Genomic DNA, 57,671 nt, shown 5'->3' with positions numbered 1-57,671 from the left:
TCTAAAGTGTTGTTCTCACGATCTTTATCGTGAATAAAGACCACAGCTTTCTCATTACCAGTGGTTTGGAATCTGCCGGCAGTAAGGGCACTTAAGCCAGAATCAGCGGCTAACTTTTGTCGTATTTGGTACTCGTATTCTGCTGCCATCGGCGATAGATAAAGGGTAAAAACGCCAGTTACAATTGCTGTTACCAAGCCCAGAATTAAGGTCAAGCGCACTACGTACCATTCACTGACACCCGTGGCGTGCAAAATTGTCATTTCGTTGTCGGCATAAATACGCCCATAAGCGAGCAAAATGCCAAGAAAAAAGCTTAAAGGCAAAATCATGCCAGCAAGGTCTGGCACGCGTAACCCTATGAAAAGCATTACCATTTGACCTGGAATACCACCTTCCGATGCATCGTCAAGGAAGCGAACAAACTTGTTACTGATAAATATCGTCATTAAGACAACAAATACAGCAAGCTGAGTTTTGGCCACTTCTTTTAATAAATAACGAAAAACGATCACAAATAGATCCTATAAAAACTTAGTTTTTTTCTGACATAATGACAATTTTTAAGTAAACTTGTCGTTTTCATAACTAAAATAAATTAAAAGCCTTTAGGTAAAGCTTACGGATAGGGCTATAATTATAGCCTTTAGCGAAAAATAAATCATCGTAAGCTTATCTATTAATGGTAGATTTAAGCAAGTTAAACTGAACTTTTTCCTATCAAAAGTTCAGATTTACCTAAAAACTAGGAGAACCCATGGAATTTAGCGTAAAAAGTGGTAGCCCAGAAAAGCAACGCAGTGCCTGTATTGTTGTTGGTGTATTCGAGCCAAGAAGACTCTCTGCTGTCGCTGAACAACTAGACGAAATCAGTGGTGGTTACATCAGTAACTTACTGCGCAGAGGTGATCTTGAAGGTAAATCGGGGCAAATGTTATTGCTTCACCACGTACCTAATATTCTTAGTGAGCGTGTTCTGTTAGTGGGTTGTGGTAAAGAGCGTGAACTAGACGAGCGCCAATACAAGCAAATTATCAGCAAAACGATCAATACCTTAAATGAAACAGGCTCTATGGAAGCTGTTTGTTTCTTGACTGAATTACATGTTAAAGGTCGTGATAACTATTGGAAAGTACGTCACGCGGTCGAAGCAACGCAAGACTGTTTGTACAGTTTTGATAGTTTAAAATCTCGTAAAGAAGAGCCTCGTCGTCCGTTGCGTAAAATTGTTTTCAACGTACCTACCCGTCGTGAACTTCCACTTGGTGAACGTGCTGTTGCCCATGGTTTAGCAGTTGCAGAAGGTATTACTACCTGTAAAAACGTTGCCAACATGCCACCAAATATTTGTAACCCTGCTTACTTGGCAGAACAAGCCAAAATTTTAGAAAGTGACTATGAAAACATCACCACTGAAATTATTGGCGAAAAGCAAATGGAAGAATTAGGCATGGGATCTTACCTTGCTGTTGGTCGAGGTTCAGTGAATGAGTCAATGATGAGCCTAATCAAATACCAAGGTGCTGGTGACGACAGTGCGCCAATCGTGCTCGTTGGTAAAGGTTTAACGTTCGACTCAGGCGGTATTTCATTGAAACCAGGCGAAGCAATGGACGAAATGAAATACGACATGGGTGGCGCAGCAGGCGTTTTAGGTGCGATGCACTCTTTAGCCGAGTTACAATTGCCAATTAACGTTATTGGTGTTTTAGCAGGTTGTGAAAATATGCCAGGTGGCAATGCATACCGCCCAGGTGATGTATTAACAACCATGTCTGGTCAAACGGTGGAAGTGTTAAATACTGACGCTGAAGGTCGCTTAGTTTTATGTGATGCTTTAACGTATGTAGAGCGTTTCGAACCTGATTGTGTTGTTGACGTTGCGACGTTAACAGGTGCTTGTGTTATCGCTTTAGGTGCACACGCTACGGGCTTGATGAGTTCACACAACCCATTAGCGCACGAATTACTTAATGCATCGGATCAAAGTGGCGATCGCGCTTGGCGATTACCACTGTGGGATGATTACCAAGAACAATTAGAAAGCCCATTTGCTGATTTTACTAACTTAGGTGGTCGTCCAGCAGGCACTATAACTGCGGCATGTTTCTTATCTAAGTTCACCAAGAAATATCACTGGGCACATTTAGATATTGCCGGAACAGCATGGCGCGGCGGAAAGCTTAAAGGCTCAACTGGTCGTCCTGTTAGCATGTTAACGCAGTTTTTATTAAATAAATCAGGCGTTGAACAAGGCGAGTAATTGTTAATGAATACTCAGGTAATGTTTTATTTACTGCAAGAGCAGGCACAGCATGATATCGATTTATCTTTGATGCATGCTTGCTTTCAAGCAGCTTATTTTTACCGACAAAGTCAACGAGTATTTATTTTTACTGAAAACCAAGAACAAGCTCATCAAATTGATGAGCTTTTATGGTCTTTTGACCCCGACAGTTTTGTTGCACATAACTTAGTTGGCGAAGGACCAAAGCAAGGTGCCGCCGTAGAAATAAGCTGGCAAGCACCGACCAATCGCCGAGCGATTTTAATTAACCTGACTAGCCAAATGCCGTCATTTGCCGGTCAGTTTTCACAAATTATAGATTTTGTACCTGAAGACGAAAATCGTAAACAGCAAGCGCGTGAACGATTTAAACAATACCGTCAGCAGGGCTTTCAAGTGAATAATCAGCCTGCGGCTAGTATCGCCAGCTGATATCACACAAACGATTTAAAAGTACGTAGAAAGATGGAAAAAACATTTAATCCTTCATCAATTGAAAAGGCGCTTTATCAAGAGTGGGAAGCGCAAGGTTATTTTGAACCAACAGGCAAAGGCGATGGCTACTGTATCGCTATTCCACCACCGAATGTAACGGGTAGCCTTCACATGGGCCACGCGTTTCAACAAACCATTATGGATACCTTAATTCGTTACCAACGTATGCAAGGTAAAAATACCTTATGGCAGTCAGGTACTGACCACGCAGGTATCGCTACGCAAATGGTTGTGGAGAGAAAAATCGCTGCTGAAGAAGATAAAACTCGCCATGACTACGGTCGCGACGCTTTTATCGACAAAATTTGGGAGTGGAAAGCACACTCTGGTGGCACTATCGGCCAACAAATGCGTCGTTTAGGTAACTCAATTGATTGGTCACGTGAACGCTTTACGATGGACGATGGCTTAAGTGATGCCGTTCAAGAGGTATTCGTTCGCTTATATCAAGATGACTTAATCTACCGTGGTAAGCGCTTAGTAAACTGGGATCCGAAACTACACACGGCAATTTCTGATCTTGAAGTTGAAAACAAGGACAAAAAAGGCCACATGTGGCACTTGCGCTATCCATTAGCCGACGGCGCAAAAACTTCTGAAGGTAAAGACTATTTAGTCGTTGCAACGACTCGCCCTGAAACCATGCTAGGCGATACAGGTGTTGCAGTTAACCCTGAAGATCCACGTTACAAAGATTTAATTGGCAAACACGTAATGTTGCCATTAGTGAATCGTTTGATCCCAATTGTTGGTGATGAACATGCTGACATGGAAAAAGGCACGGGTTGTGTAAAAATTACCCCTGCGCACGATTTCAACGATAACGAAGTGGGCAAGCGTTGTGGCTTAGCCATGATCAATATCTTTGACAAAGACGCTGCGGTTCTTGCTCAAGCAGATGTATACAACACCAATGGCGAGCCAAGCGATGCCTTCGACACTGCATTGCCAGAAGACTTAGCAGGTTTAGACAGATTCGCTGCCAGAAAAGCCATCGTCGCTAAGTTTGAAGAATTAGGTTTGTTAGATGGCATTAAAGATCACGACTTAGTCGCTCCATACGGTGACCGCTCTGGCGTTATCATTGAACCGTTACTGACTGACCAATGGTATGTTCGCACTGAGCCTTTAGCAAAACCAGCAATTGAAGCTGTTGAAAATGGCGATATTCAATTTGTACCTAAGCAATACGAAAACATGTACTTTGCTTGGATGCGCGATATTCAAGACTGGTGTATTTCTCGTCAATTATGGTGGGGTCACAGAATTCCAGCTTGGTACGACGAAGAAGGTAATGTTTACGTTGGTCGTAACGAAGCAGAGATCCGTGAAAAGCACGGTCTAGCTGATTCAGTAGCGCTTAAGCAAGACGATGACGTATTAGATACTTGGTTCTCATCTGCACTTTGGACTTTCTCTACGCTAGGTTGGCCAAATGAAGAAGAGTTAATGAAGCAATTCCACTCTACTGACGTGTTAGTCACTGGTTTTGACATCATTTTCTTCTGGGTTGCCCGTATGATCATGATGACCATGCATTTCATTAAAGATGAAGATGGCAAACCACAAGTACCATTTAAGCAAGTGTACGTTACAGGTCTAATTCGCGATGAAAACGGCGACAAGATGTCAAAATCTAAGGGTAATGTCATTGACCCACTAGATATGATTGACGGTATTTCATTAGACGACCTTCTTGAAAAGCGCACAGGTAACATGATGCAGCCACAATTGGCGGCGAAAATCGGTAAAGCAACCAAAAAGACCTTCCCTGATGGTATTGAAGCGCACGGTACCGATGCTCTTCGCTTTACACTATCTGCCTTAGCTTCTACTGGTCGTGATATTAACTGGGACATGAAGCGTTTAGACGGTTACCGTAACTTCTGTAACAAGTTATGGAATGCGAGCCGTTACGTGTTAATGAACACAGAAGAGCATGATTGTGGTAAAGACGGCGGTGAAATTGAACTATCACTTGCTGACCGTTGGATCCAGTCGCAATTCCAGAAGACGGTAGCTGATGTCCATGAAGCGTTTAGAACTTTTCGTTTCGATATTGCTTCGCAAGCACTTTACGAATTCACTTGGAACCAGTTCTGTGATTGGTACCTAGAATTAACTAAGCCAGTATTAAACAACGGTACTGAAGCACAACAACGTGGCACGCGTAAAACACTTGTTGAAACATTAGAAGCCCTTCTTCGTTTAATGCACCCTATCATGCCATTTATTACTGAAACTATCTGGCAACGTGTGGTACCACTAACGGCATTTGCAAAATGTGGCGACAGCATTATGGTACAAAGCTTCCCACAATTTGACGAATCATCGGTTGATAGCCAAGCTTCTGACGATTTGGAGTGGGTGAAGCAATTTATCATCGCGATCCGCAATATTCGTGGTGAAATGGATATTTCACCGAATAAGCCGTTACCAGTGTTTTTGAAAAATGCCGGCGATGAAGACAAACGTCGCTTGGAAAATAATCAAACTTTCGTACAAGCGTTAGCCAAATTAGAGTCGATTGAAGTCTTAGAAGACGGTGTCGAAGGCCCAGCGTCTGCGACTGCCGTTATGGGCGATATGTCGGTATTAATTCCAATGGCAGGTTTAATCGATAAAGACGCTGAACTTGCTCGTCTAAGCAAAGCTATTGAAAAGCTTGAAAAAGACGCACAAAAAATTGCTGGTAAGCTCGGAAATGAAAATTTCGTTGCCAAAGCACCTGCCGCTGTAATCGATAAAGAGAAAGCAAAATTAGCTGACGCGGAGTCTGCTTTAGCTAAGCTGGTCGACCAGAAGGCGCAAATAGAAGCGATGTAATCCATCACCTTCTACGAAATACTTTATACAAAGCCCGCCCCCTGCGGGCTTTGCTGTAATAAAAAGATCAAACAAAGTTCACTTTATTTCAAGCTATTAGCCAATTTATGTGCTAGTATTTTCCTGCGTTGAGTTTTTGCGTTGTAGAGAAGGAACGATTTGTGTCTGCTCATGGAGGTTTTAGTGAGCCACTTATGGGTCTAAACGCGCATGTGTTATGGATACCTTTCTCTGTCTGTACTTTTGGGTAGAGAGCATTTACTCCGTACATGGCTACATTAGCATGTATAGCTCGGTAGCTAACCCGTTTATTTAATATGAAGAGAAATGTTGGTATGTCTGATACAGTAACTGGCAAAGTTAAGTTTTTTAACGAATCAAAAGGCTTTGGCTTTATTGAACAAGAAGGTGGCCCTGACGTGTTTGTACACTTTAGTGCAATCACTGGTGACGGTTTCCGCACTTTAACTGACGGTCAATCAGTGTCTTTCACTGTTGAGCAAGGTAAAAAAGGTCCAGAAGCTAAAAACGTTACTGCCCTATAATAGCTCGCAGCTAATTCTATGAAAACGGAGCCTAGTGCTCCGTTTTTTATTGCCTATTATTTCCGTTTACATCAATGCTCGATTTATACCAATTCAATGGGTATTAAATGATGTATTTTTATTGTGATCCCCACAACCTCAACTATTTTGCCTTTTTCCAGCTACACTTTGCCCGCTTCATTTATTCAAGATAAAAGCTGAAGTGCGATGAAGGGAATGACTCCCTACATATAATTAGCAGCCCAATTAAAGGGCTAAACAACTTAAAAGGAATTAAGATGAAAAAAGTAATAGCGTGTTGTGCGCTTCTTATTTGTTTGTCACTGTCACCATTTAGCCATGCCTCGTTGGTGTTTATCAATGAACTGCACTATGACAATACCGGTCGAGATCAAAATGAATTTGTCGAACTTGCTAGTTTTAATGCCGTTGATTTAACTGACTGGTCATTAATCTTTTACAACGGCAGTAATGGTAGTACATATAAGCAGCTAGATCTTTCTGGCGCATTGCATGGTAATAACGATCAACTTGGTATCTCATCGTTTCTTGTCTCAGGGCTACAAAATGGTGCCCCTGATGGCGTTGCCTTGATCAACCACTTACAGCAAGTTGTTCAGTTTCTTTCATATGAAGGAAGCTTTTTGGCAACTAATGGCGCGGCTCAAGGGCACACCAGCGAAGATATTGGTATTTCACAGCCAACGAGCAACCCCGTAGGCACATCATTGCAATTAACTGGCTTAGGAAGCCACATGAGTGATTTTGTCTGGCAGTTGGCACCTGAAACACGAGGTCGCATTAACCAAGGGCAACGTATCACTAGTAGGAATAAGGTAACAGCAATTCCAACGCCCGCCACAGACTGGTTATTTGTTTTCGCAATCATAGCCTGCTTAGTGATGTACGTAGCAAACCATAGAAAAGCGCTTGCCTAAAAATTTCAAATGACAATAACCGACAACAAATGAAAAAGGCCGCAGTATTTCTATTGCGGCCTTTTTGTATTTCATGAACTGGAATTACTTTTGATAACAAGCCAAATGGCGATTTAATATTTGCGTAATTGCATGGCAATGGTCGTCTCGATCGTTTAACGCCGCGATATAGTGATAAGTCTCACCGCCCGCCTCTTCGAATATTTCACGATTCTCTTCGGCTAGCTCCTCTAACGTTTCTAAACAGTCAGCGCTAAATGCAGGGCTAACAATAGCAACGTGTTTATGACCATCTTTCGCTAAACTCTCAAGTGTTTCATCAGTATATGGCTTGAGCCATTCAGCTTTACCGAACCGAGATTGAAAAGTACTAATGAAACTTCCTTCAGGTAACGATAATCGCTCAGCCACTAATCTCGTTGTTTGCTGACAAAAGCAAAAATACGGGTCTCCACTATCTAAAAAATGTTTTGGCATTCCATGATAAGAAAGAACCAATTTATCTGGTTGTCCATGCTGTTCGATATGCTCTTGAATACTATTTGCTAGCGCTTCAACATACAATGGCTCATCATGATAACCATTGATAAACTGAACTGAAGGTATCCAACGCCAAGATGAAATCGCCTTATTGATAGCATCGTAAGTCGACGCTGTCGTTGGTCCGCCATATTGAGGATACAAAGGCATAACGATTAGCTTATCCACACCTTGTTGGCGAAACTCTTCTAACTTACTGGCGATAGATGGGTTACCGTAGCGCATGGCTAAATCTACGATAACTTCAGGTTTGTTATCGCGATCAATAAGCTGACTGACTTTCTCCTTTATCGCATTACTGATCACCATAAGTGGTGAGCCTTGCTCAGTCCAAATGCTTTTATACAAAGCAGCCGATTTTGCAGGCCTTACTCGTAAAATAATACCGTGGAGAATAATCATCCACACAAGACGAGGAATTTCCACTACGCGAGGGTCCGATAAAAATTCGCGTAGGTAATTTCTTAACGCCGGAGATGTAGGTGCGTCAGGCGTACCCAAGTTAGTTAACAGCACACCTATCTTGCGCGATTGACCATGTGCAGACGCTTTGTCAGCACCTAAATATCTAGATTTCAAAGTAAGCTCTCAGATTCTAATTATTCTTTTGTTCTTCTATTACGGTGTCTACCACTAAACGGATCGGATTTCTTTCCATCACGGCAACATTATCAACCTGACCTTTAAAGTCGCCCGCTTTGACACCAGGGCTACCGCTTGCAGAAATTACGGCAACAATATTAGCTTCTTTCACAGAGCTAAGCTTTGCTTGAGGTGTCATAGCACGCGCGTCATTTAGTACGATTCGCGTTGGTAAATCACTGGCCATCAATTTAACTGCCGCCAGTGGCATGCGTGCGCCACCTGTTGGTATTGCATAGACAAATACTACTTTATCTTCACCTTGCTCTAATTGTGCTAAAACTTCATCACTGATATCAATATCAATGGTTAAGCGAGGACTGTTTGGCATAATAGGCTGAGCATCAGCAGCGCCGCCACCAGATAGCGCAAGTCTATTTTGTGCTTCAGCGATAGCGCCTTTTAATGCCTCAACATTAACACTTGGGCGGTTATCTGTAACAACCTGCTGCCAGAAGGTAATCGCACCTTGGAAGTTTTGATTTAGAAACTGGTTCATACCCAACAAAATATTGGTTGAAGGATCGCGTGGGTCAAGTGACAGTGCTTTATCAATTAATTGCTGTACTTCGGCAGTGATCTGACGATTGTTTTTATAAAAAGTCGCTTGCGCTTTAGCACCATATAAATCGGCTTGTTCACCATCAATAGCAATCACTTTATCAAAGGCATTAAGAGCACCGTCGAAATCTCCCACACCAACTAACGCCTGACCTAAACCATACCAAGCATCGCTGTTCATTGGCTCTTGCTCAGTTTGTTTTTTCAGTTGCTCTATTTGAACTAAAGCACGCTCTTGTTCATTCAATTGAGCATGGCCATCTTGAGTGGCTTGCGGCGTAGATGCAATCAAACTATAAGCGCCGTTTTGCTGATACATATAGGCACTAAAAACGATAACAAACAAGCTGATTGATATCGGCCAAATAATAGAGATAGTTTTCACTTTACTTGGCGTTTGATTTGCTTCTTGTTGGTTTTCGTTGATGTCTTGCAGCAAGCTTTGGTCAAGCTCAGCGATTAAATACTCGTAGCTTTCCTCATCTAAGCGACCTTGTTCATGATCGCGTTCTATTTCCGCTTTATGTTCTTTATAAAGTCGAACGTTAGTTTCATCACGAAAACTGTTATCAACATTGTTGGCGTATCTGTGTTGTGAAATGAAATGTGCCCATACCACTATTAAAATAAGCAGAATAAAGGCAATAACAATAAAAAGTAATTCAAGCATAAATTATTTGTCTTTCAGTAATTCGTCGATTTGATTTTGTTGCTGTGAAGATAAAGCGACTTGTTTCTTTTGCTTAGGCTTATTGCGTACCATCAGCATAACAATCACGATACCAATAAGTAACAATACCGCAGGACCAAACCATAAAATATAAGTAAGGCTAGAGACTTTTGGGCGATAAAGCACAAACTCACCATAGCGCTTTACCATAAAATCGACGATTTCAATATCTGACTTGCCTTGCATTAATAATTCATATACTTCACGACGCAAATCTGCCGCAATAGGTGAATTAGAATCAGCTAAATTTTGATTTTGACACTTAGGACATCGTAGCTCTTTAATGAGTGCTTTATAACGTGTTTCAGTCACGGGATTTTCAAACACGTATGTATCTGTTGTTTGCCCGTAACTGTTGTTAGCAAATAAAACGCTAGTTAACACGAAAGACAATAATATAACTAAACTGCGCATTACTAAGCTCCTTCTTGCTCGAGCATTTCAATCATAGGAATGAATTTCTCCTGCCAAACTTGTCCGTCAATAGGGCCAACATGCTTCATTCGAATAATGCCTTTCTTATCGATAACAAATGTTTCCGGCGCAGCGGTAACACCTAACTCAATACCCAGTTTCCCTAACGGGTCGAAAACAGATAACACATAAGGATCTTCGTAATCTATTAACCACTGCTTGGCGTCTTCACGAATATCTTTGTAGTTTAATCCGTACAAACTAACACGACCGCTTTTAGCAATATCAACTAAATAAGGATGCTCGTACTTACAATAGACGCACCAAGTACCCCAAACATTTAACAGTACAATATCGCCTTTTAAATCTTGTTCTGTCAGCTCAACTTCAGGCTTTAGTAACTGCGTTAACTGAAAACTTGGCATAGGTTGTCCTACCAATGCCGACGGTAGTGCTTGCGGGTTTAATGACAAACCACGATAAAGCACAACACCTAACGCAATAAAAACGATTAAAGGTAAAAATCGGATAATTTTGTTCACATCTATTCCTTATGCTGCGCTAGGTTTAACAGCTGAAACAACTGACTGAATTTGTTTTGCTTTTTTAGCTCTGTAGCGCTTATCCATCATAGCAAGCAAGCCGCCGAAGCCCATAAATATTGCACCCAGCCAAATCCAGCGAACGAAAGGCTTGTAATGTACGCGAATAGCCCAAGCGCCATCTGGAAGTGGGTCGCCAAGAGCAACGTAAACGTCACGGAAAAGACCGGGGTCAATACCCGCTTCTGTCATGCCCATGGTTTGCACTAAATAAGTTCTGCGTTCTGGCTTTAATAACGCCACTTCTTCACCGTTTTTGGTTACTAATAACTGGCCTTGTTCTGCGGTATAGTTAGGGCCTTTTACGGGCTTAATACCTAGAAACTGTACTTCATAGCCCGACACTTCAACGCTTTCGTTAAGTGCCATTTTCACACTCAGTTCTTTTTCATACATTGACACGATAGTGACACCGACAATGGTAATCGCGATACCCATGTGGGCAAAAGTCATACCCCACTGACTAAAACTAACCTTGCCAAAGTTGTATTTACCTTGCTTATCTTTTGCTTGATTACGCAAATCTTTAATCACAACCAGTGACACCCAACTCGCCAATGCAATACCAAAGCTGGTCAATGCGTTAAATTCACCCGCATAAACAAAAGGAAACGCTAAACCAATCACGATGCTAGCAATAGAAGGCTTAGTCAGCTGTTTTCTCAGTTCGCCTGATTTAGCTTTTTTCCAACGAATAAGTGGTCCAATTCCCATTACTATGAAAAGCACACTCATCATAGGAACAAACACTGCGTTAAAATAAGGAGGGCCTACCGAGATTTTTCCTAATCCAGCAGCATCGATAATCAGCGGATAAAGAGTACCTAATAAAACCGTTACCGAAGCAACTACCAAAATAACATTACACAGTAACAGTGCAGTTTCACGTGAATAAGTAGAGAAACGACTGAAGCTAGCCACATTAGATGCTCTAAAGGCAAACAAAGTTAATGAACCGCCCACAGCAATGGCAAGGAGTAAAAGGATAAAGGCACCACGTGTTGGGTCAGCCGCAAATGAATGCACGGAAGTAATCACGCCAGAGCGAACTAAGAAGGTACCTAATAAACTTAAGCTAAAGGCGAAAATAGCAAGTAGCACTGTCCAGTTTCTAAAAGCACCGCGCTTTTCTGTCACCGCAAGTGAATGCAGTAAAGCCGTACCGACTAACCACGGCATAAATGATGCGTTTTCAACTGGATCCCAGAACCACCAGCCGCCCCAACCAAGTTCGTAGTAAGCCCACCAGCTACCTAGTGCAATACCTAAGGTTAAGAAAATCCAAGCTGCGACTACCCAAGGTCTTGCCCAGCGTGCCCAAGCAGCGTCTAGTTTGCCACACATAAGCGCAGCAACCGCAAAGGCAAACGCTACCGCAAAGCCCACATAACCTAAGTACAACATAGGAGGGTGAATAATTAAGCCGACATCTTGCAGTAACGGGTTTAAGTCGCGGCCTTCCATAGGTACGACTGGCCATAAGCGTTCAAACGGATTAGATGTTAATAAAGTGAATAGCATAAAACCAACTGACACCATACCAAGCACCGCTAACACTCTCGCGATAAATGCCTCATCAATTCCCTTGCTATACTTGGCGACTGCCATCGTCCAAGCAGTTAATGAAAAAACCCACAGTAATAAAGAGCCTTCATGCCCGCCCCAAACCGCACTAATTTTAAAATAATAAGGCAATAAGGAATTAGAATGCCCAGCAACATATTTCACTGAGAAATCGTCTACAACAAAACTATATCCAAGAACAACGATACTTATCGCGGTAAAGGCAAACATGCCAAAGGTTAATGGTTTTGCATAGCCAATTAACACCGGTTGACGGGTAAATACGCCTAACAAAGGAATGATACTTAAACTAATAGCGAACGCTAAAGCAACAATTAAAGCAAAATGCCCCAACTCTGGGATCATAATAATAACTCCGGGAACAATGTTATTTATAGTCTGCACATAACAGCTAGCCCTATTGTTAATGCGCAGGACTTATATTAGCCAATTCTAGCATTATTTTTTATGGGAAATCAGTACGCATTGACAATGATTTGGGTTTAATGGTGTAAATATTCTCTTACCCAGAATAGTAGGATAAACTGATGGCTTAGTGTAGGATCTAGATCAAAGCAAAGCTATAATAATTGCGTTAATTTAAGTAAAGTTATCGCAAAATCGAAATTAGCCATTATTAGGCTATTACAATCATAAACATTTAGCGCTTATTTATCGATGTCATCAACAGAAAAAGTCCTTTTACAAGCCGAAAATCTAACGTGCATTAGAGAAGATCGCATTCTCTTTGAAGAATTAAACTTTACATTTTCTTCAGGTGACATTATTCAAGTTGAAGGTCCCAATGGAGCGGGAAAAACCTCTCTTTTGCGCATATTAGCCGGCCTATCTGTACCTAGCGAAGGGCACGTTGCTTATCTCGGTAACAAAATAAACCAATGCAAAGAAGCCTTTAACCAAGACTTACTTTATTTAGGCCATCAAGTTGGCATTAAAGGCGAACTAACAGCTCAAGAAAACCTAGCGTTTAACCTTGCTATTAGTGGCCTTGCAACAGACGACACTGAAAAAACGCTTGAAGACGTTGGTTTACTTGGTTTTGAAGATAGCTTAGCCTCACATTTAAGTGCTGGACAACATCGCAGAATCGCACTGGCTAAGCTCTGGCAAAGTCAGGCACGCATTTGGATACTAGATGAGCCTTTTACCGCCATAGATAAAAAAGGCGTAGCAGAGTTAGAAGCAAAAATGCTAGCACACGCGCAAAACGGTGGCTTGGTTATTTTAACTACCCATCAAGATTTACAGATGCCGATTGAACATTATAAAAAACTTACGTTAACTTACCGATTATTTTAATTAATACATGACGACAACGCACTCACCATCAACATTATCCTACAGTAAAGCATTTAAACTTGTGCTTACTCGCGATCTCACCATTGCAATGCGTCATAAAGACGACGTATTAAATCCTTTGCTATTTTTTGTCATCGTCGTCAGTTTATTTCCGTTAGGTATAGGTCCAGAATCTAATATGTTAGCGCGAATTGCGCCCGGCGTTATTTGGGTTGCGGCACTACTATCTACCCTGCTGTCATTGGATCGATTATTTAAATCGGACTTTCAAGACGGTTCTTTAGAGCAATTATTATTGAGCCCTTGCCCAACATTTATCATTGCCTTAGCGAAAATAAGCGCTCACTGGCTACTCACTGGTTTACCTTTAATTCTAGTATCTCCTTTATTAGCGGTATTGCTGAATTTTCCAGAAGCAAGCTATTCAGCCTTACTATTGACCTTATTATTGGGTACACCCGTATTAAGTTTTATTGGTGCAATTGGTGTGGCGTTAACCGTTGGTATTAAAAAAGGCGGTGTATTACTTAGTCTACTAGTACTTCCTCTTTATATTCCTGTATTGATATTTGCGACAAGCGCTATCGAAACTGCCGGAATGAATTTACCCTACAGCGGACAACTTGCTATAATCGCCGCCATGCTAGTAGGCGCAATAACACTATCACCCGTAGCTGTAAGTGCAGCATTAAAAGTGAGTACTAATTAACATGTGGAAATGGCTTCATCCTTACGCAAATCCTGAAAAAACCTACCAACTCACGGACAAACTCGTGCCATGGTTTGGTTATGCGGCATTAGCTTTATTGACGGTTGGTATCGTGTGGGCATTACTTTTTGTACCAGCAGACTATCAACAAGGAAATAGTTTCAGAATATTCTACATTCATGTACCCAGTGCTATTTTATCCTTAAGTGTTTATACCGCGATGGCCATCATCGCTTTTTGTGGATTAGTTTGGCAGCTTAAAATGGCAAATGCCTCAGTAGCTGCCATAGCCCCAGTTGGCGCTGCATTAACAGCGATTGCCTTGTTTACCGGTGCGGCATGGGGCAAGCCTACTTGGGGCACTTGGTGGGTTTGGGATGCAAGATTAACATCTCAGTTAATTCTATTATTTTTGTATTTAGGCGTAATCGCTTTACACAATGCTTTTGAAGACAAAGAGCAAGCAGGAAAAGCTGCAGGTATCTTAGCGGTGGTTGGCGTTATTAATATCCCTATCATTAAATATTCAGTTGAATGGTGGAACACGTTGCATCAAGGACAAACGGTAACGCAAATAGGTCGTCCAGCAATGAGCATGGAAATGTATTGGCCATTTGTTGTGTGCTTCTTTGGTTTCGCCTTTTTTGTCGGTTGGCTAATTTGCCAACGGTTTAAAACCGAACTTATTGCCCGTAATGCCTCGCGCCCTTGGGTACGTCAATTAATTGGTGTTGAGGAAATTAAATAATGCAGTTTTCCAACCTTCAAGATTTTATCGCGATGGACGGCCATGGTTTTTACGTGTGGTTATGTTATGGCTTTTGCTTAGTCATATTTGCATTGCTTTCTTACTCCACCGTTTCGGGACAAAAATCAACAAAAGCGCGCATTAAAAAGCGCTATGAACGAGATCTAAAATTAAAGCGTGCCGCTGAAAAGCAAGCACAGGAGTAACGACACACAATGAACCCTAGACGTAAAAAACGACTCACCATCGTCGTATCAGTACTAGCAGCGATAGGTTTAATTACCTCACTGGTATTATATGCCTTAAGTCAAAATATCGATTTGTTTTACACCCCGCATGAAATTGTTCACGGAAAAGAAGATACAGGCACTAAACCTGTTGTTGGCCAACGCATTCGTGTTGGTGGCTTGGTAGTTACCGGTAGTGTAAACAGAGACCCTCAAAGCTTAAAAGTGCAGTTTGACTTAACTAACAAAGGCGAAATGATCACAGTAAAGTATGACGGCATCTTGCCTGATTTATTCAGAGAAGGGCAAGGCATCATTGCCAATGGCGTATTGGTGTCGGAACGCGTATTAGAAGCGTCTGAAGTGCTTGCTAAGCATGATGAAAACTATATGCCAAAAGAAGTAGCAGATGCTTTAGGTGAAGGCCATAAGCCACCAGAATACAAAAAAGACAGCTATTAATATTAGTTATCTAATGAAAACAAAAAAGCGCCTATGGCGCTTTTTTAATTGATTAATTCTCTTGAGAATTACGCAACCTCTGCAGCTGGCAGAATTCGGTCACCAATTTTGTTTAGAATCTCCACCTCGCCGCGGCAAACAGCCAGAATAGATTTATTCTTTTTAAAGTGTTCTGGTAATACGATACGCCCTGATTCCATTTTAGGAAACTCACCGATATGATGCATTAACTCTAGTGAAGAATCACAATAATAAATTATTGTTATTATTTCAGTTTGACTACTACTCATTACAACCTTCAATACTACTGTCGGCACATTTACCGACCCATTAAAATATGTACAAACTATCCTTGCTTTCTTGGTTGGCTATCATACGCACATTAGTATTTTTTTTCTACAATTGTCCGGTTATTTCTTAGAACATTTTTGCAACAATTGTTTAATACCAATAACAATAAATATTTACTCATTCAGCGAGAATTAAAAGACTTAGAGGCAAGGCGCTAAATGCAAAGAATGGTTTTTCCCTTGTTAAATTGAGCAACACAGCATATAAGCCTTTTAAACTCGTCCTTGGGAGCTCGTCAGGAAAGTGATAACTGTGCAATTTTGTTTGATGGAGAATAACTACACCTGCACCAATTTGCTTTGTTTTAACTTCCCTGACGAAGCTCTGAATTGACTAAATATTTGATGTCATTGGTATAGGCTATTCAATATTTTGAGACATCAAACCAGTTGAGTGCCTAAGTTTATAGATAAAAAAAACCCTGAGTCGAAACTCAGGGCGATCTATATAGATCTTTTAACGCACCCTCAACTAGTGAGACGGTATGCCCTATTACTAGGGCAAATTTAGTTCAATAAGAAATACTGCCTATGCTGCTTTTCTCATTTTGTGGCCTTTAACGGCATAGAATAAAATGAACAGATAGCAAGGTAGCATTACCGCATAACCGCCTTGCTGTCCGAATGAAGTACCACTTGCAATCCCCCAGAACAATGGACCAAATGCCCCACCTGCGATACCCATAACAAGTAATGCAGAACCTGTGCTTGTGAGCTTACCTAAGCCAGATAAAGCCAGAGGGAATATAGCTGGCCAGCAAATAGCATTCGCTAAACCAAGAAAGGCAATCAGAATCAGTGGGTCAGGTAAATTAGCTCCGCCAAAAGGCACTAATACCGCTTGTGCAATACCGAATGATTGCGCATCAGTCAGCAATACGGCTGCTGATAAAACAATACCTAAAACAGCTGACACGGCTAATGCTGTTGCTTGTGATACGAACCTAGGGATTAGCGCGATACCTAAAATGTAACCAATGACCATACACACCATAGTGTACGAAGTCATTACACTGTAGTTTTCAACGCCTAGAGATAACGCATAAGTACCTATGGTATCTGCTGCAATAACTTCAACAGCAACGTATACAAATATTGCAATAACACCAAAACGAAGGTTTGGGTGTGATAGGGTTTCTTTAACGTCACCTGTACTACCTTCTTCCTCTTCTTCCAATTCAGGCAAAGGAGACTTTTTAACAGCAAAAGCTAAAACACCGATGAACAACGCCATTCCAAGATAAGGAAGAACTAGGCTGTTTGCCATAAGGTCAATTTCATCTTGAGTTAACTCTTTTCCTACCAAGTCAGTAAAATTACTTAAAATTAACGCGGTAAATAAAATAGGAGCAACAACACCAGCTCCCTTATTCAGTATTCCCATGATACTGATACGCGCAGCAGCAGATTCTTCAGGGCCTAAACGAACAACATAAGGGTTTACAGCGGTTTGTAATAAGGTTTGACCAGCACCCATAACAAGTTGAGCAAATAAGAACAGTGCAAAAACTTGCGTTTTAGCTGCTGGGATAAATAACAACCCAGCCACCATCATCGTTGCCATACCTAACGCCATTCCGTTTTTATATCCAACTTTACGAATAATCTTCGCCGATGGAATCGCGGTAAAAGTAACAGCGATATAAAACGAGAATAAGATAAGTGAAGCTTGTATAGGTGTCAGATCTAAAATCTGTTTAAGATAAGGCATTAATGAGCCATTAATCCACGTCGCAAATCCTAATATAAAAAATAAGGTTGCAACGATCAGCATAGGTACTACGCTGCTCTGTTTTTTCTCGTTTGACATCGCTATTTCCATATCTTCCTCTTTATGCGTTGTAATAATTATTCTAGTTGTTATTAGTTATTTCTGATACAAAGCTTGCCCGGCTACCCATGTAGACTGGACTTCTCGTTGTTCGTTCAATTGAATAAAGTCTGCAGCACTACCAACTGTTAACTTTCCTTTGCTCTGATCAAGCCCTAAATAGCTCACAGGGTATAAACTCGCCATTCTTATTGCTTCATCGTAGCTAATATCAAGCCATGCGTGTGCGTTATTCACCGCACTAATCATATCAAGTGCAGCGCCTGCTAATTCACCTGTAGTCGAATTTAAGCGTCCGTCACGTAAATAAACCGTTCGACCAAAAAACAAAAACTCTGTTTGATCTGTGCCTATAGTCGACATAGCGTCCGTCACTAAATACAGTGTACCTTGCGGCTTCGTTTTTAAAGCGAGTTTCGCGCTGACACTATCAACATGATGACCGTCAATAATAATGCCACAGCTTGCATGGTCGTTTAACAATGCACAGCCGGTAACGCCAGGCTCACGCCCTTGAAGTGGCGACATCGCGTTATATAAATGGGTAAAACCGTCGGCACCAGCATCAATTGCTGCTTGCGCTGTCGCAAAATCCGCGTTGGTATGACCTAAGCAAACCTTAATACCAAGAGACACCATTTTACGGATATCGTCAGGCGATACTGTTTCTGGTGCCAAGGTAACAATTATTTGACCTAAATCCTTACGCGAAAGAATTGCCCATTCTTTTTCTGATATTGGACGAATAAATTCTTCAGCATGCGTACCTTTTTTCGCGACAGATAAATGAGGCCCTTCAAAATGGACACCTAGTATGCCTGGAACTTTGTCGTTAATTGCTTGTGCAATTGCATCTGCAGCTTGCTCCATCACCGACACTTGGTCGGTGATCAGTGTAGGAAGCATGCCCGTTGTACCGTAACGGGCATGAGCGGTCATCATGGTTTTTAAACTATCTACTGTGGGAGAGACATTAAATAGCACACCACCACCGCCATTAACTTGTAAATCCACTAACCCAGGAACCACTAGACCTTCCAATTTAATATCAAAAGAATCAGTGTTGTCATCAATGGCAACAATAACGCCGTTTTCAACGGTCAATACTTGTTGTTCAAGCGTTTGTTCGCCTGTAAATAACTGCTGGGTTAGGAATCGAGTTTGCGTCATTATAAAGTCTTCGTTACTTTCTTAAGGCCTTTTGGCTCATCTGGGTTAAACCCTCGAGATACAGCCACTTCAGCAACGTCTAAATAGAAACGCTGTAATACTACTAAAGGTGCTAATCTTGGATGAGTACCTTTATTATTTTGACGTAAGTGAACTAAATCAGCACCACGCTGACCTACTTCATCAATTTGCTCTTGATGAGACTGTGCACTCTCGTCTTCTACAGCACAGTTCAAAATTGCTAAGCCTTGTTCAACTAAAGTGACAGGACCGTGTAAAAATTCAGCACTACTAAATGACTCGGCATGAATAGAGCTTACTTCTTTTAGCTTCAACGCCATTTCTTTAGTTACCGCGTAACCAAGTCCACGACCTAGTACCACCATGTTCTTAACGCCTTCTAAAGAAGCCGGTGTAAGTTGTGGCTCAGAATCAATCATTGATTGTAGTGCTTCAGGTAGCGAATCTAGTGCGGTAATTAGCTCACTATTTTCAGTCCAGTAAGCAGTGAGCTGTAATAAGGCTGATAAGGTCGCTAAATAGCTTTTTGTCGCTGCAACAGAAACCTCTGCACCAGCTTTTAATGGCACGAAATCATCAACAACATCTTTTAACGGTGACGTTTCGTCGTTAACCAAAGCAACAACATAAGCCCCGCCTTTTTTCGCCATTTCGGCTTGAGCGATGATATCAGGGCTGCGGCCTGATTGAGAAATAACGATAGCTAACGCTTTATCTAGTTTAAGTTGCTTGCCATATACACTTGAAACCGAAGGAGCAGCAGCAAACGTTGGCACACCCGCTTCTATTTCAATTAAATACTTACCAAATACACCCGCGTGATCTGATGAGCCACGACCAATGATCATCACCATTTTAGGATCAAAAGCACGCAGTTTTTCACCAATACCGTTAACGAGTGCTTGGTTATCGGCTAACTGGCCTTTAATAACGGAAGGAGCTTGTTTTGCTTCTTGCTCCATAATTGTTTGTGTCATGAGTAAATCCTATAAAAAATGATTAAATTACTGCAACGCGAGCTGTTGCTGAGCAAATAAAACTGAACCTATTTCTGGTGGACATAAAGGCTCAGCCAATAAATCTTGAACATCTTTATCTAACCAAGGTGTAATGCGTGGAGTTAATCCGCCGATCAAAGAAACGCGCGGAGGTTTTTGAGTAACAAGCTGTCTAGCAATACCACTCATATAAGCAGCACCTTCTTTAACAATTTCAGTGGCAATTTCATCGCCCTGCTCTGCGGCATCGAACACCAAATTCGCCATTTTTGCGTAGAAAGCGGCAGGCTTTCCAGCTATGGCTTCAACCATTTGCAAGCCATCTTCAACCTGCAAATGCGTTAATAACATTTCATTAATTTTCGACGGAGACTTTAAACCATCTAACGACATCAACACATAATTTGCCGCTTGAAAGCCAAACCAGGCACCACTGCCTTTGTCGCCATGAGGGAAACCGTGGCCACCTAATGTAAATGGATGTCCATCGACATATGAAAAACCACATGAACCTGTGCCAGTAATCATCACCGCACCATCGCCGCCTTGATGAGCACCTAAACATGCAATCAATAGATCAGTCGCTAGAAACATTTGCTTAAACGGATGTTGCCATTCAGACATTTGTTCAAACAACGCAGGTAGGTTAACCCCTGCTAATCCAACACCAGCGACAATATCTTTTAGTTCAATTGTTAAACCTGAATCTTTTAGCGCGAGTTCAGCAGATTCTGTAATAGAGTTAATCGCCTGCTCAAAGCCGTGAAGTGGGTTTGCAGGACCAGATATACCCGTGCCTATCACCTTATTGTTTTCATCAACAATAATTGCTTTACATTTACTGCCACCGCCATCGATGCCTAAAAAATATGAGTTTGTATTTTCACTGCTAGTTAGCATGTGGACCTCATGTTGCTAACGAATTCACTAAGCTTTACTAAAAAGTAACAGTATGATTCGCTTTAATTCTCGTGATTGATTTCATATTAACCAGAAATGACAGCGTTGTCATTTCTTTTTTAATCATTTTTTTATTATTTTTATTTAACTAATATGAATAAAAATACAATATATTGATTGATATATCATTTTTACTAGCAGAGATAGTGAAAACATCGCTATCTCTGCCATAGAACTATTGAGTGACAGAGACAATTCGACTCTTACGAGTACCATCACTGGTCACTGAACGTAGCTCAACGTTACCGGCAACCTTCACTGGCTCTGAGTATGGTAACCACCCTTTACCCTGCTCTTTATATTCAATTGCTAAGCCCGGCAGGGCAATATTGGCATACAAGAGGCCTTCTTCGATTTTCGCCCCAACCGTTGGTAATCGATACTTAATGTTGGCTGCATCAAGTTTTGGTAACTCTTTGTGACCTAATACATGTGCAAATTTTTGCCATTCTTGATCACGCAACGCTTTATTCTCGTCAGTGAATACGTTGGTATCTTTATTGTATTTTGCACCTTGATAATTATAAGGTACGGCCCAGTCTGGCTTGTACCAAGCACGTTCAGCTAAAGCGATTACACGTGGGAAAATTTTGTAATGCGCAGTATTGTCAGTTCTAACATTCTCACTCCAAAGCTGCGCTTGAACACCCAAAAACTGACGACCTTGATCAAGTGGCTTATGGGTCACATTACCCTGTTCATCTTTCTGTAGCGTATCGTCCGCTTCATAAGGGTTGCCTTGTCTGTCAGTCCAAAATTCTGCATGTACTGGCACATTTTCAGGCATGAATTGGAATACTTTTTCAGTATTGGTTTGACGAGAAGCCCAGTAATAACCGTGCTCTTTAGGATCCGCTTCATAAGGAAAATCAAAATAAGTTACATCTGGCGTAGACAATACAACTTGCCAGTTGCGGTTCGCTAACTCATTCACTACGTTGTGAGCGCCCCAAGGTAAATGTACCCAAGCATTTGCCTGCACAACAGCAGGCATGTTTTCTTTTGTCGTGTGCTCTAAACCATCACTCCACGCACCAGGCTCAATACCCATATCAGAAATCATGTTTGAAACACGTTCAACAAAATAGGAACCAAGCTGTTTCATCTCGGTGACGCCTTTGTCGTTATTCGCAACAAACGCTTTACAGACATCAGATTCAATCCATGCACCAGCCGTTTCATCTGCGCCAATGTGGTAGCGCGTTAACGGTTGACCGGCTTTCTCATGGATGTCTTTTACTTCTTGCATGACTTTTTCTATGAAAGCAAAAGATGATTCCTGACAAGCATTGATTGTGTTGTCATTGTAAAATTGCACCGATGAGTAGACAGTTTTGTCATTAATATCGTGTAGTAAATACTGCTCTGCTTTCTCTTGGTTTTCTTGCGCCATGTACTTGTTATAACGCGCTTCCATTGCTTTGATTGCAGCGCGAGAATGTCCTGGCATATCTAAAGAAGGTAAAACTTGAATATGTCGAGCGGTCGCAGCTTGCAGAATTTCTGTGTAGTCTTCAACACTGTAAAAGCCATTGTTAGTATTGTTGCTATCAATACCTGCACCAAGTTGCGGCATCAAACACGATTGTTCTGATAAATCAAAACAGCGCTTACTGCCCACTTCGGTCAGTTCTTCAAGGCCTGGAATCTCTAATCGCCAACCTTCATCCTCAGCCATGTGTAAGTGAAGTTTATTTAATTTATAAGCGGCCATTTGATCGAGCACGCCAACAACGAAATCTTTGTCTCTAAAGTTACGTGCAACATCAAGAAGTAACCCTCTAAACTCGTACAAAGGTTCGTCTTCAACTTTAACAAAAGGGACATTTTGCTTACCGATTTGATACAAACTTGCCAATGATTGTAAGCCGTTAAAGACACCATTTGCATCAACACCAACAATAGTGACGCCGCTTTGGTTTACCTCTAACGAATAACTACCAATCATTTTGTTGTCATCCGCCTGAATGCTTAAACTTACCACTGTACCCGAATCTGATGACATGACACCTAAGCTTGCAAGCCTAGCCAAAGCTGCTTCTACATCAGTGCTGTCAACATTATTTAAATTAACTTTGATGCCATTACTAATGTCTAAACTGCGGCCATCAGCGGCAAACTCGATATTCTTAGGCGTTGGGATTATCGCTTTACTGACATCGATTTCAGCATCGGCTACGGCGGAGTTAGATTGATAGAAATCTTGTGGCGTTTTCCATTGTGTTGAATCTGCTTCAGAACGCTTAAAGGTATGATGCTTATCGGTATACGTGTTAACGAAAGGCAAAATTTCCATTTGCGTATCGCTATCAATTTCCGCCTGAGTGCTTTTCATCACTTGCGGTTGCAAATTAGCAGCAGAGATAATCATGTTTGGCATCACGTCTGATTCAGCAACAGACCAATACGCGGCACGGTAAGTAATCGTTGCAGACTCACCCTTTTTAAGACCCTTAAATTTGTCTGTTGGTGTTAACGTATGCAAGTCGCCATTCTTGTGCACTAAAGTAAATAGCTCGCTATCAAAATTGTGCAATGGCGCAATTTGGCTATAGTAAATTTGCCAGTCGCCCGCTGGAATATCTTGGTTTGCCGTTAAGATAAATTGTGATTCAAAACACAAATCATCAGTTTTACCTTTAACACATTTATCCTTAATGTGGTTACTAACATGATTAACACGGATATCTAAATGCTGGGCAATGTGGTCTAGATCCGCTTGAACAAACTCCTTGCTCGTTAAAGATGATGATTCCGATTCAGCAGAAGTATTACTTTCCACATCCGCTTTACCACATCCAGTCATGGAAAGTGTTGCGGAAATTAATACAGCGAGCAGTTTCTTTTTCATTGTTAATTCTCATTAGGTTAGCTTATATACAATTAACATGACGCATTTTGACAGCGCTGTCAAATTTCACTTCGGTTAAATAAGCAACAAGAGAGAAGTTGGCTAACGCTAAACGCTGTTTCATTCGCGAGTGTACAGCTAAATAACACTAACATTAACGACCTTAGCCTATTCTACCGACCTGACACACCAGCAATGACAGCGTTATCATTTCCTTGATTAAACCGTTTTTCGCAAGTAGTATGAATTCAATATGCGTAAATGTTGTTCTGTCGTCACTAGCCTTCAGTTTCACATTTGACGATTCATAACAATATAAGCAAATAAAGATAAGGTAGTTCTATGAGCACTCAAGAAAAACATTCTATTGCGATTCTCAATAACAAAAGTCACAAAAACTTAAAACTTAAAGCTGACACGGGTTATGCCCATGCCAAAGAGCATCATTTAGCTTATTTGCTTGTTCATGAATTTCCTAAAGCGGTTATTGACTATCCTATTGTTTTCGTTAAAGACAGTGAAACTGGTCAGTTTAAATCTGTTGCTCTTTTTGGCTTTAAACCAGGCGAGAATTTATATTTTGATCAGCAAGGATGGATAAGTAAATATATCCCGGCAAATGTTAGACGCCATCCTTTTTTGATGGTTGCTAAAAATGATGAGCAAACACAGTGGGAAGTATGTATAGACGAATCAAGTGCAACATTATCAGAAGATGAAGGCAAAGCCTTATTTAACGACAAAGGTGAAGCAACAGAGTTTCTTAATGAAACTAAGCAATTCTTAATTGAAGTTATTGAAAAAGAACAAGTAACCTCAGCATTTTGTAACTATCTAGCCTCAAAAGATTTACTTCGTGCTAACTCTATAACACTCACTGATAGCGAAGGTAAACAAACGGCAATTAATGGTTTGTATATCGTCGATGAAGAAAAACTAAATAAGCTATCAGACGACGAATATCTAGATCTTAAAAAACGCGGAGTTATCGGCGCTATCTACACACATTTAGCATCACTTGGACAAGTAGATCGCTTGTTAATGTTAAGCCAACGCTAGCGCTTCATCTGAGACTTGGGAGTAAGCCATGGATAATCAAATTAATCATGTAGTTGTAGTCGGTGGTGGTACGTCTGGTTGGATCATGGCAGCTCGATTAGCCAAGCAACTCGGCGCAACAAAAGAAAATGGAGTCAAGGTTACCTTAATTGAATCGCCAGATATCTCAGGTATTGGTGTAGGTGAAGGCACCTTCCCTACCATGAGAGAAACATTGCGATCTTTAGGTATTCCAGAAACTGAATTTATTAAACGCTGCAACGCGACGTTTAAGCAAGGCATTAGATTCGACCATTGGGAATATTCACCGCAAGAAAAGCCAGGTAACCATTATTACCATTTATTTAATGTTCCTCACTCTCATGGCAATGTTTCGCTAACCGATTATTGGTTGCTGGGCATGGGGAACAAGAATAAGTCTTTTGCTGACAATCTTTCTAATCAGGCAGCAATTTGCGATGCTGGTTTGGCACCGAAAAAAATTACCACTCCAGAATACAAGTCTGCCGCAAATTATGCTTACCACCTCGATGCAAAAGAATTTGTTAACCTCCTACGAGAATGGAGTACAGAAAAGCTAGGCGTCCAACATATAGTTGCCCATGTGAACGATGTAAAGTTAACAGAAGATGGCGACATCAAATCAGTATTAACTGAGCAAGAAGGCGAAATAGAAGGCGATCTATTCGTTGACTGTACAGGGTTTCGTTCCCTGCTTTTAGGTCAACATTTACAGGTGCCATTTATTGATAAAAGCGACATTCTGTTTGTTGATCACGCCGTAGCCATCCAAGTACCTTATCAAAACGCAGATGATCCTATTGCATGTACAACCATTTCGACAGCGCAAGAAGCCGGCTGGACTTGGGATATAGCCCTTAGTACACGCCGAGGTATCGGCTACGTGTATTCAAGTAAACATACCAGCCATGAACGTGCTGAGCAGGTTTTGCGTGAATACGTAGGGCCTCAAGCTGAAGGGTTAACAATTAATAAGTTTGCAATGAAAGTAGGATATCGAGAAAAGTTTTGGCATAAAAACTGTGTTGGCGTTGGCTTTTCTGCTGGGTTCTTAGAGCCATTAGAGTCCACTGCGTTAATTATGGTTGAAGCTGCAGCGAACTTGCTATGCGATCAATTTCCTCGAAAACAAAGCATGATGACGTCTGTAGAAAAACGTTTTAATAAATCGTTCCACTATCGATGGGAACGTATTATCGATTTTGTAAAGCTTCATTATTTTATCAGTAAACGTGATGACACCCAGTTTTGGATTGACAATCGAAACCCAGATAGTGCTCCTCAGTCACTTCTAGATAAACTAGAGCATTGGAAATACCAAGCGCCTATGGTTTACGATTTTGAGAATATCTATGAAACCTTTACTTTAGATAGTTATCAATGGATTCTCTATGGCATGAATTTCGACACAGATCTCAGCTTAAATAGTGCAAGTTATCAAGAACACGATATCGCTAAGCAAGAATTTGAGCGTGTAGAAATGGCAGCAAAAACCGCGGTAAATCAGCTGCCATTGCACCGAGATCTCATTAATAAGATAGTTCAATACGGGTTGCCAAAGGTTTAACAGAGACTTTGTTTGCTCAAGCAAAGCTTGTTACATACAAACTCATCCCAACCTAAAAATAAAAGCACCAGACATGTCAATCTGGTGCTTTTTTGGTTCTATGCTTTTATTTAATCTACTCATCGCGTTTAGAGTGTTGTTTATTCATCAGCTTATTCTCTGTCGCCAAACTTAGCCTTTTCGAATGAATAAATAGCTGATTTGACGAACTTAAAATGAACTAGAGATCAAAGATGGTATTGCCCGTGGAAGAACTAGTTTTACATATCGCCAGGTTTAACCAACTGAAATAAAAAGAAAGCTTGCTAAAACTAAAAAGCAAACGATTATAAAAACAACCATCGGCTTTATAGCACTTACTCTAAATCACAACAAAAAAAATGGCTCTTAATAAAGAGCCATTTTACTGTCCAGAAAGTTATTTAAAATTAAAACTTAACACTTGCGCCTAAGACAAAACGGCGACCATTAGCGTAAGATTTAGAGAAGCGATTTTCTTCTTGATGGTATTTTTCAATAGTCTCATCAGTCAGGTTAACAGCTTCAAATTTGATATCTAAGTAATCAGTAGCCATCCAAGTTACGCTCAGATCTAATTGACCGTAAGACTTAGTAAACTGCTCAGAACCAAAGTCAGTTACACCGTCGTACCACTTAGAACGGTAGTTATACATTACACGTGCACTGATAACATCGTTCTCGAAGTAACCAGTAACGTTAGCCATGTGCTTAGAAGCACCTTTAACTAAGCCACTACCTGACACATCTAAGTCACGCTCACCATCGTTGTTCGCGTCTGTAAATGTGTAGTTTGCTACGTAACCCCAACCATTGTTAAAGCTATGCTGCCAAATAAATTCTACACCTTGAGTTGTGCCACCAGGGCCATTCTCTAACGTGTTTTCAATTAAAGTAATTGGCTGGCCAGTTTCTTCATCAATACGTGTAATTTCTTTCGGGTTGTAAGTAACGTAAGAAGAAATATCTTTGAAGAAGTATGTCGCACCTACCATAGATTCTGCATCGTAGTACCACTCATAACCTAAGTCGAATGAGTTTGCGTACTGTGATTGTAAATCTGCATTACCACGAACAGCTAGACCTGTATCTTCGTTTGCATTTAAACGAGGCGCCATTTGACCGTAGTCTGGGCGAGCCATTGAACGATACAATGCTGCACGTAAAATAGTGTCTGCATCTAAATCAAATGCGATGTTGAAACTTGGAAGAACATCAGTTTTCGTTTTGTTCACTGTATCCCATTCACGGGTACAAGATGCATCGAAACCGTTACAGTTTTGGTTAGCGTCATCCCACCAGTTACCAGTGTAATTCCAAACAGAAATGTCAGCGTCAGTTTGAACAACACGAACACCTAAGTTACCGCGGAAGCCGTCACCAGTGAAATCACCTTGTACATAACCCGCTAAAATTTCTTCACTGATAGTGTACCAGCTATCTAAAAGATCTAAATAAGTTGTGTTAGCTGTATCTAGTACGCCGTTTGCTTTGTTTAAATCAATTAAAGCATAACCTTGACTATAGCCACCTAAACCACTTTGGTGATTGCCTGGCGTGTGCCCACTAGCTAGAGAACCATAAGTTGGGTATAAACCAGAGATTTCAGCTAAACCAGTCTCTACTTCACCGTCGCCATCAATGTCAGTGCCCGCAGACTCAATATGCCAGCGATGTGCTACGAAGGTTTGTGATTTTTCATGGTCACGGTACTTCATACCAAATTTGAGCGCATCAAACGCACCCATATCAAGAGGAAGTTCTACGTCAAATTGTAGGTAGTCTTCTTTATCAGTTTGTGGCTTATCTGCACCTTGAACCCAACCTAAAGCATAAGAATCTGGGTCACCTGGAGCGAAGTCTGATTGATGTGTTACATCAATTGTGCCATTGCTTACGTCGTAAGAGTAATCAGCGTTTGCACCGAACTCGTAGAAGCGATCGCGCTCTGTACCGCCAGACGCGTCAGTTGTACCTACTTGAACTTCTAACGTAAAGTTTTCACCCTTATAAACTGTTTCTAAGTCTAAAGACTCAGTTTGGCTTCCTGCGATACGGTCAATTACGTTATAAGCTGTTGTGTTAGTAGCTGCGCCACTAAATGAACCACCTAGCTGAGCACCGTTATCAACGTCATACGAATCAATTGTGTATGCACCATTGCCACGCCAGCCTGTATCACGGTTCCATTTTGGAACGTGTAAAAGGTTGTAGTTAGTGTTGTTCGCTTTAAGTTCAGAATCTAAATAGTTTAATGTAAATTCTAAGCTATCAGTTGGAGCCCACTGTGCTGACGCCATAACTGTTTCACGCTTACGTTGCTGTGTGAAGTATGCGTTACCTAAAATACCTGGAATACGAACGCCATCAAGGTCTGCAGGAGTGTCAGCATCTGAAGATGCATCCCACTTGTTACCCCAACCTAATACCTCATAGCCGTCACGACGAAGACTACGTTCCTGGTTAACATAAGAAATTAAGAAACCTAACTTTTCGTCATCGCTCTTCCAAGAATACAAACCAGAAAACTGTGGATCTGTTTCTTCTGACAAATCACTATATTGCGCTTCAGCAGAAGCAAAAATAGTATTTGCGTCTAGGTCAAGAGGCTTACGCGTATGCAATACAACTGTACCACCAATCGAACCTTCATCTAATGAAGCCGTTGGTGATTTGTAAACTTCTAAGTTACCAACAACTTGAGATGGTAAAAGCGTGTAGTTAAAACTACGCGTAGGCTCATCTAGTACGAACCAGTCAGCAGAAGCAACATTTTGGCCATTTAATAATGTACGGTTCTTCGTTGGATCAGCACCACGAACAGAAATTTTTTCACCTTCACCAAAATCACGAGTAATAGAAACACCAGAAATACGTGATAATGATTCTGCCACGTTCTTATCTGGGAATTTACCTATATCTTCGGCGGTAATTGAATCTACTACGCTATTAGCGAAGCGTTTATTATTAAGGTTCTTTAAATTACTACCACGAAGGCCAGTAACTTGAATTACCTCTACTTCTTTTTCTTTAGCGCTTTCTTCAGCCATTGCAAATGGTGTAGCACCACCTGCAAGAACCATAGCGATTGAACTCGCTAATACGCCTTTTTTAAATGTTTTAGATGACATCGACTTTCCCTTACACACGTTTTTATAAATATGTTCGTTATGTTCTTATGTAACCCTATTTAAGACAGCGCTGTCTTTTCAATTCATGACAGCGTTGTCATAGGCTAGATAAAACCATACACAAAAATTGCATCATTGGCTACACTTGATCACAAATATATCAACTAAAACTACATAATATGTTGTTTTTATTACATTTATATTTGTTAAAAATTTATTAAATTTGCACGAATTTGCATCAGATATGTGAATTTTTAGACAGATAATTGATTGATTATATATTATAACTGAATAGTTATTCCTTATTTTGCATAAAACAGCATATAGTTACGATGATATCGTCAAAAAGTCTTGTACGACTAAAGCCATATAATTCCCCGAATATTCAAAGCCCTCTTATATATAGCAAGACATAATTACACAGATAACTTGACAGGTAATACACCCCTCTATTAGTGTTAGAAATGAGAGGCGTGCACTAACACTGGATGACAGCGCTGTCAGCTCCTATTAAGAAGTATACAACCACAATAGGACGATAAGTTATTAATTTATTAATAAAACTTGCTGAAAGAAGCTGAAATTCTTATCCTTACGCCCCCCGAATAATATAAATGATAAAAGGGTTAACACTATAATGAAGTCCACCATTACCGATGTTGCTAAACATGCAGGTGTATCTATAAAAACGGTATCTCGTGTTATTAACAACGAGCCGTCTGTAAGGCAACCTACTCGCGAAAAGGTAATGGCAGCGGTGAAAGAGTTGAACTATCAGCCTAATTTAGCTGCTCGTAATCTAGCAGGCACTAAGTCTTATAGTATCGCTTTCGTTTATGATAACCCGAATGCTTATTATGTTATCGACATGCAAAACGGTATTCTATCGGCTTGCAAAGAACAGGGTTTTGAACTTGTTATTCATCCTTGTCAATCGTCTTCTGACACTATTTTAGAAGAGCTAACAAGCATGATTAAGCACTCTAAAATAGCGGGTATAGTACTAACACCACCTTTTTCAGAACGACCGGATTTTGTTCAACATATATTAGATCTTGATGTAGATATTGTTAGGATCATGTCTGGCGACCAAGTGCCTGACAACCTGTCTCCTTGTGTGATGATTAATGACCGCGATGCAGCTCAGGATATCACACAACATTTAATTGACTTGGGACACAAGCGTATCGGCTTTTTAGCGGGTCAATCAGATCATAAATCTACAGTGGAACGACTAGAAGGATACAAGCAAGCGCTTGCTGCTAATAACATTGGCTTCGATGAATCGTTAGTGGTACAAGGCGAATATAGTTTCGAATCTGGCGTACACGGTGCTAAGCAACTCATGGCAGACGAACACCGACCTAGCGCTATCTTCTCTTGTAATGATGAAATTGCCGCCGGAGCACTTTTTGCATCAAGGTTAATGGGGATAGATATTCCTCAGCAGCTGTCAATTACCGGTTTTGAGAATAACCCATTCTCTAGACAAACATGGCCACGATTAACGACAGCAAACCAGCCTACTTCTCAAATTGCTGAAAACGCTGCTAAACTTCTCATTGCTCATGCAAGAAAACAGAGCAACCCCAAGGTTTCCACGCAATATACACCTGAGTTAGTTGTCAGAGATTCTACTTCTATTATTGGAAACTAAGCTGTATTACCAATTAAGCACTTTGGGCAATTAGGCCTCGACTTGGTAACCGCGTAAAAAGAGATCAACACAGCTTTCGATATAGCGATTGATATCTTCTTGAGCAACTTTTTGTTCTATATCGTATTCGATTCTCATCCACGCCTCACCTTTAACCATGTTTAAAAACTGAAAGGCGGCAGAGCGAGTATCTGGAATTGCTAAAATTTTGCGTTCTACAAAAGTATCCATCAACTGTGTAACTGCACTACAAACCCGATTAGGCCCTTCATTAAAAAATGTCTGAGCGACTTGCGGATAAGACTTGGCCTCAAAAGCACATATCTTGTGAACAGCAACGGCTTCTTTACTAACAATCATGGCAAAAAATCGATGAGCCAAGTCGAGCAAAATCTCTTTAGCAGGTTTATCGTGGCAGGTTTCAAAATCCAACATTTGGAAGGCATCACATTTTTGCTTAATTGCTGCACCAAACAACTCATCTTTATTACCAAAGTGACTATAAACCGTTTGCTTAGACACTTCAGCCTGATTAGCTATTAAGTCCATGCTTGTTGATGCATAGCCTTTTTCAGTAAACAGCACAGTGGCTGCTTCTAAAATTTGCTTTCTTTTTTGTTCGTTTTTGCTGCGCGGCTTTGTCATTTGATTACTTCTGAGATGACACAATGCCGTCATAATAGCAAAATAAACTAGACAGTCTAGTTTGACGTGATTAAACTAGACCGTCCAGTATGATTACATATTTAGACAAATAGTTACAAAGGACTCAAACATGCGCCAACTTTCCTTATCTCGCGGTGTCCTAAGCAGTATTTTCACCTTAATATTTCTCACAAGTGGTTGTAGTCAGCCTAATGCTGAATCGCCGGAATCTACATACGTTCACGCTGCAGATATTCAGCAGGCAACTAAGCAAACAGCTTATATCGTTGATAAGCAATACATTGGACGAGTCGCCAGTAAACAGCAAACCGCCTTGCCATTTGAGTTTTCTGGCAGGGTTAAGGATGTAATAGTTGATAGCGGCGATACCGTTAAAAAAGGACAAGTATTAGCCGTTTTGGATACTCGATTACTGTCTTATAGCAAAAAAGAAAGTTTAGCTCAGCTTGAGAGCTTTGAGGCTCAGCTTGCACTAAACAGCAAAGTCAGCAAGCGCATCAACACGCTTGAAAAAGAAGGATTTAGTTCCGTTCAGCAGCAAGATGAATTATCGGCAGAACGCCGACAATTAAATGCCTCAATTGATCAAACCAAGGCGAAAATAGCCACTATCAACTATCAACTCGAAAAAGCTCAATTACTGGCACCATACGATGGCACGGTAACTAACCGTCATATTAACGAAGGTGAATTTGTCAATGCGAGTGTGCCTGCATTTAAGTTAATAAAATCAGGAGATATTGAGATTAAAGTTGGCGTAGCGCCTCAAGACGCAAGAAAGCTAACGTTAGGTCAAACAATCCCGTTAGAAATCGATTCACACATTTATCAAGGCAAACTACTAGCTGTAGGTAAACAAATCGACGCTGTTAATCGAACCGTCGAAATAAGAATAGCCGTAGATACATTGAGTGGCTTTTATGATGCGGAACTTGTCAAAATTCACCATAAAAAAGAAATTTCACAACCTGGGTTTTGGGTGCCTCTTTCAGCACTAACAGACGGTGTACGAGGACAGTGGAATATCTTCTTAGCAAAGCCAAACGGCGGAAATCAATTTAAAGTCGCTAGCCAAACAGTAGAAGTACATTACACCACAGAGACGCAAGCCTATGTATCGGGCATCGAAAACGACACCATCGACTATATTCATGCTGGTGTCCATCGCTTGTCAGCAGGTCAAATAGTGCGAGCTGCATCTACTGATTTAGTAGCTGATACTGTCTCTGGAACCACAGCAGGAGAGTAAAATAATGATTACTTCTTTTGTGAAAAACGGCCGCTTGATGAGTTTGTTTATTGCTTTACTCATCGTTGCTGGCTTAGGTGCTTTATCTAACCTCCCGCGAACTGAAGACCCCAGAATTGTCAATCGTATGGCAAGTGTTGTGACGCCATTTCCAGGCGCAAGTGCTGAACGTGTCGAGGTGCTCGTTAGTGAAAAAATCGAGCAAAAAATGCGTCGTTTACCTGAAATTGACCTTATTACTTCCACATCTCGTGCGGGCATGTCTATCGTTCAGCTAAAACTGCTAGATGAGATCACGAACGCTAAACCTATTTGGTCGAGAGTTCGCGATTTACTCAATGACTTAGAGCCTGAGCTGCCTAAAGGCGCGTTAACACCCTCTTTAGAAGATGATCGAGGTTACGCCTATACCCAGCTTATCGCACTTTCTTGGCACCAAGATTCAGATGTTAATGTTGCAAGCCTTGGACGCTACGCCAATGATTTACAAAACCGATTGAAAATGGTTTCTGGCACGGATCTCGTCACCATTTTTGGTGACGGTGAAGAAGAAGTAACCGTTGCGATTGATCACCATAAATTAGCTGCTGCAAGACTTAACATCGCTCAAGTTTCCGATTTAGTTGGGCAAGCGGATGCCAAAGTATCAGCTGGGCAATTAGTTAACAACAAGCACCAAATGCAACTAGAGGTAACGGGGGCCATCGACACTCTAGAGCGCTTACGAAATATTCCGTTAAAGTCAGCCAACAATCACACGACGTTAAACCTCGGTGACATCGCTCAAATCACTAAGCAACTGAAACACCCTGCAACGGAAATTGCCCTAATCAATGGCAAACCCAGCGTTGTCGTGGCGACTCGCATGTTACCTAATCTTCGCATCGATAAATGGACGGCAGACGTCAATGAGATTGTCTCAGAATACCAAACACTGTTGCCTCAACATATCGGCTTAGAAGTGCTTTTTGATCAAAACCGTTACACTGAAAATAGACTTTCCGATCTAGTGAAAAACATTGCCCTTGGCTTTATTATTATTGCCTTAGTGTTATTTGTTTCATTAGGGTGGCGCTCAGCATTAATTGTTACCTTGTCTCTGCCAATGACAGTGCTGTTTACCCTTTCGGTAATGTATTTTTATGGGCTACCAATTCATCAAATGTCAGTAACGGGCCTAGTTGTCGCGCTTGGCATTATGGTAGATAACGCTATCGTGATGACCGACACCATTAAAGACAATCGAGAAAAAGGCATGCGCCGCTTGGCTAGTGTGCAAGCAGCCGTAAATCATTTATGGCTACCATTGCTAGGTTCAACCGTAACCACGGTGCTAGCCTTTATGCCAATTGTATTAATGCCAGGTCCAGCGGGCGAGTTTGTTGGCGGTATTGCGCTTAGTGTTATTTTCTCCCTAATTGGCTCGTATATTATTTCCCATACATTAGTTGCCGGTTTAGCTGGTCGATTCCTACCTAAACAACAAGAAAATTTAAATGCTTGGTATCAAAAAGGAATACAAATATCACTATTGTCGCGCAATTTTGATAAAAGCCTGCGTTGGGCACTAGCTCACAAAAAGCGCGTAATCGCTGTCGTGTGCTTATTGCCACTGTTAGGCTTTAATTTAGCGAGTCAGTTGTCTGAGCAATTTTTTCCAGCATCTGATCGAGACATGTTCCAAATAGAGCTATTTCTGCCCAATCAAGTCAGTATTTATCATACGGAACAAGTCTCACACGATGTTTCAAACTACCTTCATACGTTAGACGGTATAGAGCAAGTGCAGTGGTTTATCGGTAAGAACGCTCCTTCGTTTTACTATAATCTGATGCCGACAAAAGACGGTGCGCAATACTACGGTCAAGCCATGGTTACAACAACCGATTTTCATCATGCCAATCGCTTGATCCCACAAATTCAAACAGCATTAGACGATAATTTTCCTCATGCTCAAATTTTGGTGCGTAAATTGGAACAAGGGCCTCCTTTTAATGCTCCAGTAGAAATCCGTTTGTTCGGCCCTAATTTGGATACCTTGAAACAGCTAGGCAATGATATGCGTGCTTTAATGTCTACTGTCCCGAATATGGTTCATACTCGCTCTACTCTTCAACCTGGCCCTGCGAAAGTTTGGTTAGAAATTGATGAGCAAGCAGCGAAACTCTCTGGTCTTACGCTCGTAAACATTGCACAGCAACTAAATAGTCACCTCGATGGTGTCGTCAATGGCTCTTTGATTGAGGCAACAGAATCTATACCAGTCAGAGTGCGAATAGGTAATAGCGACAGAACAAGCATTGAGTCGCTGTCAGGTATTTCTCTGCTATCGCCAGCGAGTAATAAACCTATACCATTAACCGCTGTGGCGAAAATACATGTAGAACCTACTCTTGGTCAAATACCGCATCGTGAAGGCAAACGCGTTAATACTATTGAAGGATATATTCGCGCTGGAGTTCTGCCTTCCACTGTACTCGAACAAATAAAACAAAAGCTAGAAGATGAAAATTACGCCTTACCACATGGCTATTATTATGAATTTGGCGGTGAATCCGCAGAGCGAAATGATGCCGTTGGCAAACTAATGGCGAGTGTTGGCCTTATTGTGACATTACTCATTGCTGTTGTGGTGCTGTCATTCAACTCTTTTAGGCTGAGCGCTATTATCTTTTTGTCTGCTTTCCAGTCTGTTGGTTTAGGCTTACTGTCTATTTATATTTTCGATTATCCTTTTGGTTTTACTGTTATTATCGGCCTAATTGGTTTGATGGGATTAGCGATCAATGCTGCGATCGTTATCATAGCTGAACTCAAATCAGATCCCGCAGCGGTATCAGGTGATATTCCAGCAATAGTTTCTGGTGTAAAGCGCTGCGGTCGTCATATTTGCTCGACAACCATAACGACAGTAGGAGGCTTCTTGCCTTTAATCATGGCTGGAGGTGGTTTCTGGCCGCCATTTGCAGTGGCTATAGCTGGTGGCACAGTACTCACTACCCTACTCTCTTTTTACTTCGTTCCGTCGATATTCGTTTGGTTTAGTCAACGCCAAGCATTTGAGTGCAGTGAGCCTGTATCTTGAGTTAACTTTTCTCGGTAAGAATTTTTGCTCTATTAACAAAAAACTCGCCAAAGGCGAGTTTTTTTAATCTTTATCTGGGTCCATACCCTGTTTGATTTTTTCTAAGCGCTCTTGATGACGGTGGTGCGCTTTTAAGCCAGCAACACTAAATGCCCCCACGATAGCAATGATCGGAATCAATAACGCTAAAACGCCAGGGTCTAATAAACTAGAAAGTATATCCATGGTTTTTTACCTTTTATTATATTTATCTTGAAACAGACTTATTCTTCGAAGTAAGTTCCCCAACCATCATAATCAACTTTACATCGTTGTGCCAACTCAAACATCGCCTTCACTTCGTCTTTTAATACGTCTTCTTCTAAGAATTGCTCAGTAATAATGTCAAAAGCAAACACTTTTGTGCCATCTTCTAACTCTGCTTCTTCAGGCTCTTCAACGTCTAAGCCCATTTTAAATGCGGCTACTGCAGCTTGTTCTAACTGCTCAAAATCAGGCGAAGAGAAGTGATGTTCAATCGTGTGTTGTGCTTCTTCATTACTACCATCTTCAAGTAATGCTTCTACTAACTCTTCGGTATGTTCATACCACTCTTGTAATTCTGCGTCGTTCATGGGTTTATCTCTTGGTTAATTTTGTTAAAGCGCTCAATCATTAGATCGCGAGTACTATTTGCCACTTCACGTAAATTGTCGCCCTCTGCCGAATCTAAATCGATTGCCGGTAAATATTCAATCACTAGCTTACCGTTGTTAATTCGGTTTAATTTAATGCCTTGAGTGCAACTACAAATAACTGGCACGATAGGTACTCCAGCTTGCTTAGCCGTTCTAAACGCACCTGTCTTAAAAGGCAGAATGCCACGGCCATAGCTACGTGTGCCTTCAGGAAACAGCCAAACAGAAATACGTTTTTCTTTAATTTTTTCAGCGGCTTTATTAATTGTATTACTGGCTTTGTTTTTATTTTGACGATCAATCAAAATGTTGCCGGTTAGCCAATACATTTGCCCAAAAAACGGGATCCATACCAAGCTCTTTTTACCAATACTTACGGTGTTTGGCATGACTGCATTACTGACAGTGAAGATATCGTAACTATTTTGATGGTTACCTACATAAACAACTGGTTGATATGGGTCGAAATCTTTCGGTGCACGAATTTCGGTTTTAAGACCAAGTATCCAAGAAACTTTGCCCATAACAAAGGCAGTGCTATAAACGTTATTGCGGTGAAAAGGCCTTAAAATACATAAAGTAACTGAATAGAAAAATATCAGTAAAATGGCCAAAGCCATAGCGATAATACGTAAAAGTGCTAACAACTTTAGCTCCCGATAAATTAAGTGGTCGGATTATAACAAAGTTACTGCATCAAGGTTAACGTAATTTTACGTGCTAGAAACTAGCAATTATCCTGATATTAAGTAACTATAAATTAGGGCGTGTTGATCTTTCAGGGTTAAATTTTGTTCGAATTAAATGCGTTTTTATCGCGGCACTTGTGATACGCATAGTTATTCTATGCACAGAGCAAGTAACAATGAGAAAAATGCATTTAGACGAATCCAAAGGACAGCATTTATGATGCCTTTCTACTGCGTTATCACTTATTTAGGTGGAATAACCACATGACATAAGCTCTGTCTTGTATAAAACCATCATAAATTGCTGCAAAAATAGCCTCGAAAGATCAACACGCCCTAATGACTTGGATGATTAACAAAAAGGAAAGTCGAATGAGCATTGATAAAGTGTTGGCCGTCTTGTTTTTTAGTTTAATTTCTCTAGGTTGTAGCCATCAACAACATGCAGAGAGCTTTCAGCAAAATAGTTTCGATTTCAGTCAAGTCAGTCACTTTTATTTATTGCAAAATACTCAAGGTACCGTACTAAACCCTCATTTAAGCTATACCTTAGAGTCAGCTATACGCGAACAGTTAATTAGCAAAGGATTAAAAGCCAGCTCCCAACAAAGCGCAGATGTTTTAGTGGCATACTTCTTAACGACAGAAGAAAACAAAGCGTTAAAGCAACATATGGTTGGCTTTGACTATTATGGCGGCTTGTATGAAGACCCTGCTGTTAATGTAGATTGCATAAAAGGGAAGCTGCTCATACAGCTTATCGATAAACGTCAGAGAAAAGTTATTTGGCAAGCAGTGACAGAAGACAAGGTCGTCAAGCCTATCGATGAACAAGCGCAAATCGATTTGTTAAAAAGACACACGGAGCGGGTGTTATCAAAATTACCTAATTTTTAGAAACAGAATTTACTTAAAGGGTGTTTATGTCGACGACTCAAGAAAAACGCGGTTATTTATTGCCAATAGCATTAACGCTACTTGCTGGCTCTATTACCTATTTAGCCTTTCAAATACAGCAATTTATTCAACAACTACCTCAGATAGAGAAAACCCTTACCGCCTATGAGCCTCATATTCCCTCTATAGTAGAGGAAGTAGCGAAAGTAAGAGAAACCGTTCCCGGTTTAGTAGATGAAATAGCACGAGTGCGCACTGCCGTAGAAAATGTAGAGCAGCAAATCCCACAAATATTAGCGACCATAGATTCGACAACCCAAGTCGTAGACACTCAGCTTTCGGCAGCGCTACCGCTGATCCCGGAAATAGTTAAAACAACTAACAAAGCAAGCGATTCTATTAATAATGCCAGTAATGCCGTTAAAGGCCTAACACCTGAAATTCCCGCTCTTATAACAACAGTAAATAACACCACCAAACAGATAGGCAAAACCACCGAGCAAATAAACATGACCACTAATGCGATAGAGCCTGCGTTAGATCGAGCAGAATTAATAGTTGCTTCAGCTAAAGAAATTGGTGCAGAAACTGGTGAAGGTGCCGTTACAGGTTTTTTCAAAGGTATTTTGAAATCTCCCGTGACTATCATAGAAGGCATTGCTAGCCCAATAGTTAACGGCTTATCACCTGAGATTCAAAATCAACTCACGAAAGAAGATGCCATAGCTATGCAAGAAACGTTAGATAAGCTGTGGGCGTCTAATCAAAAAACAATAAGTGGAGAATGGCGCAACGCTAAAACAGGCAATTTCGGTACAATTAATTTAACCAACAGACGCACGATTGACAGTTTAATATGTTACGACTCACAAATGACCCTAAAAGTAAAAGCTAATCGTCGTGACAAAAAAACAAAAGTAAATACATTGTGTAGAACAACGCAAGGAAGCTATCAATTAAAATAAAAGTCCGTTGACAAGCTTACTGAGTGTGCTCAAAAGAACACTCAGCAAGCTCAGGTTTACATAGTTTTTCAAACTCAGCCCTCACACAACACTGATGTTACAAATCACACAATACCGTACAAAGAACACACAAACAAAAACACTCATACCACACGCAATTTCATAAACTTCTACTATAGTTAATTACGCACCTCGTAAAAGCGCTAAATAAATATTTTTAAACGAGATTTTGAAGTAACAACATTAAAAATAAACTGTGAAAGGAAGTGAAATATGTTTAACCATTCTAGTATGCGAAAAGCACTTGTTGCCGTCGGCTTAGCCGCAGTGGCTTGTGTAAGTTCTGCCACTGACAACCCAAACAAGCCAAACATTCTGGCTATTTGGGGGGATGATATTGGCACATACAATATTAGTGCATATAACCGTGGCATGATGGGCTATAAAACGCCAAATATTGATCGCATCGCAAATGAAGGGATTTTGTTTACCGACTCCTATGGTGATCAAAGCTGTACCGCAGGTCGTGCAGGATTTATTTTAGGCCAACATCCAATGAGAACAGGCTTAACTAAAGTAGGCTTACCTGGCGCCAAAGAAGGGATCAGCAAAAAAGACCCAACCATTGCTGAACTATTAAAACCTATGGGCTATATGACAGGCCAGTTTGGTAAAAACCACCTCGGTGATCAAGATGAACATTTACCCACTAACCACGGGTTTGACGAATTTTTCGGAAATTTATACCACTTAAACGCAGAAGATGAGCCTGAACATCCTGACTACCCTAAAGATCCAGCCTTTAAAAAGCGCTTTGGTCCTCGTGGTGTTATCAACTCTTTCGCGGATGGGCGAATTCAAGATACCGGCCCATTAACGAAAAAGCGTATGGAAACCATCGATGAAGAAGTATTAGCAAAAACAATGCAATTTATCGATAAAGCTCATGCAGCGAAAAAACCATTTTTCGTTTGGTTTAACACAACACGGATGCACATTTGGACGCGTTTAAAACCCGAATCTCAAGGCGTTACAGGTCAAGGCATCTACGCTGATGGCATGACTGAACACGATGGTCATGTTGGCCAGTTATTAGATAAATTAGATGACTTAGGCATAGCTGATAACACTATCGTGATGTACACCACAGATAACGGTGCAGAGTTAATGTTGTGGCCTGATGGCGGCTACACACAGTTTAGAGGTGAGAAAAACTCGAACTGGGAAGGTGGCTACCGCGTTCCTATGATGGTGAGATGGCCAGGTAAAATTAAACCAAACCAAGTGTCTAATGAAATCATCTCTACTCAAGACTGGATGCCAACACTTTTAGCCGCAGCTGGTGATAGTAAAGTAGCAGACAAGCTTAAAAAAGGTGCGAATATCGGTGGTACTAATTACAAGGTGCATTTAGATGGTTATAACTTTTTACCACACTTTTTAGATACTTCTAAACCAGGCCCTCGCACAAGCTTTATCTATGCGTCGGATACTGGCGATGTTGTCGCTATTCGTGACGGTGATTACAAAATGGTTTTCAAAGAACAGCGTGCTCACGGACTAGAAACATGGCAAAACCCATATTCAGTATTACGAGCTCCTAAGATATTCAATTTGCGTCAAGACCCATTTGAACGTATGGACCATGAATCAGAACAATATGGTAAATGGTATGCTGAGCATATGTTCTTAATTGCACCAGCTATGTATAAAGTGGCGGAATTTAAAGCAACATTTAAAGAGTTCCCACAGCGTCAAAAGCCTGGTTCATTCGTACCATAATAGCAACTTAATGAAATCAGCCTTCAACTGCCCACCCTAGTGGTGGGCATTTTACTGACAACGGAACAGCCATTATGACTTCTTTGAGATCAATTTTTATTGCCTACAGCTTTTTGTTGGTAAGTCAAAGTGCGCTTGCAGCAACACCTAAGCTTGTTCTGCAGATCACCGTTGACCAATTAAAAGCATCAATGCTATTCCAACAACATCAATCTAAATCAGAGCAAGGGTTTGAGAAGTTACTTACTCAAGGTGCCGTTTTTACCAATGCACACCACCAACATGCCAATACCGAAACAATTGTCGGGCACGTAACACTTGCTACAGGCGCTACTCCTTCAGTGCATGGCCTTGTTTCTAATGCATGGTTTGACAAACAAACCAATACAATTAGATACAATGTAGAAGACGCAAAATATCCACTGCTATCAGCGGATGCCGACGTGGATAAAAACACCGAAATAGACCCTAGTCAAAAAGCGGCGAGCGCCGATGGACGCTCACCTAGATCTATTGTCGTTAATACCATTGCCGATCAAATATCACTCGCTAACCAAGGAAAAAGCAAAGTGTTCTCTGTTTCAGTGAAAGACAGAGGTGCTATTTCTATGGCAGGTCACAGTGGTAAAGCCTTTTGGTTTTCAAAAGCGACAAAACAGTTTGTTACCAGTAGCTACTACTTCGATGCATACCCGAATTGGGTCAATGAGTGGAATAGCTTAAAAAAAGCCGATGAATATCAAAACACACAATGGCATCTCAGTGAGAAAAAAAGTCAATATCGCCATGGTCACCCCGATGACAATCACTGGGAGCTGGACTTAGCTGGCTATGGTAGAAAATTTCCTCATGATTTAGGTGATTCGAAGTATTTTAGTACGCTATTAACAGCGAGCCCTTTTGCTGATAAGTTAGTCGTAGACTTTGCTAAGTCCATGATTAAACAAGAGCAAATAGGGAAAGATAAGGTGACAGACTACCTTTCAGTGAGCTTATCTGCAACCGATTACATTGGGCATTTTTTTGGCCCTTCTAGCTTAGAAAGTGAAGAAAATCTAAAACAGCTTGATAGCACATTAATGGACTTACTTAACTATGTAGATCAAGAAGTTGGCTTAGACAAAACGCTTGTAGTTCTGTCTGCAGATCATGGTGCGCCAGACGCGCCAGACTATTTGGCAACGATGAACATTCCCGGAGCGAGTTTTGATACGCCAAATTGGGAAACCCTTCCTCAAATTGAAGCGCTAAAAAACAAGTATGGGATCAAAGATAAGCTATTTTCTTCTTTCATGTCCCCTTACCTATACCTTAACGAGCAATCAGTAGAAGCTGCTGATATTGATCGAAACTCTCTTAGTGACGAGATTGCCAAAGCCATAGAAAGTCTCGAGAGCATATTTACTGCTATTAGCAGCCACCATATCGAAAAAGGGACTATTGCCAATACACAAGTAAACCAGAAAGTTACCAATAATTACTATGCAGGCCGTTCTGGAGATATTCACGTGGTATTTAAACCACAAAACTTTATTAATAAATTCGGCAAAATAAGTGTTGCTTCGACTCATGGTTCACCATGGAATTACGACACTCACGTGCCATTAATATTTATGGGAAAAGATATACAACCGGGCAGATATTCTAAGCCTGTGGCCACAATAGATGTCGCACCCACTATTGCAGTACTAGCAAATGTCTCTCCACCGAATGGGGCAACCGGACAGTCACTAGCTAACAAGATGACTAAACTAAATATAAAGAAAGAGAAATAAGCAACTAAGGAAGTACCATGAAAACCATAATCAAAAAAGCACGCTTATTCATTCCTTTGTTATTAACAGTGACATCGTTAAATGTCATTGCAGAGCAACAATCTCAGCAGGCTGCTGAGAAAGAGGTAAAAGAGCAAAAAGCTGTCCCTCAATTAACTAAGAAAGAAATAGCAGAGTTACTCAACACTTTGGTGTGGGTTGAAGGTGGTAGCTTTCAAATGGGCTCGGATCACCCCGATGCGCGCAATCGAGAAAAGCCTGTACATAAAGTGTCTTTAGATGGTTTCTATATCCAAAAAACTGAAATGACCCAAGATATTTTTCAGAAAATTATGGGCTGGAATACCAGCTATTTCCCATGTGAAAAATGCCCGATAAATAACGTCAGTTGGATGGTCACTCAAGCTTTTATTGAAAAACTGAATAAAGTGACAGGGAAAACATTTCGTTTACCAACAGAAGCTGAATGGGAATATGCCGCCAAAGGAGGAAAATACCAAGAAGGTTTCCTATTTAGTGGCTCAAACAATATTGACGATGTTGCTTGGTATGCTGACAACAGTCAACGCAAATCTCAGCCTGTTGCTCAGAAAAAACCAAACGCCCTTGGCTTATACGATATGACCGGAAATATGTGGGAGATGTGTCAAGACGATATGAGCCGCAGCGCCTACAAAACGCACGAAGCACACAACCCTTTCTTTACTATTAATGCCAAAGTCAGTAAGACTGCGCTAAAAGTCATTCGCGGTGGCGGCTACGAATTCTCGCCTAAAGAATCTTATATTTTTATCCGAGATGGCGCGACCAGCAATGTGCGTATGCCAGATATTGGCTTTCGATTGGCAATGAGCAAGGATAAGTAGTATGTGGAATAAAATTTGTGTATTGACGACCCTATTGCTTATCGCCAACGTTAGCTTTGCAGGTAAAGTGGTCAATTCAAAAGAGGGTTATATTGGCAGTAAAAATTGTCAATCTTGTCATGCAAATGAATATAAAGAGTGGCAAGGTTCCCACCATCAGCTAGCCATGCAACACGCTTCTGACGAATACGTTTTAGGTGACTTTAACAATGTAACTTTTGTATTCAATGGCAAAGAGAATCGCTTTTACCGAAAAGACAAAGAGTTTTGGGTTTACATAGAAGAATCTCCTGGCGTATTTAAAGACTATCAAATCAAATTCACCTTTGGTTATAAGCCTCTGCAGCAATACATGGTGGAATTTGACGATGGCCGCGTGCAATTAATTCCATTTTCTTGGGACTCCCGCCCTAAAAACGAAGGAGGTCAACGTTGGTTTCACCTTTATCCAGAGCAAACCCAAACACACCAAGAATTTCACTGGCTGAATACGGGACAAAACTGGAACTATATGTGTGCTGATTGTCATTCAACCAATGTAAAAAAGAACTTTGATTTAAAAACAAATACCTACAGTACAAGTTACGATGAAATAACCGTTGGTTGTGAAGCATGTCATGGACCCGGTCAAAGCCACTTAGATTGGTTAGCTGACAAAAAAGATACCATTAGCCACGCTGGCTTTAATCGTTCTCTCATAAAACCTGTCAGCGAATGGCGCTTTGTTGAAGGCCACAAAACCTTACAACCGAGTGAAATCAAAGACAGTCAACAAACGCTCGTTTGTGCACAATGTCACAGTCGTCATGTACAAATTAGTGAAAATGATTACATAAAAGGCAATGCTTTCGGGGAGCGATACTTATTATCATTGATTAACAATGAACTCTATTACCCTGACGGTCAAATTTACGATGAAGACTATGTTTATGGCTCTTATTTGCAAAGTGTTATGGCACGCAAAGGTGTAGTTTGTAGCGACTGTCACAACCCTCACACAGCTGAGTTGAAAATGCCTAAAGAGCAAGTGTGCATGCAATGTCATGTTGCTAATGAATATGCGACACCTAAACATCATAACCATCCGCAAGATAGTGAAGGCGCACAGTGTGTTAATTGCCACATGCCTGAAACCACTTATATGCAAGTAGACGATAGAGCCGATCACGCTTGGCACATTCCTCGTCCTGACATAGCTCAGCAGCTTGGCACACCTGATACCTGTTTAAGTTGTCATGATGATAAAGATAGTGCTTGGAGCTTATCTAAAGTAAAAACTTGGTTCCCTGAGCGATTAAAAGATCAAGAGTTAGACTTTGCTCCGGTATTCGCCGCTATAGATCAAGGCTACCAGCAGGCTGCGCCGGCTCTTAGTCACATAGGCCAAAACAAACAACATGCTGACATTATTAGAGCCTCGGCCCTAGAACGTATGGCTCCCGTCATCAACCAAAATACGCTGATTGCAATTGCTCGCGGTGTGAAAAGTGACAATGAGTTTATCAACTTAGGTGCTATTCGTGGTGCTCAAGGCCTAAAATCTAAAGAACGCTGGCAAATGCTAGAGCGATTATTGGAAGATGAGGTTTTAGCGACACGTATCGAAGCAGCAGGCGCCCTTATACCTCTATGGCAAGAGCTTTCTACTAAGCAAATTGAAAAGCTTATGCCTGCCTATGAAGAATATATGCAGGTACAATCTTTTAATGCAGACCGTGGGTTTTCCCATACTAATCAAGGAAATGCCTACGTTCATCAGGGCGATTTCGTTGCAGCTGAAAAAGCATATTTAGAAGCCATTCGTATTGAACCTCATTTTGTAAATAGCTATTTAAACCTTGCTGATCTTCACCGCCGTTTAGGCAAAAACCAGCAAGCAATAGCAGTATTAAAACAAGCTGAAGCCACCATTCCTGATTCAGGCCAAATATCCCACAGCCTAGGGCTCGCTTACGTACGCTTAAAACAAACAGATAAAGCGCAAGAGTATTTAAAAAAGGCGGTTGCTCAGGCACCAGATAACCCGCAATACCAATATGTTTTGGGTATAAGTTTGATTGATTCAGACTTTGGTGGTGCTCAAAAAGCGATGTTTAGTGCTTACCAATTAAGTAACAACCCGCAGTACTTATACGCTCTTTGTGATATGCAATTAAGTAAGAAACACCCGAGTGCTGAAACTTGTTTAAACCAATTAGGACAATTAGTTCCTGCACAAGTTATTGAACAGCTAAAAGCTAAATATAGAAATAATTGATCTACTGATTGAGGAATCGATTGTGAATGAATGTTATACCCAAATCCAACAGCTAAAACAGCAAATGCAAAGCTCAGTGATTGGTCAATCACACGTTGTTGATGCGCTGTTAGTAGCACTTCTGACTAACGGCAATGTTCTTTTAGAGGGCTTACCTGGCACGGCTAAAACACGTTCGATTAAAGCTTTATCTAAGTGCTTAACAGTAAGCTTAGGTCGTGTTCAATTTACACCAGATCTACTGCCTTCTGATGTTACGGGTACTGAGGTCTACCAAGAGGTGGATGGCACACCAACATTAACTTTTCAGCCGGGGCCTGTGTTTAACAACTTATTGCTAGCCGATGAAATTAACCGTTCACCGGCAAAGGTACAAGCAGCCTTGCTTGAAGCCATGGAAGAAAGACAAATTACCGTTGCGGGTAAAACTCACAAATTGCCTAAACTGTTTATGGTGTTAGCAACCCAAAACCCGATAGAGCAAGAAGGTACCTACCCTCTGCCTGAAGCACAAATGGATAGATTTATTATGAAAATAAATCTCGACTATCCAGACGACGACAGTGAGAAACAAATCATCCAGTTAGTTCGCTCAGAGGAATTAGGCGAGGAGCAGGAAAAAATCAGCATTGATCCAGAACATATATTTACTGCGCGACAAGAAATTAACAAAGTCACTGTCAGTGACGCTGTCATTGACTATATGGTGGCTATTATTATGGCGACGCGCCAGCCACAACGCTTTTCGGATTCGCCACTCGCAAGTTGGCTAAATGTAGGTTCAAGCCCTCGTGCCAGTATTGCACTTGATAAAGCTTCTCGCGCCCATGCTTGGCTATCAGGCAAAGACTATGTTGATCCTGACAACGTAAGAGCCATTGTTCATAACGTACTGCGCCATCGTTTAATTCTAAGCTACGACGCGATGGCTGAAGGCGTAACAACCGATCAAGTAATCGATGAAATTCTTGCGCAAGTTTTAACAGCATAAGGGCAATCACTGTGTCGGCATCAGCAAAAATATACACTGAGTTAACGGATTTACAGCGGCTGCGCTTTTCCGCTCATGGCTATTCGTTTACTGCTGCTCAACCGGTAAATAGCATTTTAGCAGGCAACAATGTGTCGAAGCTTAGAGGCCGTGGGCTGAATTTTGAAGAACTACGCCATTATCGTCCAGGTGATGATATCAGAGCCATGGACTGGAAGGTTACCAGACGTACCGGAAAGCCACATATTAAGGTCTACACAGAAGAGCGCGAACGAAATATTTATTTATTGGTGGATCAACGTCAGTCTATGTTTTTTGGTAGCCAAGATACCATGAAATCTGTCATGGCTGCGGAGGTCGCAGCGCTTATCGCTTGGACCATTAGCGAAACTGGTGACCGATTAGGCGCACTGGTTTTCAATGACCAAACTGTCAATGCAGTAACACCAAGGCGCGGCAAACCTCATGTGCTACACGTTCTAAATACTATAGTAAGTTATAACCACGCGCTTGCAGCTCGCTATCAAGAGAATGATGCCAGTAGCTCAATTAATGAGCCGCTCATTCGAGTTAATCAACTCTCTCATCACAACGGCTTAGTTATTATTATTACCGATGGCATCGGCTGGACAGAGCAAAGTACAACACTGATTAAAAATTTGCGCAGACACAATGAAGTCATCGCTTGCCATATCTACGATCCCCTCGAAATAAATCTACCGCATATGGAAAATATGGTGGTTTCCGACGGGGAAAAGCAAATTCAGTTCTCTTCTAAAGATCAAAAAGTACGTAACGAGTTTGCCACTCATCGAGACGAAAAATTGAGTGCTTTTACACAAATGGCAAAAAAATATCGCATCCCCGTTTTGCCATTTTCAACAGACAAAGCGTCTGACAAACAGCTTAGAAAAATGTTAGGTGGTTAAGATGTCTGCACCCTTTGACAAACCGTGGGGAAATTACCTACTCGAAAAAATAGTTGAAGTGAGCTCGCCCGATGCTATCAGTTGGCTGCCAGGCACATGGGGCTGGATACTCGTTGCCGTATACCTACTTTATCGATTAGCCCATTATGGCTATTGGCATTACCGCCGTTATCAGCACAATATTTACCGTCGCCAAGCTTTAGCATGGCTAGCTGAAAACGACGAGTTTCTATCATCGACAGACAGCTCAATGGTTAATCAATTGCCAGTTTTACTGCGTAAGGTCGCCAGTACGCCATTTTCGCGTAAAGAAATTAGCCAGCTTAGCGGTACAGAGTGGGAAACCTTTCTCGACAGCCAGTGCCCAAATAGTCAGTTTGCAAGCCAATGCCCTGCACTATTAGAACAAATAGCTTATCAACCTAATAAAGCAATAAGTGCAGAAGCATTAGCAACGGTAAAACAGCAAGTTCGCCACTGGATTGTTAACCACAGGGGGCTTTATGATTGAGTTTTCATACCCATGGATGGCGGTCTTATTGGTGCTGCCATTTATCGTAAATTGGTTAGCACCGGTTTATAAAGAGAAAAAGTCAGCGGTTCAAGTTCCTTTTTTTAAACGCCTAGTTAGCGCTAGTGGAGAAAAGCCTCAGTCTGGAGCCGTCATTTTAACACGCAAGTTCTTTCAAAAATTTATGGTCGCGTTCGCGTGGATTTGTATTGTAGCAGCACTCGCACAACCTCAACATGTAGGAAAGCCGATAAAGGTTGAAAAAACGGCGAGAGATCTAATGATTGCGGTTGATTTGTCAGGCTCAATGTCGGTGCAGGACTTTACCGATACCAGTGGCCAAACGGTAGACCGCCTAACGGCAGTAAAACAGGTACTTGCCGAGTTTGCCAGCCAACGTCAGTCAGATCGCTTAGGCCTTATTCTTTTTGGTGATGCTCCTTATTTACAAGCTCCCTTTACCGATGACATCGACACTTGGTTGTCATTATTAGATGAGAGTCAAATAGGTATGGCAGGGCAAAGCACAGCCTTTGGTGACGCCATTGGTTTGTCCATTAGCGTCTTTAATAATTCGTCGACTGATAACCGAGTCCTTATTGTGTTAACCGACGGTAATGACACCGCTTCAAAAGTACCGCCTGTAGAGGCGGCTAAAATTGCTCAGCAGCACGACATTAAGATTTACTCAATTGCGATTGGCAATCCAGAAGCGGTTGGCGAAGAAAAAGTCGATATTGAAGTATTAGCTGAAATCGCCAAATTAACGGGCGGTGGTCACTATCAGGCATTAAATAGAACTGAACTTATTGAGGTGTATAAAGCCATTAATGCATTAGAGCCTGAACTATTCGATAGCCAATCCTATCGACCTAAAACCAGTCTACACCATGTTCCCCTAATACTATTTGCGCTATTGTACCTAGCGTCGTTAGTGATTGTATCACTGACGTTTAAAGTACCAGCCAAGGAGACTGCTCATGAGTAATAGCTGGCAGTCGTTGCTCGACTTTATTTACCAATTGCAGTATTTCCATTTTATTCGTCCTTATTGGCTGTTACTCCTCATTCCTTTTTTCTGGGTGTTACGCCGTTTTGCCCAACGCGATGATAGTCTTGGCCAATGGCGCAGCATTATTAACCCTGAAATAGTCGAGCATATTACGATTAAAGGTAATAGCGAAAGTTTAGTTTCGCCTAGAAGAGTGTCCTATTTGCTCGCGGTGTTGGTGACATTGGTATTAGCAGGCCCTAGCTGGCAACAAAAACCATCACCATTTGCTGAAGATAAAGCGGCGGTTATTATCGCATTAGATTTATCAGACACTATGCAGCAAAGTGATTTGCAACCAAACAGGTTGCTGCGTGCTAAACAAAAAATTATCGAACTACTTAGACTTAGAGGCGATGCCAATACCGCACTTATTGCCTTTGCCGGCAGCGCTCATGTTGTTATGCCGATTACTAATGATCAGGATATGATCACCCACTTTCTCAATGCTTTAGAAACAAAAATGATGCCAGTGTCAGGTAAACGCCCAGAACAGATTTTACCACTAGCAGACGCACTATTTAGCACAACTAATGTGCCTGGAACTCTAGTTCTTATTGGTGACGGCGCAAGCCAAACAGCTGCCGAGGCATTTAAGCAATACTTCACTGACAAACCACATCGCCTCATCGTTTACGGCATTGGTGATGCCACACGATCTGGCAGCGATGACAGTAATTTGATACCACTGCAAAGCGCTCAGTTAGAACAGCTATCCTCCAGTGCGTCTGGGCGCTACATAACGCTAGCTTTTGACAACTCAGACGTAAAAACGATTAACCGTTGGCTTAATAGCCGTATTGTTATTGTTGATGATGAGGCGTCTCCGTGGTTTGATTCGGGTTATCCATTGGTTGTGGTGATCGCAATTGCGTATTTGTTGTGGTTTAGATCAGGTTGGACGCTGCAATGGTGATCACAATGACAACTTCATGGTTTTCTCGATGCCAACAATGGCTAAAATCTCTTGGCATTAACAAGCAAAAAATAGCGACAGTTGTGCTGTTCTTGATGGCAACATATACCTATTTTAACCCCAAAAAAATGGCTGATGTTTGGTTAACCCCAGATCAGCAAGGCTATGTTTTATTTTCTTTGCAAAAGTATGGACTTGCCGCAACAAGCTTTCGCGATGCAAAGTGGCAAGCATTTAGCTACTACGGTGCCGAAAGCTTTGATGCAGCGGCAAGTATTTATGACCAATTTAGTGATAAAGAAAGTCAACTCGCTCGCGCTAATGCACTCGCTCATGCAAGACGCTATGTTCAAGCCAAGCAAGTTTACCAAGCCATTTTGTTAAAACATCCTGACTATCAAGCAGCACAAAACAATTTAGCAATTGTGCAAGGTATTATTGATGAAGTTAATCGCATGTCTGAAAGCCAAAAAGCAGAACAAGGCGACTCTACTAAAGAGTTAGGTGATGAACCGCAAACAGGGGATGGGGCCGATAAATTTGAAGCTCGCCCTGTAGAAGTGGAACAGCTGACAGCAGAACAATTAATGTCTAACCCTGAGATTACCGAATTGTGGTTAAAACAAGTACAAAAGGATCCTGCTTTATTCTTATCTCAGAAATTTTATATGCAGCAAGCAAATGCGACTCAATCGAACCAAAAGGAGGAGCAAAATAATGAGAATAACTAACCTCTTGTTACTATTTGTTTTTGTATTTGCTGCACCACAGTTTGCTCATGCGCAGACGTTAGCGCAATTGATTGCAGAAAACAAAGCGTCTTTAAATATCCGCGTAAATAAAGAATCATTTATTGCTCGCCAACCCGTTACATTGTCTATCGAGATTGCGACTAATCGCTGGTTTACCAAGGGCTCTGATATAGAGTCATTAGAGCTATTCAATGCCGTTATTCTGCCAATGGAAGAACTCGCCATTAATGGTACTAAACGGGTGGCAAATGAAACCTGGTCAACACAGACTAGAGAAATTACCTTTTACCCTATGGAGCCTGGAATTTATCAGATACCCGCTATTGCAGTTACTTTTTCTGTTAGCAGCGAAACAGGCGAATCAGTAACAGGTACTATTGAAACAGCACCTTTTGACATAACAGTTTATGAACCAGACGCTCTTGCAGATATCAGCGATTATGTAGTAACACCTGATCTCTCACTTTCTATTGACGGCGTATTTGATTCTGAAAACTCCTACGCACGCGGGGAAGCCGTCACCATTAGTTACCAACTCAAGGGAACTCAAGTGCCAGCCATGTTGTTACCTGATATAGACACCCCAGAACTTAACGGTATCAGTATTTACAGGGAACCAATAAAAGTTAATGAAAGCCGCAATAGAGGTGAGTTAACCAGCGAAAAAACAATTACCTTCACCTACATCTTTGAAAATGCAGGAACATATACGTTAGAAGAACAAAAAATATATTGGTGGAACAGTGAAACAGATATGTTGGAAACCATCACTATCGACAAAAGTGAATGGGTTGTCGACACGCGAGTGAAAGAAAATACGCAAGTAGATCCGGCATCTTCGCTATTGCCTAATATTTCGCTAAAGGGTTTAGCGAAATTGATTTTATTTTTAACTTTAGCCTTGTTAGTACTTTATTGTGTCATTAAATACAGAAAAGCCTTCACTAAATTGTGGCGGACAGCAACCAAAGCAGAACAACGGCAACTAAAAGTGAGCTATATAAATGCGGTTAAAGAATCTAACTTCTCTCGCGCATATAGTTTGCTGGTGCAATATCTCAATAAATACAGCCAATTAAAAACAGACGAAAGTGTAAGGGGCTTTATTGAGGAAAATGCACCAGAATACATAGATACGGCTGAAGACTTATCACGTACTGTTTTTGATGAGGCTAACGCTTCTGTCGATAAAAATAAACTTATCGCCTTGATTGATATCCAGTTAAATACTCAACAAGCGCATATTGCCTTGAAAAAGGCGGTGATAAAGCTAAACCAGTAGAACAATTAAATAACAACAGATGGAGTTAATAATTGCATCAGGTTGTCATACGTAGAATAATAGAAACTCAGTCACGGAATCGAATTTATTATGAAAACTATCAATAAATTAGTTTGTTTAACCTCCGCAATTTTTTTATCTGCATGCGCAAAGAATCAAGTGCCTACAGCACCCAACCCTAATGCCAATATCGCGCAAAAGGTAGCTTCTCCTTGTCGTATCATCGATGCCCTTATCTCTGAGTATGATAATAACTTTACTCAACTACGCAGTAGCCAAACACCCACTAAAACCCGAATAGGGCAAGTTTGGAAAGCGAAGTATCATATGGTTGGCGAGAGCTGCCAAGTATGGGCACAAGGAAACGATCAGTATACCTATACTTGTCGCACTGAGATGAGCAACCAAACAGAAGCGCTTGAATACTTTAACCAAGCTAAATCTGCGACTGCATCTTGTTTATCGGATAATTGGCAACTTAGCGAAGAAGATCGCTTAAAAGATGAAGGTAAAAAGATTGAATTCTCGAGAACTGGCACAGATCTGGTTTTTTCTTCGCATATAGTGCCAGATCGCAAGAAAAAGAAAGATAAAGAGCAACCGTGGAAGGTGTTTTATTACATAGGTAGCTTTAAGCAAAAGCCAGCTCATTAATCTCGCTAAACCTTTCGTTTGGCAATATTTATTTGGCCTTGAACAATCCTAAAAAAGTGTGCGCTTATGCACACTTTTTTAATGTAATCGTTAAAAGCTAAATCAACAAAATACCGCTAAAAGTGATACCTAAAACTCAGCACCGGCCCATGGGTACTGGTGTCGTAAAGAAAAGTTCCAACTCCCTGTTTAGTTGAAGACCTGTAATCAACCCAGGTAGATTTATAGGCAAAAGTTAGCGCCATCTCTTTATTAAATTTATACACGCCACCAATATGGGCGTTTGCGGTAAAGTCGGCTTCCAAACCAAAACCTCCCACATCTCCTTTAACGAAATAGCCCCAATGCCTATTAATTTCTCGTTGCCATCTCATACCTAAATAGACATCGATCCAATCTTCTGCGACATCTAATTGAAGCGATCCTGGCAATAGTCCTCCAGATAGTAGCCCTTCGATGTCATTATCCCACCAACGAATACCCAATAAGTAATCTAAACTACCGCCATCAAAAGTATTTCTATACATGCCTGTAATATCAAAAACTGCCTGACGTACTTTTAATTCAGCTATTCCGCCTAAAGGTGAATCAATATCATCTCTAAGATCCATAAAGCCATAATCAAGTTGGTAGCCAAAGCCTGAACGATGAATTGATTCAAAATGAATCATCGCACCAATTTTTAACACCTCTAGAATATCACCAAAGTCAACATCAACATCTACGCCACTGGCTCGTCCTACGGTGGCATCCCCTTCTATCGAGGTAAATTGAATATAGGGCTCAATTGTATGCTGCCATTCGTCTTCGGCATGAGCCTGCTCTATACAAAAAAAAACGACGCAAGGTAATATCCATTTCAATGATTCCATCATTCTCTCCTAAACTGGCTTAATATAATTCATAAAGGCGTCCATTCGAATCATCACTTTTCTAATGATGTGAGTTGGTGCACCTTTGTCAGTATAAATAGCCGCACTTGCTACAGCCCCAGCTGGCAAACTATTCATCAAAGCTTCATCTTGTAATCTAAGTTTCACCACGAAAGGCTGGGCAACAACTTGGCGTGCATGAATCATGTCGCCACTGGCTTTCATCTGTCCAGCCGCGTTTGCGCGAACAAGCTGCACCACTTGTGCCGGATAAACCACACCGGGAAAAAGCTTAAAAGTTAGTTCTGCGCTTTGCCCTACCTCTAGAAAACGTAGGTAAGATTGTGGAATTTGCACGGCGATGAGTCGTTCGCTATTTTCAACAAAAGCCATGGCTTGAGCAATCGGAAAAGACGCTACACGCGTACCAGTTCTTAGCGCTAAATTAGTGACAAAACCATCTGCTGGTGCTCTTACGTCTGTCTGTGCAAGATTAAACTTCGCAGATTTTACACCTGCCTCAAACTGCGCAACCTGAGCTTGATAACGCTGAACACTCGACTCGCTTCCAGCTCCTGTTTTAAACAAGGTTTCAGCGTCGGCCAATCGCACTTTTGCTAAAGCTAGCTGCGCTTGTACCTGCTCTAACGCCGCTTCAAAAGGTTCAGGCTCTATTTTAAACAGCAAGTCTCCCTTTTTTAAATCAACGTTCGGCTTAGCAGCAACTTCGATAACTTGCCCGCTAACATTAGGCACAATCGGTACTGAATATTGCACCACCATGGCGCTGCCGCTTGGCGCCCAAAATTGCATGGGAATAAACAAGCCAATGAATAACACCAGCACCCAAACGATAGGAGAAATCTTCCACCATAAATTCATTTTAATCACATTCGCTTTAGCAAGAATAACTAACAGGACGATGTAGATTAATGTCAGAAAAACAATCATGACTCACCTTCTTGTGCATCTGGCTCTGGTGACGTTTCTGGCTCTTTATAGTAGGCCCAAATAACAACTAACGGCCAAAAAATCCCCCCAGCAATTAATGTCACCCAGCTTCCTACTTGAATAGCTTCAGCTTGTGCATGGCCTCTTTGTTTAGCTACTTTACCCGGCCACATGGCCAAATACACAAATACGCCTATTCCAGTACAGGCGATGGTAATGAGTATGATTAACGCGAATATATCAATACCAGTCATCAAATCCTCCATTTGAACACTAAAAAACGAGTTGAATACATTTAGGTAAAACCGAAAATGTAAGCCGTTTTTTATGAATAGGTTCACCATCTAAATTGCAGTGCAATTTCTTATCAAAGCGCAATTCAAAGCTTTCCAGTTGTCGATAGAATAATAATTCATTATCAGGGTTCATTGGGTCTTCCAGCTCTCTAGCAAGCTGTGCAGGCCTTAATCCTTGTCCTGAAACAAGAAAAACTACATCAAGCTTTCCATCATCAAGCTCGGCGAGCGGGCAAACCTCAAACCCGCCTCCAGCAAATTTATTATTACCTACCGCCATCATCAGCATTTCACCATGGTGGACTTCGTCACCTATAGTCAAACTGCCGGTATACGGGGTCAAATTCATGGTTTTAAATAACCCCATTAAGGTATACGCAGTGCCACCTAATATTCGTTTTAAATCAGCGGGTGTCGTCGCAGTGATTTCAGCACCGAAGCCCCCACTAGCAACATTAATGAAATAACTGTTATTTACCTTACCCACATCAACTAGCTTACTTTCTCGCGTACAGGCGATGCGTAAACACTCAGTTAGGTTCTCAGCAGGTAATTGGCAGCCCCGAACAAAATCATTTGCCGTTCCCAAAGGCACAACGCCAAGTTCAATGTTGGGCGATTCTTGAAAAATCTCCATCAAGGAAGTTAATACGCCGTTAATCGTGCCGTCGCCGCCACCGGCTATTAATCTGGTGGCACCACAATCTAACGCATACTTTACCATCAGAGACTTTTCCGCTTTGTTCCAAGGGACCAATACACGTAAGTCATGCCCTTCTTTTTGAATAGTTTTTATCGCTTCTTTTACATCTGGTCTATTCGCGGATTTTCTGTGTAATATGAGAAAACTTTTCACCTAGCTCATCCATTTTTTTGTTATAGAACAATGAATACAGTTTGTTTTCAGTGTAGTTCAAACTTTGCTTTTTGCTGTAAATAAATGACCCATTGACCAATAAATAGTATTAGCTAGAGTAATATATTGAGCAGAAAACTATGTGTATAAAAGAAAGCAGTAAGTGTGTTAAGTTTTATTCAATATAAAAGCCATTTTTTTAAACGAAATGTCATTCAATTAGATAAATAAAATGAAAAATTTTATTAGCAATTCAGCCTTGTTATTTTTGTTGCTCTCTAGCGTTTCTAAGGGACAAGAGCAACAAAGCCAAGATAAGAAAAAACCTTCTGTTATTGCTGAAGGTGCAGATGCACTTAATAAACAAGTCATAGACAATATCTCTGATCAAGTAGAAAACACTGCGCTTAGAGATAATATCAATACCATGATGCAAAATACCGCAGATTGGATAGATGGTTTAGTTACCGATGAACCTGACCCGCAAGATGCTTCTGCATCGGGGTATTTTCAGCTAGGGTGGTTACCTCGTTCTTCCGATTGGCGTGAATTAGACGCTAAGTTAAAAGTGCAGTTTTATTTGCCTAACTGGGAGAATAAATTGGCGCTTGTTTTAGAAAATGACAACGAAGAAGAAGTGGATTTAGATTACGAAGCAGGCTCTTTTGTCCAAGACAATTCTAATAATCTCAATATCGCATTGCAAAACTATCGAAAAATACACGATGATTTGAACATTCGAAATCGAGTAGGTTTTTCGAGAGGACAACTGTATTTGCGCTCTGAAATGAAAAAGTCTTGGTTCTTCGAAAAGTCGACAGTTTCCCTTACACCAAGAATCGGTTATTACAGTAGCGACGGTTGGGCGCCGAGTATCAAAGCAAGTTGGTTGCGTAACTATTCAGAAAAAAACAAAATATCTGTTTCTGCGTCGGTTCAAAAAGTACAATCTGAAGAATATTCTCGCCTGAAGTTTGGTGTTTATCACATTCATACCTCAAGCGCTAAAACCTTATTCGTTTCTGGCGCTCAATATAATCGCGATAAAGAAGGCTTTAACAATTACCTTGTTAGTTTTCGACTTAGGCAACAACTTAATCAAAAATGGGCCTATGTTGAACTCGAGCCTTTTGTCGAATTTGAAGAAAGGCTCGACTATCACAGAGAAATAGGCATAGCTTTGAATTTTATTGGCTATTACGGTGGTAAAGTTAACTAGGGCGTGTTGATCCTTCATGGTTAAATTTTGTTCGAATTAAATGCGTTTTTATCGCGGCACTTGTGATACGCATCGTTATTCTACGCACAGAGCAAGTAACAATGAGAAAAGTGCATTTAAACGAATCCAAAGGACAGCATTTATCATGCCTTTCTACTGCGTTATCGCTTATTTATGTGGAATAACCACACGGCATAAGCTCTGTCTTGTATAAAAACATGATAAATTGCTGCAAAAATA

The 57,671-nt window shown here is 41.1% G+C and carries 51 protein-coding genes (1 of these 51 running past the window's edge); 30 read left to right on the top strand and 21 right to left on the bottom strand.

Translation table 11 applies throughout. From position 1 onward, the window contains the following. Positions 1–515, bottom strand: the beginning of a protein-coding gene (lptF, locus tag ACOB80_RS16880; RefSeq protein ID WP_473167032.1) for an LPS export ABC transporter permease LptF. 613 nt of this gene lie to the left of the window's left edge; the window shows 515 of its 1,128 coding nt (coding positions 1–515); the start codon lies at positions 513–515; its stop codon lies off the left edge, out of view. Positions 516–757: 242 nt separating this feature from the next. Between lptF and pepA the strand changes: the two genes are divergently transcribed. From pepA to ACOB80_RS16855, 5 genes are all read left to right on the top strand, one after another. Next, the gene (gene pepA, locus ACOB80_RS16875) at positions 758–2,263 is read left to right on the top strand and encodes a leucyl aminopeptidase (RefSeq protein WP_473167031.1); all 1,506 of its coding nucleotides are present in this window, start codon (positions 758–760) and stop codon (positions 2,261–2,263) included. 6 nt (positions 2,264–2,269) lie between these two features. Continuing rightward, the gene (locus ACOB80_RS16870; RefSeq protein ID WP_473167030.1) at positions 2,270–2,719 is read left to right on the top strand and encodes a DNA polymerase III subunit chi; all 450 of its coding nucleotides are present in this window, start codon (positions 2,270–2,272) and stop codon (positions 2,717–2,719) included. A gap of 33 nt (positions 2,720–2,752) precedes the next feature. Beyond that, positions 2,753–5,608: a valine--tRNA ligase gene (locus tag ACOB80_RS16865; protein ID WP_473167029.1), complete on the top strand. Its 2,856-nt coding sequence runs from the start codon at positions 2,753–2,755 to the stop codon at positions 5,606–5,608. Between the two features lie 335 nt (positions 5,609–5,943). Next, positions 5,944–6,153, top strand: coding sequence for a cold-shock protein (locus tag ACOB80_RS16860; RefSeq protein ID WP_286233711.1), 210 nt, complete (start codon positions 5,944–5,946; stop codon positions 6,151–6,153). Positions 6,154–6,431: 278 nt separating this feature from the next. Further along, positions 6,432–7,091: a lamin tail domain-containing protein gene (locus ACOB80_RS16855; RefSeq protein ID WP_473167028.1), complete on the top strand. Its 660-nt coding sequence runs from the start codon at positions 6,432–6,434 to the stop codon at positions 7,089–7,091. 84 nt (positions 7,092–7,175) lie between these two features. Here ACOB80_RS16855 and hemH read toward each other — a convergent pair whose 3' ends face one another. Genes hemH through ACOB80_RS16830 form a run of 5 tightly spaced genes read right to left on the bottom strand, consistent with a single transcriptional unit; the run spans position 7,176 to position 12,509 of the window. Continuing rightward, positions 7,176–8,210: a ferrochelatase gene (gene hemH, locus ACOB80_RS16850; protein WP_473167027.1), complete on the bottom strand. Its 1,035-nt coding sequence runs from the start codon at positions 8,208–8,210 to the stop codon at positions 7,176–7,178. A gap of 16 nt (positions 8,211–8,226) precedes the next feature. Beyond that, positions 8,227–9,504: a c-type cytochrome biogenesis protein CcmI gene (gene ccmI / locus ACOB80_RS16845; RefSeq protein WP_473167026.1), complete on the bottom strand. Its 1,278-nt coding sequence runs from the start codon at positions 9,502–9,504 to the stop codon at positions 8,227–8,229. A 3-nt stretch (positions 9,505–9,507) separates the two neighbouring features. After that, positions 9,508–9,978, bottom strand: coding sequence for a cytochrome c-type biogenesis protein (locus tag ACOB80_RS16840; RefSeq protein WP_473167025.1), 471 nt, complete (start codon positions 9,976–9,978; stop codon positions 9,508–9,510). Positions 9,979–9,980: 2 nt separating this feature from the next. After that, a complete protein-coding gene (locus ACOB80_RS16835) occupies positions 9,981–10,520 on the bottom strand; it encodes a DsbE family thiol:disulfide interchange protein (RefSeq protein WP_473167024.1) in 540 nt (179 codons plus the stop codon). Between the two features lie 9 nt (positions 10,521–10,529). After that, positions 10,530–12,509, bottom strand: coding sequence for a heme lyase CcmF/NrfE family subunit (locus tag ACOB80_RS16830; protein WP_473167023.1), 1,980 nt, complete (start codon positions 12,507–12,509; stop codon positions 10,530–10,532). Between the two features lie 312 nt (positions 12,510–12,821). Here ACOB80_RS16830 and ccmA point away from each other — a divergent pair, with 312 nt between their 5' ends. From ccmA to ccmE, 5 genes are read left to right on the top strand one after another with little or no spacing between them, the layout of a single operon-like run. Next, positions 12,822–13,463, top strand: a complete 642-nt coding sequence (ccmA, locus tag ACOB80_RS16825) for a cytochrome c biogenesis heme-transporting ATPase CcmA (protein WP_473167022.1) — start codon at positions 12,822–12,824, stop codon at positions 13,461–13,463. A gap of 7 nt (positions 13,464–13,470) precedes the next feature. Then, positions 13,471–14,172, top strand: a complete 702-nt coding sequence (ccmB, locus tag ACOB80_RS16820) for a heme exporter protein CcmB (RefSeq protein WP_473167021.1) — start codon at positions 13,471–13,473, stop codon at positions 14,170–14,172. Position 14,173: 1 nt separating this feature from the next. Further along, on the top strand, positions 14,174–14,920 hold the full coding sequence (locus ACOB80_RS16815) for a heme ABC transporter permease (protein ID WP_473167020.1): 747 nt from the start codon (positions 14,174–14,176) through the stop codon (positions 14,918–14,920). After that, positions 14,920–15,126 carry a heme exporter protein CcmD gene (gene ccmD / locus ACOB80_RS16810; protein ID WP_473167019.1) on the top strand — a complete coding sequence of 69 codons (207 nt, stop codon included), beginning with the start codon at positions 14,920–14,922 and terminating at the stop codon, positions 15,124–15,126. The genes ACOB80_RS16815 and ccmD overlap by 1 nt, the downstream gene beginning before the upstream one ends. Positions 15,127–15,135: 9 nt before the next feature. After that, a complete protein-coding gene (gene ccmE, locus ACOB80_RS16805; protein ID WP_473167018.1) occupies positions 15,136–15,609 on the top strand; it encodes a cytochrome c maturation protein CcmE in 474 nt (157 codons plus the stop codon). Positions 15,610–15,677: 68 nt separating this feature from the next. Here ccmE and ACOB80_RS16800 read toward each other — a convergent pair whose 3' ends face one another. From ACOB80_RS16800 to ACOB80_RS16775, 6 genes are all read right to left on the bottom strand, one after another. Next, positions 15,678–15,899: a TIGR02922 family protein gene (locus tag ACOB80_RS16800; protein WP_473167017.1), complete on the bottom strand. Its 222-nt coding sequence runs from the start codon at positions 15,897–15,899 to the stop codon at positions 15,678–15,680. A 589-nt stretch (positions 15,900–16,488) separates the two neighbouring features. Then, positions 16,489–17,781: an N-acetylglucosamine MFS transporter NagP gene (nagP, locus tag ACOB80_RS16795; RefSeq protein WP_473167016.1), complete on the bottom strand. Its 1,293-nt coding sequence runs from the start codon at positions 17,779–17,781 to the stop codon at positions 16,489–16,491. 45 nt (positions 17,782–17,826) lie between these two features. Continuing rightward, on the bottom strand, positions 17,827–18,960 hold the full coding sequence (gene nagA / locus ACOB80_RS16790; protein WP_473167015.1) for an N-acetylglucosamine-6-phosphate deacetylase: 1,134 nt from the start codon (positions 18,958–18,960) through the stop codon (positions 17,827–17,829). Then, positions 18,960–19,958, bottom strand: coding sequence for a glucosamine-6-phosphate deaminase NagB-II (gene nagB-II, locus ACOB80_RS16785; protein ID WP_473167014.1), 999 nt, complete (start codon positions 19,956–19,958; stop codon positions 18,960–18,962). The genes nagA and nagB-II overlap by 1 nt, the downstream gene beginning before the upstream one ends. 27 nt (positions 19,959–19,985) lie before the next feature. Beyond that, complete coding sequence (gene nagK / locus ACOB80_RS16780; RefSeq protein WP_473167013.1) at positions 19,986–20,879, bottom strand: N-acetylglucosamine kinase; 894 nt, start codon at positions 20,877–20,879, stop codon at positions 19,986–19,988. A gap of 235 nt (positions 20,880–21,114) precedes the next feature. Continuing rightward, on the bottom strand, positions 21,115–23,790 hold the full coding sequence (locus ACOB80_RS16775; protein ID WP_473167012.1) for a beta-N-acetylhexosaminidase: 2,676 nt from the start codon (positions 23,788–23,790) through the stop codon (positions 21,115–21,117). Positions 23,791–24,132: 342 nt separating this feature from the next. Between ACOB80_RS16775 and ACOB80_RS16770 the strand changes: the two genes are divergently transcribed. After that, positions 24,133–24,849, top strand: coding sequence for a SapC family protein (locus tag ACOB80_RS16770; protein ID WP_473167011.1), 717 nt, complete (start codon positions 24,133–24,135; stop codon positions 24,847–24,849). A 28-nt stretch (positions 24,850–24,877) separates the two neighbouring features. Next, complete coding sequence (locus ACOB80_RS16765) at positions 24,878–26,437, top strand: tryptophan halogenase family protein (protein ID WP_473167010.1); 1,560 nt, start codon at positions 24,878–24,880, stop codon at positions 26,435–26,437. A gap of 428 nt (positions 26,438–26,865) precedes the next feature. Here ACOB80_RS16765 and ACOB80_RS16760 read toward each other — a convergent pair whose 3' ends face one another. Beyond that, positions 26,866–29,586, bottom strand: a complete 2,721-nt coding sequence (locus ACOB80_RS16760) for a TonB-dependent receptor (RefSeq protein WP_473167009.1) — start codon at positions 29,584–29,586, stop codon at positions 26,866–26,868. A gap of 637 nt (positions 29,587–30,223) precedes the next feature. Between ACOB80_RS16760 and ACOB80_RS16755 the strand changes: the two genes are divergently transcribed. Then, positions 30,224–31,243: a LacI family DNA-binding transcriptional regulator gene (locus tag ACOB80_RS16755; protein WP_473167008.1), complete on the top strand. Its 1,020-nt coding sequence runs from the start codon at positions 30,224–30,226 to the stop codon at positions 31,241–31,243. A gap of 30 nt (positions 31,244–31,273) precedes the next feature. Here the strand turns inward: ACOB80_RS16755 and ACOB80_RS16750 are convergent, their stop codons facing one another. Beyond that, positions 31,274–31,888: a TetR/AcrR family transcriptional regulator gene (locus ACOB80_RS16750; protein WP_473167007.1), complete on the bottom strand. Its 615-nt coding sequence runs from the start codon at positions 31,886–31,888 to the stop codon at positions 31,274–31,276. 130 nt (positions 31,889–32,018) lie between these two features. Between ACOB80_RS16750 and ACOB80_RS16745 the strand changes: the two genes are divergently transcribed. Both ACOB80_RS16745 and ACOB80_RS16740 read left to right on the top strand, forming a co-directional pair. Further along, positions 32,019–33,158: an efflux RND transporter periplasmic adaptor subunit gene (locus tag ACOB80_RS16745; RefSeq protein ID WP_473167006.1), complete on the top strand. Its 1,140-nt coding sequence runs from the start codon at positions 32,019–32,021 to the stop codon at positions 33,156–33,158. Positions 33,159–33,162: 4 nt separating this feature from the next. Continuing rightward, a complete protein-coding gene (locus ACOB80_RS16740; RefSeq protein WP_473167005.1) occupies positions 33,163–36,243 on the top strand; it encodes an efflux RND transporter permease subunit in 3,081 nt (1,026 codons plus the stop codon). A 63-nt stretch (positions 36,244–36,306) separates the two neighbouring features. Here ACOB80_RS16740 and ACOB80_RS16735 read toward each other — a convergent pair whose 3' ends face one another. The 3 genes from ACOB80_RS16735 to ACOB80_RS16725 are packed head-to-tail and all read right to left on the bottom strand — an operon-like array spanning position 36,307 to position 37,567. Then, positions 36,307–36,468: a hypothetical protein gene (locus ACOB80_RS16735; protein ID WP_473167004.1), complete on the bottom strand. Its 162-nt coding sequence runs from the start codon at positions 36,466–36,468 to the stop codon at positions 36,307–36,309. A 38-nt stretch (positions 36,469–36,506) separates the two neighbouring features. After that, on the bottom strand, positions 36,507–36,857 hold the full coding sequence (gene rraB, locus ACOB80_RS16730) for a ribonuclease E inhibitor RraB (RefSeq protein WP_473167003.1): 351 nt from the start codon (positions 36,855–36,857) through the stop codon (positions 36,507–36,509). Next, entirely contained in the window at positions 36,854–37,567 is a 714-nt protein-coding gene (locus tag ACOB80_RS16725; RefSeq protein WP_473167002.1) for a 1-acylglycerol-3-phosphate O-acyltransferase, read from the bottom strand. The genes rraB and ACOB80_RS16725 overlap by 4 nt, the downstream gene beginning before the upstream one ends. Before the next feature lie 414 nt (positions 37,568–37,981). Here ACOB80_RS16725 and ACOB80_RS16720 point away from each other — a divergent pair, with 414 nt between their 5' ends. The 14 genes from ACOB80_RS16720 (at position 37,982) to ACOB80_RS16655 (ending at position 53,237) form a co-directional block, all read left to right on the top strand. After that, positions 37,982–38,506 (top strand): DUF4136 domain-containing protein, encoded by a 525-nt coding sequence (locus ACOB80_RS16720; RefSeq protein WP_473167001.1) that lies wholly within the window; start codon positions 37,982–37,984, stop codon positions 38,504–38,506. Positions 38,507–38,532: 26 nt separating this feature from the next. After that, positions 38,533–39,471 carry a hypothetical protein gene (locus ACOB80_RS16715; protein ID WP_473167000.1) on the top strand — a complete coding sequence of 313 codons (939 nt, stop codon included), beginning with the start codon at positions 38,533–38,535 and terminating at the stop codon, positions 39,469–39,471. 273 nt (positions 39,472–39,744) lie between these two features. Further along, positions 39,745–41,253 carry an arylsulfatase gene (locus ACOB80_RS16710; protein WP_473166999.1) on the top strand — a complete coding sequence of 503 codons (1,509 nt, stop codon included), beginning with the start codon at positions 39,745–39,747 and terminating at the stop codon, positions 41,251–41,253. Between the two features lie 74 nt (positions 41,254–41,327). Further along, complete coding sequence (locus tag ACOB80_RS16705; RefSeq protein WP_473166998.1) at positions 41,328–43,028, top strand: alkaline phosphatase family protein; 1,701 nt, start codon at positions 41,328–41,330, stop codon at positions 43,026–43,028. 17 nt (positions 43,029–43,045) lie between these two features. Next, positions 43,046–43,894, top strand: a complete 849-nt coding sequence (locus ACOB80_RS16700; RefSeq protein WP_473166997.1) for a formylglycine-generating enzyme family protein — start codon at positions 43,046–43,048, stop codon at positions 43,892–43,894. 1 nt (position 43,895) lies between these two features. After that, positions 43,896–46,151 carry a tetratricopeptide repeat protein gene (locus tag ACOB80_RS16695; protein ID WP_473166996.1) on the top strand — a complete coding sequence of 752 codons (2,256 nt, stop codon included), beginning with the start codon at positions 43,896–43,898 and terminating at the stop codon, positions 46,149–46,151. A 19-nt stretch (positions 46,152–46,170) separates the two neighbouring features. After that, positions 46,171–47,142 (top strand): AAA family ATPase, encoded by a 972-nt coding sequence (locus ACOB80_RS16690; protein WP_473167304.1) that lies wholly within the window; start codon positions 46,171–46,173, stop codon positions 47,140–47,142. An 11-nt stretch (positions 47,143–47,153) separates the two neighbouring features. Beyond that, positions 47,154–48,071, top strand: coding sequence for a DUF58 domain-containing protein (locus tag ACOB80_RS16685; RefSeq protein ID WP_473166995.1), 918 nt, complete (start codon positions 47,154–47,156; stop codon positions 48,069–48,071). Between the two features lies 1 nt (position 48,072). Further along, positions 48,073–48,582, top strand: a complete 510-nt coding sequence (locus tag ACOB80_RS16680; protein WP_473166994.1) for a DUF4381 domain-containing protein — start codon at positions 48,073–48,075, stop codon at positions 48,580–48,582. After that, the gene (locus ACOB80_RS16675) at positions 48,575–49,570 is read left to right on the top strand and encodes a vWA domain-containing protein (RefSeq protein ID WP_473166993.1); all 996 of its coding nucleotides are present in this window, start codon (positions 48,575–48,577) and stop codon (positions 49,568–49,570) included. Before ACOB80_RS16680 ends, ACOB80_RS16675 begins: the two co-directional genes overlap by 8 nt. Further along, complete coding sequence (locus ACOB80_RS16670; RefSeq protein ID WP_473166992.1) at positions 49,563–50,549, top strand: vWA domain-containing protein; 987 nt, start codon at positions 49,563–49,565, stop codon at positions 50,547–50,549. Before ACOB80_RS16675 ends, ACOB80_RS16670 begins: the two co-directional genes overlap by 8 nt. 5 nt (positions 50,550–50,554) lie before the next feature. Continuing rightward, positions 50,555–51,280 carry a hypothetical protein gene (locus ACOB80_RS16665; RefSeq protein ID WP_473166991.1) on the top strand — a complete coding sequence of 242 codons (726 nt, stop codon included), beginning with the start codon at positions 50,555–50,557 and terminating at the stop codon, positions 51,278–51,280. After that, entirely contained in the window at positions 51,267–52,583 is a 1,317-nt protein-coding gene (locus ACOB80_RS16660) for a hypothetical protein (protein WP_473166990.1), read from the top strand. Before ACOB80_RS16665 ends, ACOB80_RS16660 begins: the two co-directional genes overlap by 14 nt. Positions 52,584–52,673: 90 nt before the next feature. Next, on the top strand, positions 52,674–53,237 hold the full coding sequence (locus ACOB80_RS16655) for a hypothetical protein (protein ID WP_473166989.1): 564 nt from the start codon (positions 52,674–52,676) through the stop codon (positions 53,235–53,237). 116 nt (positions 53,238–53,353) lie between these two features. Here the strand turns inward: ACOB80_RS16655 and ACOB80_RS16650 are convergent, their stop codons facing one another. From ACOB80_RS16650 to yegS, 4 genes are read right to left on the bottom strand one after another with little or no spacing between them, the layout of a single operon-like run. Then, positions 53,354–54,109 carry a hypothetical protein gene (locus ACOB80_RS16650; RefSeq protein ID WP_473166988.1) on the bottom strand — a complete coding sequence of 252 codons (756 nt, stop codon included), beginning with the start codon at positions 54,107–54,109 and terminating at the stop codon, positions 53,354–53,356. Positions 54,110–54,118: 9 nt separating this feature from the next. Continuing rightward, on the bottom strand, positions 54,119–55,060 hold the full coding sequence (locus tag ACOB80_RS16645; RefSeq protein WP_473166987.1) for an HlyD family secretion protein: 942 nt from the start codon (positions 55,058–55,060) through the stop codon (positions 54,119–54,121). After that, a complete protein-coding gene (locus ACOB80_RS16640) occupies positions 55,057–55,314 on the bottom strand; it encodes a DUF3302 domain-containing protein (RefSeq protein WP_473166986.1) in 258 nt (85 codons plus the stop codon). Before ACOB80_RS16640 ends, ACOB80_RS16645 begins: the two co-directional genes overlap by 4 nt. Positions 55,315–55,333: 19 nt before the next feature. Then, positions 55,334–56,212 (bottom strand): lipid kinase YegS, encoded by an 879-nt coding sequence (gene yegS, locus ACOB80_RS16635; RefSeq protein ID WP_473166985.1) that lies wholly within the window; start codon positions 56,210–56,212, stop codon positions 55,334–55,336. 232 nt (positions 56,213–56,444) lie between these two features. Between yegS and ACOB80_RS16630 the strand changes: the two genes are divergently transcribed. Continuing rightward, positions 56,445–57,431, top strand: coding sequence for a hypothetical protein (locus ACOB80_RS16630; protein ID WP_473166984.1), 987 nt, complete (start codon positions 56,445–56,447; stop codon positions 57,429–57,431). Positions 57,432–57,671 lie beyond the last annotated feature (240 nt).

It is taken from the genome of Thalassotalea coralli (genome assembly GCF_055786205.1).
This window is presented reverse-complemented; position numbering and strand designations above follow the sequence as displayed.

What these genes read in the sequence shown, in the direction of transcription:
- ACOB80_RS16755 (WP_473167008.1), top strand. Translation starts at nt 30,224, where the DNA reads ATGAAGTCCACCATTACCGATGTTGCTAAACATGCAGGTGTATCTATA.
- rraB (WP_473167003.1), bottom strand. Translation starts at nt 36,857, where the DNA reads ATGAACGACGCAGAATTACAAGAGTGGTATGAACATACCGAAGAGTTA.
- ACOB80_RS16735 (WP_473167004.1), bottom strand. Translation starts at nt 36,468, where the DNA reads ATGGATATACTTTCTAGTTTATTAGACCCTGGCGTTTTAGCGTTATTG.
- nagB-II (WP_473167014.1), bottom strand. Translation starts at nt 19,958, where the DNA reads ATGACACAAACAATTATGGAGCAAGAAGCAAAACAAGCTCCTTCCGTT.
- ACOB80_RS16700 (WP_473166997.1), top strand. Translation starts at nt 43,046, where the DNA reads ATGAAAACCATAATCAAAAAAGCACGCTTATTCATTCCTTTGTTATTA.
- ACOB80_RS16800 (WP_473167017.1), bottom strand. Translation starts at nt 15,899, where the DNA reads ATGAGTAGTAGTCAAACTGAAATAATAACAATAATTTATTATTGTGAT.
- ACOB80_RS16770 (WP_473167011.1), top strand. Translation starts at nt 24,133, where the DNA reads ATGAGCACTCAAGAAAAACATTCTATTGCGATTCTCAATAACAAAAGT.
- nagK (WP_473167013.1), bottom strand. Translation starts at nt 20,879, where the DNA reads ATGCTAACTAGCAGTGAAAATACAAACTCATATTTTTTAGGCATCGAT.
- ccmE (WP_473167018.1), top strand. Translation starts at nt 15,136, where the DNA reads ATGAACCCTAGACGTAAAAAACGACTCACCATCGTCGTATCAGTACTA.
- nagA (WP_473167015.1), bottom strand. Translation starts at nt 18,960, where the DNA reads ATGACGCAAACTCGATTCCTAACCCAGCAGTTATTTACAGGCGAACAA.
- ACOB80_RS16870 (WP_473167030.1), top strand. Translation starts at nt 2,270, where the DNA reads ATGAATACTCAGGTAATGTTTTATTTACTGCAAGAGCAGGCACAGCAT.
- ccmD (WP_473167019.1), top strand. Translation starts at nt 14,920, where the DNA reads ATGCAGTTTTCCAACCTTCAAGATTTTATCGCGATGGACGGCCATGGT.
- ACOB80_RS16840 (WP_473167025.1), bottom strand. Translation starts at nt 9,978, where the DNA reads ATGCGCAGTTTAGTTATATTATTGTCTTTCGTGTTAACTAGCGTTTTA.
- ACOB80_RS16865 (WP_473167029.1), top strand. Translation starts at nt 2,753, where the DNA reads ATGGAAAAAACATTTAATCCTTCATCAATTGAAAAGGCGCTTTATCAA.
- ACOB80_RS16715 (WP_473167000.1), top strand. Translation starts at nt 38,533, where the DNA reads ATGTCGACGACTCAAGAAAAACGCGGTTATTTATTGCCAATAGCATTA.
- ACOB80_RS16760 (WP_473167009.1), bottom strand. Translation starts at nt 29,586, where the DNA reads ATGTCATCTAAAACATTTAAAAAAGGCGTATTAGCGAGTTCAATCGCT.
- ACOB80_RS16745 (WP_473167006.1), top strand. Translation starts at nt 32,019, where the DNA reads ATGCGCCAACTTTCCTTATCTCGCGGTGTCCTAAGCAGTATTTTCACC.
- ACOB80_RS16630 (WP_473166984.1), top strand. Translation starts at nt 56,445, where the DNA reads ATGAAAAATTTTATTAGCAATTCAGCCTTGTTATTTTTGTTGCTCTCT.
- pepA (WP_473167031.1), top strand. Translation starts at nt 758, where the DNA reads ATGGAATTTAGCGTAAAAAGTGGTAGCCCAGAAAAGCAACGCAGTGCC.
- ACOB80_RS16740 (WP_473167005.1), top strand. Translation starts at nt 33,163, where the DNA reads ATGATTACTTCTTTTGTGAAAAACGGCCGCTTGATGAGTTTGTTTATT.
- ACOB80_RS16675 (WP_473166993.1), top strand. Translation starts at nt 48,575, where the DNA reads ATGATTGAGTTTTCATACCCATGGATGGCGGTCTTATTGGTGCTGCCA.
- ACOB80_RS16670 (WP_473166992.1), top strand. Translation starts at nt 49,563, where the DNA reads ATGAGTAATAGCTGGCAGTCGTTGCTCGACTTTATTTACCAATTGCAG.
- ACOB80_RS16750 (WP_473167007.1), bottom strand. Translation starts at nt 31,888, where the DNA reads ATGACAAAGCCGCGCAGCAAAAACGAACAAAAAAGAAAGCAAATTTTA.
- ACOB80_RS16695 (WP_473166996.1), top strand. Translation starts at nt 43,896, where the DNA reads ATGTGGAATAAAATTTGTGTATTGACGACCCTATTGCTTATCGCCAAC.
- ccmA (WP_473167022.1), top strand. Translation starts at nt 12,822, where the DNA reads ATGTCATCAACAGAAAAAGTCCTTTTACAAGCCGAAAATCTAACGTGC.
- ACOB80_RS16830 (WP_473167023.1), bottom strand. Translation starts at nt 12,509, where the DNA reads ATGATCCCAGAGTTGGGGCATTTTGCTTTAATTGTTGCTTTAGCGTTC.
- ACOB80_RS16660 (WP_473166990.1), top strand. Translation starts at nt 51,267, where the DNA reads ATGAGAATAACTAACCTCTTGTTACTATTTGTTTTTGTATTTGCTGCA.
- ccmI (WP_473167026.1), bottom strand. Translation starts at nt 9,504, where the DNA reads ATGCTTGAATTACTTTTTATTGTTATTGCCTTTATTCTGCTTATTTTA.
- ccmB (WP_473167021.1), top strand. Translation starts at nt 13,471, where the DNA reads ATGACGACAACGCACTCACCATCAACATTATCCTACAGTAAAGCATTT.
- nagP (WP_473167016.1), bottom strand. Translation starts at nt 17,781, where the DNA reads ATGGAAATAGCGATGTCAAACGAGAAAAAACAGAGCAGCGTAGTACCT.
- ACOB80_RS16705 (WP_473166998.1), top strand. Translation starts at nt 41,328, where the DNA reads ATGACTTCTTTGAGATCAATTTTTATTGCCTACAGCTTTTTGTTGGTA.
- ACOB80_RS16775 (WP_473167012.1), bottom strand. Translation starts at nt 23,790, where the DNA reads ATGAAAAAGAAACTGCTCGCTGTATTAATTTCCGCAACACTTTCCATG.
- ACOB80_RS16655 (WP_473166989.1), top strand. Translation starts at nt 52,674, where the DNA reads ATGAAAACTATCAATAAATTAGTTTGTTTAACCTCCGCAATTTTTTTA.
- ACOB80_RS16860 (WP_286233711.1), top strand. Translation starts at nt 5,944, where the DNA reads ATGTCTGATACAGTAACTGGCAAAGTTAAGTTTTTTAACGAATCAAAA.
- ACOB80_RS16765 (WP_473167010.1), top strand. Translation starts at nt 24,878, where the DNA reads ATGGATAATCAAATTAATCATGTAGTTGTAGTCGGTGGTGGTACGTCT.
- ACOB80_RS16645 (WP_473166987.1), bottom strand. Translation starts at nt 55,060, where the DNA reads ATGATTGTTTTTCTGACATTAATCTACATCGTCCTGTTAGTTATTCTT.
- ACOB80_RS16815 (WP_473167020.1), top strand. Translation starts at nt 14,174, where the DNA reads ATGTGGAAATGGCTTCATCCTTACGCAAATCCTGAAAAAACCTACCAA.
- ACOB80_RS16665 (WP_473166991.1), top strand. Translation starts at nt 50,555, where the DNA reads ATGACAACTTCATGGTTTTCTCGATGCCAACAATGGCTAAAATCTCTT.
- ACOB80_RS16640 (WP_473166986.1), bottom strand. Translation starts at nt 55,314, where the DNA reads ATGACTGGTATTGATATATTCGCGTTAATCATACTCATTACCATCGCC.
- ACOB80_RS16680 (WP_473166994.1), top strand. Translation starts at nt 48,073, where the DNA reads ATGTCTGCACCCTTTGACAAACCGTGGGGAAATTACCTACTCGAAAAA.
- ACOB80_RS16855 (WP_473167028.1), top strand. Translation starts at nt 6,432, where the DNA reads ATGAAAAAAGTAATAGCGTGTTGTGCGCTTCTTATTTGTTTGTCACTG.
- ACOB80_RS16710 (WP_473166999.1), top strand. Translation starts at nt 39,745, where the DNA reads ATGTTTAACCATTCTAGTATGCGAAAAGCACTTGTTGCCGTCGGCTTA.
- ACOB80_RS16720 (WP_473167001.1), top strand. Translation starts at nt 37,982, where the DNA reads ATGAGCATTGATAAAGTGTTGGCCGTCTTGTTTTTTAGTTTAATTTCT.
- ACOB80_RS16650 (WP_473166988.1), bottom strand. Translation starts at nt 54,109, where the DNA reads ATGGAATCATTGAAATGGATATTACCTTGCGTCGTTTTTTTTTGTATA.